Origin of the sequence: Streptomyces sp. NPDC048270, from assembly GCF_040652335.1 — a bacterium.
Classification (GTDB): domain Bacteria; phylum Actinomycetota; class Actinomycetes; order Streptomycetales; family Streptomycetaceae; genus Streptomyces.
In genome coordinates, this window is sequence record NZ_JBEZLV010000040.1 from 1 (window position 1) to 52,779 (window position 52,779).

The 52,779-nt window shown below is 72.5% G+C and carries 49 protein-coding genes and 1 pseudogene; 27 read left to right on the forward strand and 23 right to left on the reverse strand.

The window, feature by feature from the left end:
• The first annotated feature begins 168 nt into the window (after window positions 1–168).
• The 8 genes from AB0D66_RS27940 to AB0D66_RS27975 all read left to right on the forward strand — a co-directional run bounded on the left by AB0D66_RS27940 (window position 169) and on the right by AB0D66_RS27975 (window position 6,811).
• Entirely contained in the window at window positions 169–822 is a 654-nt protein-coding gene (locus AB0D66_RS27940; protein ID WP_362309183.1) for an HAD family hydrolase, read from the forward strand.
• 43 nt (window positions 823–865) lie between these two features.
• Complete coding sequence (locus AB0D66_RS27945) at window positions 866–2,086, forward strand: MFS transporter (protein ID WP_362309186.1); 1,221 nt, start codon at window positions 866–868, stop codon at window positions 2,084–2,086.
• Window positions 2,058–3,206, forward strand: coding sequence for an acetoin utilization protein AcuC (locus AB0D66_RS27950; RefSeq protein WP_362309311.1), 1,149 nt, complete (start codon window positions 2,058–2,060; stop codon window positions 3,204–3,206). Before AB0D66_RS27945 ends, AB0D66_RS27950 begins: the two co-directional genes overlap by 29 nt.
• A gap of 78 nt (window positions 3,207–3,284) precedes the next feature.
• Window positions 3,285–4,115, forward strand: a complete 831-nt coding sequence (locus AB0D66_RS27955) for a phosphatase (RefSeq protein ID WP_362309190.1) — start codon at window positions 3,285–3,287, stop codon at window positions 4,113–4,115.
• Window positions 4,116–4,229: 114 nt separating this feature from the next.
• Complete coding sequence (locus AB0D66_RS27960; RefSeq protein ID WP_008738568.1) at window positions 4,230–4,439, forward strand: helix-turn-helix domain-containing protein; 210 nt, start codon at window positions 4,230–4,232, stop codon at window positions 4,437–4,439.
• Between the two features lie 121 nt (window positions 4,440–4,560).
• Window positions 4,561–4,659: an AURKAIP1/COX24 domain-containing protein gene (locus AB0D66_RS27965; protein ID WP_003948845.1), complete on the forward strand. Its 99-nt coding sequence runs from the start codon at window positions 4,561–4,563 to the stop codon at window positions 4,657–4,659.
• A 95-nt stretch (window positions 4,660–4,754) separates the two neighbouring features.
• Window positions 4,755–5,831 (forward strand): NAD-dependent epimerase/dehydratase family protein, encoded by a 1,077-nt coding sequence (locus AB0D66_RS27970; RefSeq protein WP_362309194.1) that lies wholly within the window; start codon window positions 4,755–4,757, stop codon window positions 5,829–5,831.
• Window positions 5,831–6,811 (forward strand): lysophospholipid acyltransferase family protein, encoded by a 981-nt coding sequence (locus tag AB0D66_RS27975; RefSeq protein ID WP_362309197.1) that lies wholly within the window; start codon window positions 5,831–5,833, stop codon window positions 6,809–6,811. Before AB0D66_RS27970 ends, AB0D66_RS27975 begins: the two co-directional genes overlap by 1 nt.
• 66 nt (window positions 6,812–6,877) lie before the next feature.
• Here AB0D66_RS27975 and AB0D66_RS27980 read toward each other — a convergent pair whose 3' ends face one another.
• The 3 genes from AB0D66_RS27980 to AB0D66_RS27990 all read right to left on the reverse strand — a co-directional run bounded on the left by AB0D66_RS27980 (window position 6,878) and on the right by AB0D66_RS27990 (window position 10,535).
• The gene (locus AB0D66_RS27980) at window positions 6,878–8,092 is read right to left on the reverse strand and encodes a DUF5667 domain-containing protein (RefSeq protein WP_362309200.1); all 1,215 of its coding nucleotides are present in this window, start codon (window positions 8,090–8,092) and stop codon (window positions 6,878–6,880) included.
• 236 nt (window positions 8,093–8,328) lie between these two features.
• Window positions 8,329–9,144, reverse strand: coding sequence for an ECF subfamily RNA polymerase sigma factor, BldN family (locus AB0D66_RS27985; protein ID WP_362309203.1), 816 nt, complete (start codon window positions 9,142–9,144; stop codon window positions 8,329–8,331).
• Window positions 9,145–9,563: 419 nt separating this feature from the next.
• Window positions 9,564–10,535, reverse strand: coding sequence for an HAD-IB family hydrolase (locus tag AB0D66_RS27990; protein ID WP_362309207.1), 972 nt, complete (start codon window positions 10,533–10,535; stop codon window positions 9,564–9,566).
• 80 nt (window positions 10,536–10,615) lie between these two features.
• On the opposite strand from AB0D66_RS27990, the gene AB0D66_RS27995 reads away from it, so the two are divergent.
• The 8 genes from AB0D66_RS27995 (at window position 10,616) to AB0D66_RS28030 (ending at window position 19,497) form a co-directional block, all read left to right on the forward strand.
• Window positions 10,616–10,894 carry a glutaredoxin family protein gene (locus AB0D66_RS27995; protein ID WP_362309210.1) on the forward strand — a complete coding sequence of 93 codons (279 nt, stop codon included), beginning with the start codon at window positions 10,616–10,618 and terminating at the stop codon, window positions 10,892–10,894.
• Between the two features lie 273 nt (window positions 10,895–11,167).
• Window positions 11,168–11,977 carry a redox-sensing transcriptional repressor Rex gene (locus AB0D66_RS28000; RefSeq protein WP_362309213.1) on the forward strand — a complete coding sequence of 270 codons (810 nt, stop codon included), beginning with the start codon at window positions 11,168–11,170 and terminating at the stop codon, window positions 11,975–11,977.
• Window positions 11,974–13,764, forward strand: a complete 1,791-nt coding sequence (locus AB0D66_RS28005; protein ID WP_362309216.1) for a glutamyl-tRNA reductase — start codon at window positions 11,974–11,976, stop codon at window positions 13,762–13,764. The genes AB0D66_RS28000 and AB0D66_RS28005 overlap by 4 nt, the downstream gene beginning before the upstream one ends.
• The gene (gene hemC, locus AB0D66_RS28010) at window positions 13,761–14,729 is read left to right on the forward strand and encodes a hydroxymethylbilane synthase (RefSeq protein ID WP_362309219.1); all 969 of its coding nucleotides are present in this window, start codon (window positions 13,761–13,763) and stop codon (window positions 14,727–14,729) included. The genes AB0D66_RS28005 and hemC overlap by 4 nt, the downstream gene beginning before the upstream one ends.
• Window positions 14,726–16,393 (forward strand): bifunctional uroporphyrinogen-III C-methyltransferase/uroporphyrinogen-III synthase, encoded by a 1,668-nt coding sequence (locus AB0D66_RS28015; protein ID WP_361752531.1) that lies wholly within the window; start codon window positions 14,726–14,728, stop codon window positions 16,391–16,393. The genes hemC and AB0D66_RS28015 overlap by 4 nt, the downstream gene beginning before the upstream one ends.
• A 155-nt stretch (window positions 16,394–16,548) precedes the next feature.
• Window positions 16,549–18,045 carry a glycine betaine/L-proline transporter ProP gene (proP, locus tag AB0D66_RS28020; protein WP_362309222.1) on the forward strand — a complete coding sequence of 499 codons (1,497 nt, stop codon included), beginning with the start codon at window positions 16,549–16,551 and terminating at the stop codon, window positions 18,043–18,045.
• Between the two features lie 98 nt (window positions 18,046–18,143).
• Entirely contained in the window at window positions 18,144–19,145 is a 1,002-nt protein-coding gene (gene hemB / locus AB0D66_RS28025; RefSeq protein ID WP_362309225.1) for a porphobilinogen synthase, read from the forward strand.
• A gap of 79 nt (window positions 19,146–19,224) precedes the next feature.
• On the forward strand, window positions 19,225–19,497 hold the full coding sequence (locus tag AB0D66_RS28030) for a DUF1876 domain-containing protein (protein ID WP_362309228.1): 273 nt from the start codon (window positions 19,225–19,227) through the stop codon (window positions 19,495–19,497).
• A gap of 57 nt (window positions 19,498–19,554) precedes the next feature.
• On the opposite strand, the gene AB0D66_RS28035 is transcribed toward AB0D66_RS28030, so the two are convergent.
• Window positions 19,555–20,301 carry an ABC transporter permease gene (locus AB0D66_RS28035; RefSeq protein ID WP_362309231.1) on the reverse strand — a complete coding sequence of 249 codons (747 nt, stop codon included), beginning with the start codon at window positions 20,299–20,301 and terminating at the stop codon, window positions 19,555–19,557.
• Window positions 20,298–21,224, reverse strand: coding sequence for an ATP-binding cassette domain-containing protein (locus AB0D66_RS28040; protein ID WP_362309234.1), 927 nt, complete (start codon window positions 21,222–21,224; stop codon window positions 20,298–20,300). Before AB0D66_RS28040 ends, AB0D66_RS28035 begins: the two co-directional genes overlap by 4 nt.
• 103 nt (window positions 21,225–21,327) lie before the next feature.
• Here AB0D66_RS28040 and AB0D66_RS28045 point away from each other — a divergent pair, with 103 nt between their 5' ends.
• The gene (locus tag AB0D66_RS28045) at window positions 21,328–22,098 is read left to right on the forward strand and encodes a TetR/AcrR family transcriptional regulator (RefSeq protein ID WP_362309237.1); all 771 of its coding nucleotides are present in this window, start codon (window positions 21,328–21,330) and stop codon (window positions 22,096–22,098) included.
• On the opposite strand, the gene AB0D66_RS28050 is transcribed toward AB0D66_RS28045, so the two are convergent.
• Together AB0D66_RS28050 and AB0D66_RS28055 are read right to left on the reverse strand one after the other, a co-directional pair.
• Window positions 22,070–22,255, reverse strand: coding sequence for a DUF397 domain-containing protein (locus AB0D66_RS28050; protein ID WP_362309240.1), 186 nt, complete (start codon window positions 22,253–22,255; stop codon window positions 22,070–22,072). The genes AB0D66_RS28045 and AB0D66_RS28050 overlap by 29 nt on opposite strands.
• Complete coding sequence (locus AB0D66_RS28055; RefSeq protein WP_362309243.1) at window positions 22,252–23,037, reverse strand: helix-turn-helix transcriptional regulator; 786 nt, start codon at window positions 23,035–23,037, stop codon at window positions 22,252–22,254. Before AB0D66_RS28055 ends, AB0D66_RS28050 begins: the two co-directional genes overlap by 4 nt.
• 177 nt (window positions 23,038–23,214) lie before the next feature.
• On the opposite strand from AB0D66_RS28055, the gene AB0D66_RS28060 reads away from it, so the two are divergent.
• Window positions 23,215–23,577, forward strand: coding sequence for an ATP-binding protein (locus AB0D66_RS28060; protein ID WP_362309314.1), 363 nt, complete (start codon window positions 23,215–23,217; stop codon window positions 23,575–23,577).
• A 12-nt stretch (window positions 23,578–23,589) separates the two neighbouring features.
• On the opposite strand, the gene AB0D66_RS28065 is transcribed toward AB0D66_RS28060, so the two are convergent.
• Window positions 23,590–24,387: a VOC family protein gene (locus AB0D66_RS28065; RefSeq protein ID WP_362309317.1), complete on the reverse strand. Its 798-nt coding sequence runs from the start codon at window positions 24,385–24,387 to the stop codon at window positions 23,590–23,592.
• 105 nt (window positions 24,388–24,492) lie between these two features.
• Window positions 24,493–25,956, reverse strand: a complete 1,464-nt coding sequence (locus AB0D66_RS28070; protein WP_362309246.1) for a hypothetical protein — start codon at window positions 25,954–25,956, stop codon at window positions 24,493–24,495.
• Between the two features lie 246 nt (window positions 25,957–26,202).
• On the opposite strand from AB0D66_RS28070, the gene AB0D66_RS28075 reads away from it, so the two are divergent.
• Window positions 26,203–26,670, forward strand: a complete 468-nt coding sequence (locus AB0D66_RS28075; RefSeq protein ID WP_362309249.1) for a hypothetical protein — start codon at window positions 26,203–26,205, stop codon at window positions 26,668–26,670.
• Here AB0D66_RS28075 and AB0D66_RS28080 read toward each other — a convergent pair.
• Window positions 26,601–29,597: a BTAD domain-containing putative transcriptional regulator gene (locus AB0D66_RS28080; protein WP_362309252.1), complete on the reverse strand. Its 2,997-nt coding sequence runs from the start codon at window positions 29,595–29,597 to the stop codon at window positions 26,601–26,603. The genes AB0D66_RS28075 and AB0D66_RS28080 overlap by 70 nt on opposite strands.
• Before the next feature lie 160 nt (window positions 29,598–29,757).
• Between AB0D66_RS28080 and AB0D66_RS28085 the strand changes: the two genes are divergently transcribed.
• Window positions 29,758–30,648 carry a Crystal protein ET79 gene (locus AB0D66_RS28085; RefSeq protein WP_362309255.1) on the forward strand — a complete coding sequence of 297 codons (891 nt, stop codon included), beginning with the start codon at window positions 29,758–29,760 and terminating at the stop codon, window positions 30,646–30,648.
• Window positions 30,649–30,650: 2 nt separating this feature from the next.
• Entirely contained in the window at window positions 30,651–31,169 is a 519-nt protein-coding gene (locus AB0D66_RS28090; RefSeq protein ID WP_362309258.1) for a hypothetical protein, read from the forward strand.
• A gap of 66 nt (window positions 31,170–31,235) precedes the next feature.
• On the opposite strand, the gene argS is transcribed toward AB0D66_RS28090, so the two are convergent.
• On the reverse strand, window positions 31,236–33,005 hold the full coding sequence (gene argS / locus AB0D66_RS28095; protein WP_362309261.1) for an arginine--tRNA ligase: 1,770 nt from the start codon (window positions 33,003–33,005) through the stop codon (window positions 31,236–31,238).
• Window positions 33,006–33,199: 194 nt separating this feature from the next.
• On the opposite strand from argS, the gene lysS reads away from it, so the two are divergent.
• The gene (gene lysS / locus AB0D66_RS28100) at window positions 33,200–34,939 is read left to right on the forward strand and encodes a lysine--tRNA ligase (RefSeq protein ID WP_362309264.1); all 1,740 of its coding nucleotides are present in this window, start codon (window positions 33,200–33,202) and stop codon (window positions 34,937–34,939) included.
• Window positions 34,940–35,017: 78 nt separating this feature from the next.
• Here the strand turns inward: lysS and AB0D66_RS28105 are convergent, their stop codons facing one another.
• The 3 genes from AB0D66_RS28105 to AB0D66_RS28115 form a co-directional block, all read right to left on the reverse strand.
• Complete coding sequence (locus AB0D66_RS28105; protein WP_362309266.1) at window positions 35,018–36,400, reverse strand: DUF2637 domain-containing protein; 1,383 nt, start codon at window positions 36,398–36,400, stop codon at window positions 35,018–35,020.
• A 105-nt stretch (window positions 36,401–36,505) separates the two neighbouring features.
• Window positions 36,506–37,267 (reverse strand): DUF3558 family protein, encoded by a 762-nt coding sequence (locus AB0D66_RS28110; RefSeq protein ID WP_362309269.1) that lies wholly within the window; start codon window positions 37,265–37,267, stop codon window positions 36,506–36,508.
• A 125-nt stretch (window positions 37,268–37,392) separates the two neighbouring features.
• Window positions 37,393–38,226: a DUF3558 domain-containing protein gene (locus AB0D66_RS28115; RefSeq protein WP_362309272.1), complete on the reverse strand. Its 834-nt coding sequence runs from the start codon at window positions 38,224–38,226 to the stop codon at window positions 37,393–37,395.
• Between the two features lie 192 nt (window positions 38,227–38,418).
• Between AB0D66_RS28115 and AB0D66_RS28120 the strand changes: the two genes are divergently transcribed.
• A complete protein-coding gene (locus AB0D66_RS28120) occupies window positions 38,419–39,612 on the forward strand; it encodes an RtcB family protein (protein WP_362309275.1) in 1,194 nt (397 codons plus the stop codon).
• Window positions 39,613–39,697: 85 nt separating this feature from the next.
• Here the strand turns inward: AB0D66_RS28120 and AB0D66_RS28125 are convergent, their stop codons facing one another.
• Together AB0D66_RS28125 and AB0D66_RS28130 are read right to left on the reverse strand one after the other, a co-directional pair.
• The gene (locus AB0D66_RS28125) at window positions 39,698–40,282 is read right to left on the reverse strand and encodes a Uma2 family endonuclease (RefSeq protein WP_362309277.1); all 585 of its coding nucleotides are present in this window, start codon (window positions 40,280–40,282) and stop codon (window positions 39,698–39,700) included.
• Between the two features lie 160 nt (window positions 40,283–40,442).
• The gene (locus AB0D66_RS28130) at window positions 40,443–41,357 is read right to left on the reverse strand and encodes a hypothetical protein (RefSeq protein ID WP_362309280.1); all 915 of its coding nucleotides are present in this window, start codon (window positions 41,355–41,357) and stop codon (window positions 40,443–40,445) included.
• 333 nt (window positions 41,358–41,690) lie between these two features.
• Between AB0D66_RS28130 and AB0D66_RS28135 the strand changes: the two genes are divergently transcribed.
• Window positions 41,691–43,163: a glycosyltransferase family 39 protein gene (locus AB0D66_RS28135; protein ID WP_362309282.1), complete on the forward strand. Its 1,473-nt coding sequence runs from the start codon at window positions 41,691–41,693 to the stop codon at window positions 43,161–43,163.
• 118 nt (window positions 43,164–43,281) lie between these two features.
• Window positions 43,282–44,433, forward strand: coding sequence for a glycosyltransferase (locus AB0D66_RS28140; protein ID WP_362309285.1), 1,152 nt, complete (start codon window positions 43,282–43,284; stop codon window positions 44,431–44,433).
• A 37-nt stretch (window positions 44,434–44,470) separates the two neighbouring features.
• On the opposite strand, the gene AB0D66_RS28145 is transcribed toward AB0D66_RS28140, so the two are convergent.
• Together AB0D66_RS28145 and AB0D66_RS28150 are read right to left on the reverse strand one after the other, a co-directional pair.
• Complete coding sequence (locus AB0D66_RS28145; protein ID WP_362309288.1) at window positions 44,471–45,235, reverse strand: SDR family oxidoreductase; 765 nt, start codon at window positions 45,233–45,235, stop codon at window positions 44,471–44,473.
• Window positions 45,236–45,290: 55 nt separating this feature from the next.
• Window positions 45,291–45,626 carry a YnfA family protein gene (locus tag AB0D66_RS28150; protein WP_362309291.1) on the reverse strand — a complete coding sequence of 112 codons (336 nt, stop codon included), beginning with the start codon at window positions 45,624–45,626 and terminating at the stop codon, window positions 45,291–45,293.
• Between the two features lie 174 nt (window positions 45,627–45,800).
• Here AB0D66_RS28150 and AB0D66_RS28155 point away from each other — a divergent pair, with 174 nt between their 5' ends.
• Window positions 45,801–46,292, forward strand: a complete 492-nt coding sequence (locus AB0D66_RS28155; protein WP_362309294.1) for a hypothetical protein — start codon at window positions 45,801–45,803, stop codon at window positions 46,290–46,292.
• Here AB0D66_RS28155 and AB0D66_RS28160 read toward each other — a convergent pair.
• The 5 genes from AB0D66_RS28160 to AB0D66_RS28180 all read right to left on the reverse strand — a co-directional run bounded on the left by AB0D66_RS28160 (window position 46,280) and on the right by AB0D66_RS28180 (window position 51,985).
• Window positions 46,280–47,827 carry an FAD-dependent monooxygenase gene (locus tag AB0D66_RS28160; protein WP_362309296.1) on the reverse strand — a complete coding sequence of 516 codons (1,548 nt, stop codon included), beginning with the start codon at window positions 47,825–47,827 and terminating at the stop codon, window positions 46,280–46,282. The genes AB0D66_RS28155 and AB0D66_RS28160 overlap by 13 nt on opposite strands.
• A 56-nt stretch (window positions 47,828–47,883) precedes the next feature.
• On the reverse strand, window positions 47,884–48,627 hold the full coding sequence (locus AB0D66_RS28165; RefSeq protein ID WP_362309299.1) for a Mut7-C RNAse domain-containing protein: 744 nt from the start codon (window positions 48,625–48,627) through the stop codon (window positions 47,884–47,886).
• Between the two features lie 316 nt (window positions 48,628–48,943).
• Window positions 48,944–49,486: a GNAT family N-acetyltransferase gene (locus AB0D66_RS28170; protein WP_362309302.1), complete on the reverse strand. Its 543-nt coding sequence runs from the start codon at window positions 49,484–49,486 to the stop codon at window positions 48,944–48,946.
• Between the two features lie 234 nt (window positions 49,487–49,720).
• Complete coding sequence (locus AB0D66_RS28175) at window positions 49,721–51,124, reverse strand: DNA-binding protein (RefSeq protein WP_362309305.1); 1,404 nt, start codon at window positions 51,122–51,124, stop codon at window positions 49,721–49,723.
• 96 nt (window positions 51,125–51,220) lie between these two features.
• Window positions 51,221–51,985 carry a zinc-ribbon domain-containing protein gene (locus AB0D66_RS28180; protein ID WP_362309308.1) on the reverse strand — a complete coding sequence of 255 codons (765 nt, stop codon included), beginning with the start codon at window positions 51,983–51,985 and terminating at the stop codon, window positions 51,221–51,223.
• 451 nt (window positions 51,986–52,436) lie between these two features.
• Between AB0D66_RS28180 and AB0D66_RS28185 the strand changes: the two are divergent.
• Window positions 52,437–52,779: pseudogene (locus AB0D66_RS28185) on the forward strand (hypothetical protein); the annotation flags it as partial.

A 52,779-nucleotide genomic window follows, 5' to 3' on the forward strand; every position in this document is an offset into this window, starting at 1 on the left:
GGGGGACCCTGTGGGAGAGTAGGACGCCGCCGAACAATCATTGCGGGAAGCCCCGCACCAGCCCTTTCGGGCTCGGTGCGGGGCTTTTCTGCGTTCGGCGCCAGAATCCGTCGTATGCCCGGCATGGGGTCCCGGTGGATCCGGGTTGACGGCTCGTAGGGTTGGGGGATGGGCTATGACCTCGTCATCTTCGACAACGACGGCGTACTGGTGGACAGTGAGCCGCTCGCCAACACCATCCTCGCCGGATACCTGAGCGAGCTCGGGCACCCCACCTCGTACGAGGACTCGCTGCGCGACTACATGGGTTCCGCCGTGCACCGCGTGCACGACCTCGTGCTCGAGCGGACGGGGCAGCGGCTGCCGGATGACTTCGACGAGACGCTGCACACGCGGACCGTCGCCGGGTTCGAGCGGGAGCTGCGGCCGGTGCCCGGAGTGGAAGAGGTGCTCGGGGAGCTGACCGCGCACGGGATCGGGTACTGCCTGGCCTCCTCCGGAAGTCACGACCGGATCCGGGTCGGTCACCGGGTGGCCGGGCTCGACGGGTGGTTCGAGGAGGAGTGGATCTTCAGCTCCCAGGACGTGGGCCAGGGGAAGCCGGCGCCGGACCTCTTCCTGCACGCGGCCCGTGCCATGGGCGTGGAGCCCTCGCGCTGCGTCGTCGTCGAGGACAGCCCGCTGGGCATCCAGGCGGCCGCGGCCGCGGGGATGGACGTGTTCGCGTTCACGGCGATGCTGCCCGCCGAGCGGCTGCCCGGGGCCACCGCGTACTTCGGGGACATGAAGCAACTGCCGGGGCTCCTGCAACTGCCCGTGTGATCGCTCTACCCACCGGTAGCCCCGGGGCCTACGCTGACCCGCCATGACGGTTGATGTGCGGCTGCGGCGCGGCCGCAGTGCCCTCGGGCTCAGCTTCTTCGCGCAGGGTGTCGCCTTTGCGCTGCTCGTGACCCGGATCCCGGCCATCCAGGACCGGTACGGGATATCCGACGGGCTGCTGCCCGCCTTCCTGGCCGCCGTGCCGGTTCTCGCCGGGGTCGCGAGCGTGGCCACCGAGCACCTGGTCAAGCGGGTGGCACCCAGCACCGTGCTGAGGTGGGCGCAGCCCCTGGTGCTGCTGGGGCTGCTCGGCGTCGGAGCCGGCAGCCGGATGTGGCACGTGGCGGTGGCCCTGGGGGTGTTCGGGCTGGCGGTGGGGGCGCTGGACGCCTCGATGAACATGCTCGGGGTCAGCCTGCAGCGGGAGTACGGGCGCAGCATCATGCTGGGCTTCCACGCCTCCTACAGTCTCGGGGGGATCCTCGGCGCGTCGGCCGCGTGGGCCGGGGCGCACTGGCATCTGGACCTGTTCCTGAGCTACCTGCCGGCCGTGGCGGTGCTGGTGCCGCTGGTCCTGCTGGGCAGCCGGAGCTACGTCGACGCGCCCTTCGAGGAGGTCCGGGAGAAGGGGCTCGGTGCCGGCGGCGGCAAGCTGCTGCTGCCGCTGTGCCTGGTGATGGCGTGCGCGTACATCGGGGACTCGACGGTGGCGAACTGGAGTGCCAAGTACCTGCAGGACGTGCTCGGGAGCTCCGAGCAGCTGGCGACCGTCCCCTACAACGTCTACATGGTCACCACCCTGATCGGACGGGCCGTGGGCGACCTGGGCGTGCGGCGCTTCGGGGCCGCGGCCGTGGTGCGGGGCGGGACGGTGGTCGCGGCCGGCGGGTTCGCCGTCGTGGCGGCGGCGCCGGGGCCCTGGGTGGGGATGCTGGGCTTCACGATGCTCGGGCTCGGGCTGTGCGTGATCGTGCCGCAGACCTTCGCGGCCGCCGGGAGGCTGTTCCCCGGCAACTCGGACACGGCGATAGCGCGGCTGAACATCTTCAACTACGTCGGCTTCCTGGTCGGCTCGCCGCTCGTGGGCGGGATCGGGGACGCGTGGAGCTACCGGGGCGCCATGCTCGTGCCGATGGTCCTGGTGCTGATCACGCTCTTCTACGCCCGCTCGTTCGGACCGGGGGAGGCCCGATACGGTGTCGGGCATGAGCGGCGAGCCGGTGACCGGGCTGTTGATGTGGGACGAGGCGGTAACGGAGTATGACTTCGGGCCCGGCCATCCGATGGATCCGGTGCGCCTGGCGCTGACCATGGGCCTGGTGCGCGCCTTCGGGCTCGACCGGGCCATGGAGGTACGGGCGGCCAGCGCGGCCGGGGAGTCGACGCTGAGGCTCGTGCACCGGGAGGACTACGTCGCCGCGGTGCGGGAGGTGTCCGCCGATCCCGGGGTCGCCGACGGCTCGTACGGGCTGGGGACCATGGACGATCCGGCGTTCCACGGGATGCACGAGGCGTCCGCGCTGATCGCCGGGCAGTCCGTGGCGGGCGCGGAAGCGGTCTGGCGGGGCGAGGCCGAGCACGCGGTGAACTTCGCGGGCGGGCTGCACCACGCCATGCCGGGCGGGGCGGCGGGCTTCTGCGTGTACAACGACGCGGCGCTGGCCGTCGCGCGGCTGTTGGAGCTGGGGGCCGAGCGGGTCGCCTACGTGGATGTGGACGTGCACCACGGGGACGGTGTGCAGGCGGCCTTCTGGGACGACCCGCGGGTGCTGACGGTCTCCCTGCACGAGCATCCGCGGACCCTGTTCCCGCAGACCGGCTGGCCGGAGGAGACCGGCGGTGCCGAGGCCGAGGGTTCGGCGGTGAACGTGGCGCTGCCGGCCGGGACCGGGGACGCGGGATGGCTGCGGGCCTTCCACGCAGTCGTGCCGGAGCTGCTGGCGGACTTCCGGCCGCAGGTGCTGGTGACCCAGCACGGGGCGGACACGCACTTCGAGGACCCGCTGGCCCATCTGGCGGTTTCCCTGGACGCGCAGCGGGCCGTACAGGAGGCCTGCCACCGGCTGGCGCACGAGTACGCGGACGGGCGGTGGCTGGCGCTCGGCGGCGGCGGGTACGCGGTGGTGGACGTCGTACCGCGGTCGTGGACGCACCTGGTGGCGATCGCGGCGCACCGGCCGATCGACCCGGCGGCGGCGGTTCCGGCCTCGTGGCGGGACGAGGTGTACGCGCGGACGCGACAGTTGGCGCCGGCCCGGATGACGGACGGGCGTGACGTGGAGTGGCGGGATTGGGACGCCGGCTACGACCCGGCGGACCGCACGGATCAGGCCGTCCTCGCCACCCGGCGGGCCGTCTTCCCGCTGCGGGGCATGCTGACCTGATGATGCATCGTTACGCCAACTGTGGGGCGGTTCTCCGGAATTGATGATCCGCCAGGTGTGGTGGGGCAGCATCGGAGGGTGTTGAGCTCCGGCGCGCTGCGTGCGCATCTGCTGGCCGCCCGGTTGGCCGGGCCCGTCGCGACGTCCCGGGAGGAGAGCCTGCGCAGTTACCGGCTGTTCGCGGCGGGCGATCCGCGGGTGCTGCTCGGGCTGGATCCGGAGTGGTCGTGGGGCGAGGGTGACCTGCTGAGGCTGATGGCGGACAAGTGCGGTGTCTCGGCGGACCCGGCGCACGTCAGCGGGCCGGACGTGATCGATCCGGAGCGGACGATGGCGGCGCTGGAGGCCTTCGCGGGGCGGCTGCGGGCGGCGGCCGGCGCGCGCTCGCCGGTGCTGTTCGGGACGGGGCATCCGCACCGGCTCCTGGGCTTCTACGCCGGGTTGGCCGAGGCGATGTCGGCGGCGGGCTGTGTTGTCCTCACTCCGGCGCAGGGGGTGAGTGTCGACATGGCGACCCGGTTCGGCGTACGCACGTACAGCATCGATTACGTACGGGGGGTCGCACTGGTGCGGGAGCCCGGCGTGCGGTCGCCGGGGAATGCCACCGGCGCGCACTCCCATTCGCCGCTGCCGGTGCGGCTCGCGCTGGGGGCCTTGGCGGAGGCCGGAGGGCCGTTGCCGGAGTTGGTCGTGGGGGACCACGGTTGGGTCTGCGGTGCTGGTCAGCTGGGTGTGGAGGCGATCGGGCTGGCGGATACGGACGATCCGGCGCTGTTCGTCGGCGAGGCCGAGGGGCGGGTCGCGGTGGCCGTTCCGATCGATGACGCGGTGCGTGCGGACTACTACCGGCCGCTTACTCGCTATGTGCTCAATCGGGCCAGTCTGTCGGGGTGGCAGGAGTGGCTGTAGCTCCTCTTCCCCACTCGTATCACGCGCCCCTACTCTGGGGAGTGAGCGTGCGACGACGAGGAGTAACCGGAGGGGAAGCCGGTGCCCGTCATGCGCGGAAGGTCAAGGTGTGTCATGGCTGCTGGCGAGAGGCCTCTCAGCGAGGTTCAGTTCCTGACCGTGGCGGAGGTTGCCTCGGTGATGCGAGTGTCGAAGATGACCGTGTACCGCCTGGTGCACAACGGTCATCTGCCCGCAATCCGGGTGGGCCGGTCCTTCCGGGTCCCCGAAAACGCGGTTCACGAGTACCTCCGAGAGTCCTATGTGGGGGTGGAGTCGGCCTGAGACTGACCTCGGCATGCCCTCGGATTACAAGCTCAGAGCTCGGGACGGTAGGCTAGGCCGACGTAGGTCGTGTGGGCCCCGACGCCCCGCACCGAATGAAGAGAAGTGAGCGAGGGTAGTCGTGGGCTCTGTTATCAAGAAGCGGCGCAAGCGGATGGCTAAGAAGAAGCACCGCAAGCTGCTCAAGCGCACCCGCGTCCAGCGCCGTAACAAGAAGTAAACGGCAGCTGTACGTGTTCTCCGCAGCCCCTCCACCATTCTGGTGGAGGGGCTGCGGTGCAGCCGGGGGACTTCTTCGAGGGAGGCGCTGAGCTCGTGGGGAAGGTCGTACTGGTCACCGGGGCTGCCCGGCAGCTGGGGGGCCGCTTCGTGCGCCGCATCCAGCGCGACCCGGATGTCGAGCGGGTGATCGCGGTCGACGCGGTGACCCCGCCGCACCGGCTCGGATCGGCCGAGTTCGTCCGTACGGACATCAGGCAGTCGGCGATCGCCCGCGTGCTGGCCGAGCACGCCGTGGACACGGTGGTCCACCTGGCGGTCACCGGAGGCAGTGTGGGGACCGGCGGGGCGCACAGCACCGTCAAGGAAACGAACGTCATCGGGACGATGCAGCTCCTCGGGGCCTGCCAGAAGTCCCCGACGGTACGGCGGCTCGTGGTGAAATCCAGTACCAGTGTGTACGGCGGCACCTCGCGGGATCCGGCCGTCTTCACCGAGACCACGCAGCCGAAGTCGCTGCCGGCGGGCGGGTTCGCCAAGGACGCCGCCGAGGTCGAGGGGTACGTACGGGGCTTCGCGCGCCGGCGGCCGGACGTGGCGGTGTGCGTGCTGCGGTTCGCGAACATCCTGGGCCCCTTCGCCGATTCGGCGCTCGCCGAGTACTTCTCGATCCCCGTGATGCCGACCGTGCTGGGCTATGACCCGCGGTTGCAGTTCGTCCACGAGGACGACGTGCTGGACGTGCTGCGGCTGGCGGCGAAGGAGCCGCGGCGGGGGACGCTGAACAGCGGCACCTTCAACATCGCGGGCGACGGCGTACTGCTGCTGTCGCAGTGCTCGCGGCGGCTGGGGCGGCCCACGCTGCCGCTGCTGCTGCCCGCCGTGACGTGGGTGGGGTCGGCGCTGCGGGCGGTGGGAATCACCGACTTCTCCCCGGAGCAGATAAGGCTCCTCACGCACGGCCGGGTCGTGGAGACCTCGCAGATGCGGGACGTGCTCGGCTTCGAGCCGGTGTACACGACCGCCGAGACCTTCGCGGACTTCGCGCGGAGCCGCGGGGGCGGGCTGCTGCCTCCGGAGCGGGCGGCACGGGCCGTGGACCGGATGGCGGCCGTGCTGAAGGTGGACGGGCTGGATGTCGACGTGGACGCGGTTGAAGGAGCGAAGCGATAGTGGCGGACGCCAAGGTCATTCCGTTCGACGAGGACCGGCCGCGCCGGCGGGCGCCCCGCAGGGTGCGGGCGGTGTCCGCTCCCGAGCCGGAGACCGAGCCCACTGCGCCCGCCGAGGCGGCGGAGCCGGCGCCCGCGGGCGGTGGTCTGGAGCGGCGGATCGCCGGCGGGCTGGCCTTCCTTCGGCGGCGGGTCACCGGGGAGTACGACGTCGACGAGTTCGGCTACGACAAGGAGCTGACGGACCAGGTCCTGATGTCCCTGATGCGGCCGTTGTTCGACAAGTACTTCCGGGTCGAGGTCAAGGGCATCGAGAACATCCCGGCGCAGGGCGGTGCGCTGATCGTGGCGAACCACTCGGGGACGCTGCCGCTGGACGGGCTGATGCTGCAGGTGGCCGTGCACGACCGGCACCCGGCGCAGCGGCACCTGCGGCTGCTCGCGGCGGATCTGGTGTTCATGCTGCCGGTGGTCAACGAGCTGGCCCGCAAGGCCGGCCACACGCTGGCCTGTGCGGAGGACGCCCAACGGCTGCTGGAGGCCGGGGAGCTGGTCGGGGTGATGCCCGAGGGCTTCAAGGGGATAGGGAAGCCGTTCGGGGACCGGTACAAGCTGCAGCGCTTCGGGCGGGGCGGGTTCGTGTCGACGGCGCTGCGTGCGGGGACGCCGATCGTGCCGTGCTCGATCGTGGGGGCCGAGGAGATCTACCCGATGGTCGGCAACGCGAAGACGCTGGCGCGGCTGCTGGGGATCCCGTACTTCCCGATCACACCGACGTTCCCCTGGCTGGGGCCGCTCGGGGCGGTGCCGTTGCCGACGAAGTGGACGATCCAGTTCGGCGAGCCGATCCCGACCGCGGGGTACGCGGCGGAGGCGGCCGACGATCCGATGCTGATGTTCAACCTGACGGACCAGGTGCGGGAGCAGATCCAGCACACGCTGTACAAGCTGCTGGTGCAGCGCAGGTCCGTCTTTTTCTGACCCTTGGGCGCGGCTGAACGGCGCGGGGCGGGGCTGCTGATCGCAGTCCCGCCCCGCGCCCTTCCGCTATTCCGCGTCCTCCGCGTCGATGCCCAGGCCCGGCAGGAGGCCGGGGAGCAGGGGCGGGAGGGTGATGTCGGGCCTGGGCTGTTCCGCGGCGCCCGGGGAGGGCGGCGCGGACTGGCCCGCGGGCGGGTTCAGCAGGTCGCCCGTGCCGCCCAGGAGGCCGCCGCCCGGGGTCGCGGGCTTGCTGCTGCTGCCCGAGGGGGTCGGCGCGGGGCTGCTGCCCGACGGGGTGCCGGCGGCCGGCGCGGACTGCTGCTTGCCGCTCGGGGTGCCCGGCTTGGCCGGGGTGCCGGAGGAGCCGGAGCCGCGGGTCTGCTCGGGTGGCTTGGGGAGCAGGCCCTGCAGCGGCGCCACGTCTTCGTCTATGGCCTGGAAGACCGACTCCACTTCGCCTCCCACGTCCGTGAGCTGCGCGGGGAGCTTCTCCTTCAGCTTGCCCCAGGCGTCCCGGTGGGAGCGGGAGAACGAGGACAGCGCCTGGATCGGGCCGAGCTCGCCGTTGCGTTCGTACGCCGCCTGGAGGAGCCGGTGGCCCTCTTCCGCGTCGTGCTTCACCCCCGCCAGTGCCCGCCGGATCTCGCCCAGGACCTCGTGGTCCAGCACGCTTCCGCCCCGGCCGCGCTCCATCAGCCTGCGGGCCTCCGAGAGGCGGTTCGAGGCCTGGTCGAGATAGAGCTCGCCCCGGTCCGAATCGCCGTCGGCCATCCCGAGCTTCAGGTCCTCCATGCCCCGCTTCACGGGATAGAGGTGGTCACCCGGCAGGGCGTCGGAACTGGCAGCGGCCACACCGCTGAAGGCCCCCGCGGCCACACCTACGGTGAGGCCGCCTGCTGCGATGCCCTTGGACCAGCGGGAGCGGGGCCGCATTTTCCGGAGCGAGGTCGCCCGGTGGGCGCCGCGGCCGGTCCGCTGTTCGGGCACCTGAGGGTCCGAGGCGGCACCGCCCCCGGCCCTCTCCTCCAGCACCATGGCCTCCATGGCGGCAACGAGCTGGGCTCGCTGCACCACTTTGACCTCTGGGTCCAGCACTGGGCGCGGCATTCGTTCGCCGAGCACGCTCGCCAGGGCCAACAGCCGGTCGTGGTCGGCAGGTTCGGCAGGTGCCTCGGACTGCTCGGCCGCCGGGTCCGGTTCCGAAAGGTCGGACGGGGTCCGATCCTCCAGGGCCTGGGCGAAGGCGTTCGCCCGCCGGTGCGGAGTCACGTTCGCGATCACTGGCGGCACCTCCTCTCGTCATGACGATCGACTCCCCAGGGTGTCCGGAAGGTTGCCTTCCTTGAGCACATCCACACTTTCGAGTGAGCGGCTTCGGTCAGGGCGTGTCCACAGGGGGTCTGCATTCCGCACAACGAGCGTCGCGGCACTTGGGTTACGGACGAAGGATGATCGGACCACAGCGTCATCGAGGGGTCACCGGATGTATGTGAGTTCGTGTTGTTGTGTGAAGGGGATCAGCGGGCGTCGTCCGGGAGGAGGCGCGCCAGCGTGCGCACCGCCCGGTACTGGAGCGTTTTGATGGCTCCCTCGTTCTTCCCCATGACCCGGGCCGTCTCGGCGACCGACAGGCCTTGCAGGAAGCGCAGGGTCACGCACTCCTGCTGCTGCGGATTGAGTTTCCGTACGGCCTCCAGCAGGGCCGCGTTGGAGAGGGACTCCAGGACGGAGTCCTCGGGACTGCGCTCGACCTCGTTGGCGTCGAGCATCTCGCCGGTGGTGACCTCCAGCCGGAAGCGGCTGGACTTGAAGTGGTCGGCCACCAGGTTGCGGGCGATCGTCACGAGCCAGGCGCCGAAGTCGCGGCCCTGCCAGGTGAAGGTGGAGATCCTGCGCAGGGCGCGCAGGAAGGTCTCGCTGGTGAGGTCCTCCGCCGTCGCCTTCCCGCCGACGCGGTAGTAGATGTAGCGGTAGACCGTGTCGCTGTACTGGTCGTAGAGGCGGCCGAAGGCCTCGGCCTCCCCGGCCTGGGCGCGTTCGACCAGGTCCATCATGCGGGCCTGGTCGCTGTCCGCGGTGGGGCGGCGGGGGGTGGTCTGGGTGCTCGCGCCGGCGGTGCCGTTCGAGCCCCCGGCCGCGCGGCCTCGTCTGCCCACCGTCGCTCCGCCGTCGGTCAGGGCATAGCAAGGACCGGCCGGGCCGAGGCCGGCAGGGACCGCGGCGGCGAAGGCGGGGACGGCGTACGCGGTGGGGACGAAGCCGCGCAGGTGGTCGAGGACCGTTGCGCGCAGCGTAGCCAGGCCCGAGGCGTCAACCCCGACAGGTGGGTACACGGGACTCCCAGAGGCAGAGCTTCCATCACGTGCAGTGCGGGACCGTTCACCCGTCGTGGCGACAGATGGCCGGTGGCATGCGTTTGAGGAGAATAACGCTTCGTACAGGCAGCGCTACACCCAGTTGCACAAATCACCGGTTCCGACACTTCCGTTGCGTGTCGAGGGCATATTCAGTCGCAGTTGGTGATCGGTTGGTGATCACTTGGGTGCGCGGAATGGACGCTTCCATGGGGGCTCGCGACCGAGTCGGGCAGGTCGGAGTGCCGGGTCCGGTCCGGGGGTAGGGCTGGGGGAATGCCCGGTCGGCCGCGGGCCGGAGCGGGAAGGGCGTGCGGGCGGCGGGGGCTGTGGCGCCGGCACCGGTGCGGGCCCTGGACCGGTGCGGGTTCCGGCCCGGGCGGCGGGCCGGCGCGCCGCTACCTCCGGCGGCGGTGCAGGGCGATGGCGGCGGCCGCGCCGCCTGCGATCGCGCCGACTCCGGCGGCCGCCGGGACGCCGACCTTCACGGCCTTGCGGCCGGTCCGATAGTCGCGCAGCCGCCAGTCGTTGGTGCGGGCATGCTTGCGCAGTTTTGTGTCGGGATTGATCGCGTACGGATGCCCGACCAGCGACAGCATCGGGATGTCGTTGTGCGAATCGCTGTAGGCGGCGCAGCGTTCGAGGTCGAGGCCCTCGGCGGAGGCCAGGGCGCGGACCGCCTCCGCCTTGGCGGGGCCGTGCAGGGGCTCGCCGACCAGGCGGCCGGTGTAGATCCCGTCGACCGACTCGGCGACCGTGCCCAGCGCGCCGGTCAGGCCGAGCCGGCGGGCGATGATCGTGGCCGTCTCGACGGGCGCGGCGGTGACCAGCCACACCTTCTGGCCGGCGTCGAGGTGCGCCTGGGCCAGGGCGCGGGTGCCCGGCCAGATCCGCTCGGCCATGTACTCGTCGTAGATCTCCTCGCCGATGGCCATCAGTTCGGAGACCTTGTGGCCCTTGACGATGGACAGGGCGCTGTCGCGGGCGTCCTGCATGTGCTCGGGGTCCTCGACGCCCGCGAGCCGGAACCAGGCCTGCTGCCAGGCGAAGCGGGCGAGCTCGCGGCGGCGGAAGAACTCGCGCTTGTACAGGCCGCGGCCGAAGTGGAAGATCGCGGCGCCCTGCATGACGGTGTTGTCGAGGTCGAAGAAGGCGGCGGCGAGGTCGTCGCCCGCGACGGGGAACTCCGCCTCCTCCCCTTCTTCCAGGAGGACGTCGAAGTCGGTGTCGAGGTCGAGGTCGGGTTCCGTGACGTGCGGGGCTTCGGCCAGCGCGGTCTTCCGGGCGGCCTCGGCCGAGGCCTCGCCTGCCAGCACGCTCCGCGCGCTTGCGGAGTGTCTACGGGGGGTGAGCCATCCGAGAGCGGCCATGCGGCGAGCATAGCCACTGTGTTCGGGAGTTCTCGAACCGATGGGAAACGGAGGCGTTAACACTTCGGGAGAATGGGGCCATGAGCCCTTTGTTGCGACGCAAGGAGAAGAAGCGTCCGGCCGACCGGCTGGTGACGCTGATCGGGAAGCCGGGGTGCCACCTGTGCGACGACGCACAGGAGGTCGTCGAGAAGATCTGCGCGGAGACCGGTGCGCGGTGGGAGAAGAAGGACATCTCGCAGGACGAGGAGCTCTACCGGCTGTACTGGGAGCAGATTCCGGTGGTGCTGGTGGACGGCGAGCAGCACACCTTCTGGAGGGTGAACCCGGACCGGCTGCGGCGGGCATTGGAGGGCTGACCCTCATCCCGGTTACCATCATGGGCGATTTGTGGGGTCTCGGGGGCGTATCTGTGAGGAGTGTGTACGGTTTTGCCCCCCTTGGGATTTGAACGGGTTCGGCGTGCCGTTGGTTCCGCTCTTCCATGCCGATGGCGCGTGACCCCGGTCACTTTGGTCGGACAAATTGGACACAATCTTTGTGCACGCGTTCACAAAGGCATAGCCTGCTGTCGACGGGGCGGTCCTGGGACAAGTGGCCGCCTGCAGCCCCGCTCATCCCGCAGGAGCATCGTGGCAACTGGCCGAACTCACCGACCGGCGACCCGCAGCCGAGGTATTCCCGAGGCCACTGTCGCCCGGCTTCCGCTGTACTTGCGCGCCCTCACCGCGCTCTCCGAGCGATCGGTGCCCACGGTGTCCTCCGAGGAGCTCGCGGCCGCGGCCGGAGTCAACTCCGCGAAGCTGCGCAAGGACTTCTCGTACCTGGGGTCCTACGGCACGCGCGGCGTGGGCTACGACGTGGAATACCTCGTCTACCAGATCTCCCGTGAACTCGGGCTCACCCAGGACTGGCCGGTCGTCATCGTCGGCATCGGCAACCTGGGCGCGGCCCTCGCCAATTACGGCGGGTTCGCCTCCCGCGGCTTCCGCGTCGCCGCGCTGATCGACGCCGACCCCGCGATGGCCGGCAAGCCGGTGGCCGGGATCCCCGTCCAGCACACCGATGAGCTGGAGAAGATCATCGAGGAGAACGGGGTCTCGATCGGCGTCATCGCGACGCCGGCCGGTGCGGCGCAGCAGGTCAGCGAGCGGCTGATCGCCGCCGGTGTCACCTCCATCCTGAACTTCGCCCCGACCGTGCTCTCCGTGCCCGACGGCGTGGACGTGCGCAAGGTGGACCTCTCGATCGAGCTTCAGATCCTCGCGTTCCACGAGCAGCGCAAGGCCGGCGAGGAAGCAGCCGCCGCGGCTGCCGAGGGCGGCTCCTCCACGGGTGGCGCCGCCCCCGCCGCGGCCGTGGTGCCGCCGGCCGGCCGCGCCGCCGCCGAGGCGCGCAAGGGTGGGCCCGAGGGCGACGTGCCGGCGGTGATGCCGGCATGAGTCTGCTCGTCGTAGGGCTGAGCCACCGCAGCGCGCCCGTGAGCGTGCTGGAGCGTGCCTCGCTGTCCGCGGACGCCAAGGTCAAGCTGCTGCACGACACCCTCGCCGCCGAGCCGGCGACGGAGGCCGCGGTGCTCGCCACGTGCAACCGCATCGAGCTGTACGCGGACGTGGACAAGTTCCACGCCGGTGTCGCCGAGCTGTCCACGCTGCTGGCACAGCACAGCGGGGTGGCTCTGGAAGAGCTCACTCCGTACCTGTACGTGCACTACGAGGACCGGGCGGTGCACCACCTGTTCTCGGTGGCGTGCGGGCTGGACTCGATGGTCGTGGGCGAGGGGCAGATCCTCGGCCAGATCAAGGACGCGCTGGCGCTGGGGCAGGAGCTGCACACCGCCGGGCGGCTGATCAACGACTTGTTCCAGCAGGCGCTGCGGGTCGGCAAGCGGGCGCACTCCGAGACCGGGATCGACCGGGCCGGGCAGTCGCTGGTCACCTTCGGGCTCGAGCAGCTCGCGGTGCACCTCCCGGTGGGGGAGTGGGCCGCCGGGAAGCGGGCGCTGGTGATCGGCGCCGGGTCGATGTCCTCGCTGGCCGCGGCCACGCTGGCGCGGGTCGGCGTCGCCGAGATCGTGGTCGCCAACCGGACCGCCGAGCGGGCGGAGCGGCTGGCCGAGATTCTGGTTGCCTCGGGCACCGGGGTGAAGGCGGCCGCGGTGCCGATGGCTCTGGTCGCGGATGAGCTGACACGAGTCGACCTGGTCGTCTCGTGCACGGGTGCGACGGGGCTCGTGCTGACCGCCGACGATGTGCTCGCCGCCGTGTCCCGGGGCTCCGCCCCGGACCCCGCGCCTCAAACGCCGGCGGGGCTGGATTCGGCTGACGCCGCCGCTGGCGCGCGGGGTGTGCCGGTGGGGCTGGGTTCGGCTGACGCCGCCGTTCCCGCGCCGGGCGTGCCGGCGGGGCTGGATTCGGCTGACGCCGGCGCTGGCGCGCGGGGCGTGCCGGCGGGGCTCGATCGCGCGGTGGTGGCGCGGCTCGCCGCTGCCGCTCAGGGCGGCGGCCGGCTCACCGATGCCGGGGCCGCGCGGACCATCAGCGCCGTCGAACCCGACGGGTGCCCCGTGGGGCCCGACGGGCGGGCCGCGCTGGCCGGGGTCGACGCCGGCTCGCTCGAGCTGCACGGGACCTGGGCCGACCAGGGCGAGGCCACCGCGCAGCGCCAGCCCCGGCGCAGTACCCGTACGCAGGCCGACGGCGCGAGCGGCGCCCGGCTGGCGCTGCTGGACCTGGCCATGCCCCGGGACATCGACGCCGCCGTGCACCGGATCCCCGGGGTGCGGCTGGTCGACATCGAGAGCCTCGCCGAGGCGTCCGCGGACGCCCCGATGGCCGCCGACGTCGACGCCGTGCGCACGATAGTCGCCGGTGAGGTGGCGGCCTTCGGCGCGGCCCAGCGGGCCGCGCACATCACGCCCACCGTCGTCGCCCTGCGCGCCATGGCCGCCGAGGTCGTGGCCATGGAAGTGGCGCGGCTCGACGGGCGGGTGCCCGATCTCGACGAACGGCAGCGGGCCGAGGTCACCCAGACCGTGCGCCGTGTCGTCGACAAGCTCCTGCACGCGCCGACCGTGCGCGTGAAGCAGCTCGCGAGCGAGCCCGGCGGCGCCGGGTACGCCGAGGCGCTGCGCGAACTCTTCGACCTCGACCCCCAGACGGTGGCTTCCGTCAGCCGGGCAGACGCGGCCGATCCCCTGAACGACGACGACCCAGGACGGGCATCATGAACACACGTCCCGACCAGCCGCTGCGGCTCGGTACGCGGCGGAGCAAGCTGGCCATGTCCCAGTCGGGCCACGTCGCCGAGGCGGTACGGGCGATCACCGGCCGGCCCGTCGAGCTCGTGGAGATCACGACGTACGGCGACGTCTCGCGCGAGCACCTCGCGCAGATCGGCGGGACCGGCGTGTTCGTCACGGCCCTGCGCGACGCGCTGCTGCGCCGCGAGGTCGACTTCGCCGTGCACTCGCTGAAGGACCTGCCGACCGCGCAGCCCGACGACCTCGTGATCGCGGCCATGCCGCTGCGCGAGGACGCGCGGGACGCGCTCGTCGCCCGGGACGGCCTGACCTTCGAGCAGCTGCCCGACGGGGCGCGGATCGGCACCGGTTCGCCGCGGCGGACCGCCCAGCTGAACCACTACGCCCGCTCGCTCGGCAAGCGCATCGAGACCGTGCCGATCCGCGGGAACGTCGACACCCGCATCGGATTCGTACGGGACGGGGAGCTCGACGCCGTCGTGCTCGCCGCCGCCGGCCTGAACCGGATCGGGCGCAGCGACGAGGCCACCGACCTGCTGTCGGTCGACCACGTGCTGCCCGCTCCCGGCCAGGGGGCCCTGGCCGTGGAGTGCCTCGCGTCCGACGCGGACCTCATCGCCGCGCTCGGTGAACTCGACGACCCGCACACCCGGGCCGCCGTGACCGCCGAGCGTTCCCTGCTCGCCGCCCTGGAGGCCGGCTGCAGCGCACCCGTGGGCGCGTTCGCCGACCTTCTGGCCGACGGACAGACTGTCAATGAAATGCGCCTGCGCGGCGTCGTCGGAACCCTCGACGGCTCGACGCTGGTGCAGCTGTCCACCACCGGTCCCGTGCCCCAGTCGTACGACGAGGCCATGTCTCTCGGCCGCGAACTCGCGGACGAGATGCTGGCCAAGGGCGCGGCCGGTCTGATGGGGGAGCGATCGCTTTGAACCCCTCAAGTCCGACCACCTCCGCTTTTCCGGCACTCGCCGCCCACGGACACGTCACCTTCCTCGGTGCCGGCCCCGGCGACCCGGGTCTGCTGACGCTGCGCGCCGTCGAGGCACTCGCCGCCGCGGACGTACTGATCGCGGAGCCCGAGGTGCTCGACGTCGTACGGACGCATGCGCGCGCGGGTGTCGACACGCCGCAGCTGACGATCGCTGACGAAGTGTCAGCGGCCGCCGGGGTCCCGGTGATCCGCGACGCCGCCAATCTTGTCATGGAGGCCGCACGGTCCGGCAGGCGGGTCGTGCGTGCCGTCACCGGCGACCCCGGTCTCGACGGCAACGCGGCCGAGGAGATGCTCGTCTGCGCCACCGCCGGCATCCCCTTCGAGGTGGTGCCGGGCGTCGCGACCGCCGTCGGCGTGCCCGCGTACGCCGGTGTGCCGCTCAGTGACAAGCAGGGCGCGGACGTGCGGTTCGTGGACGCGAAGAACGCGTCGGCGCGCTGCTGGAGCGAGGTGGGGGCGAGCGACGGCATCCTCGTCGTCTCCGCGACCCTGGAGACCGTGTCGAGTGCCGCCGCCGAGCTGGTGGGCGCCGGGCGCAAGCCCGACACCCCGCTGACGGTGACCGTCGCCGGCACGACCACGCGCCAGCGGACCTGGTCCGCGACGCTGGGCACCATCGCCCAGGTGTTCAAGCAGGGCAAGGTGCTCCCCTCGCCCGAGGGCGCCCGGCCGGTCATAGCCGTGGTCGGTGAGCACAGCGCCGCCGCGCGGCGCGAGGAGCTGGCCTGGTTCGAGTCGAAGCCGCTGTTCGGCTGGCGGGTGCTCGTACCGCGCACGAAGGAGCAGGCCGCCTCGCTCTCCGACCAGCTGCGTTCGTACGGCGCGGTGCCGCACGAGGTGCCGACGATCGCCGTGGAGCCGCCGCGGACCCCGCAGCAGATGGAGCGGGCCGTGAAGGGCCTGGTGACGGGCCGCTACGAGTGGATCGCCTTTACCTCGGTCAACGCCGTGAAGGCGGTGCGCGAGAAGTTCGAGGAGTACGGGCTCGACGCGCGGGCCTTCGCGGGGATCAAGGTCGCCGCGGTGGGCGAGCAGACCGCTGCCGCGCTGGTGGAGTTCGGTGTGAAGCCGGACCTGGTGCCGAGCGGGGAGCAGTCCGCGGCCGGGCTGCTGGAGGACTGGCCTCCGTACGACCCGGTCTTCGACCCGATCGACCGGGTGTTCCTGCCGCGGGCCGACATCGCGACCGAGACGCTGGTCGCCGGGCTGATCGAGCTCGGCTGGGAGGTCGACGACGTCACCGCCTACCGCACGGTGCGCGCCTCGCCGCCGCCGGCGGACACGCGTGAGGCGATCAAGGGCGGCGGTTTCGACGCCGTGCTCTTCACGTCCTCGTCCACGGTCCGCAACCTGGTCGGGATCGCGGGCAAGCCGCACAACGTGACCGTCATCGCGTGTATCGGGCCGGCGACGGCCAAGACCGCGGAGGAGCACGGGCTGCGCGTGGACGTGCTGTCGCCGGAGCCGTCGGTGTCGAAGCTGGCGGAGGCGCTGGCCGAGTACGGCGCGGCGCGCCGCGAGGCGGCCAAGGAGGCCGGCGAGACGGTGTTCCGGCCGAGCGAGCGGAGGCCGGGGGCGCGGCGTCGTCGTACGACGTGAGCGGCTTAGCGCAGGAGGAGGGAAGGGCCCGGGTGCGGTGCGCACCCGGGCCCTTCCGTGTGTGATCCACGTCGCACCGGGCCCTTCGGCCCGTTTGGGACCGCCGTGATCGCGCAGACGGGAGGGCTGGAACACCTCCGAGGAAAGGACCGTCCATGGCGGCCCCCCGACCCCAGCAGACGGCCGATCCCGAAGCGGTGAAGCGCCATCCCGGGCTCTTCCGGGCGATCAGACAGCGCCAGAGCCCGCGGCTGCGCCGGACGGACATCACCGTCACGGACGACCGCGCGGTCAAGCGCGCGGTGAAGGCGGCCTCGCTGGGCAACGCCATGGAGTGGTTCGACTTCGGCATCTACTCCTACCTGGCCGTCACCCTCGGGCACGTCTTCTTCCCGTCGGGGAACGAGACCACCCAGCTGCTGTCCTCGTTCGCGACGTTCGCCGTGGCCTTCCTGGTGCGGCCGCTCGGCGGGATGTTCTTCGGGCCGCTGGGGGACCGGCTGGGCCGCAAGAAGGTGCTGGCCCTCACCATGATCCTGATGGCGGTGGGCACGTTTGCCATCGGCCTGATCCCCTCGCACGGCGCGATCGGCCTGTGGGCCCCGGCCCTGCTGATCCTCTTCCGGATGCTCCAGGGCTTCTCGACCGGCGGTGAGTACGGCGGCGCCTCCACCTTCATCGCCGAGTACGCGCCCGACCGGCGCCGGGGGTTCTTCGGCAGCTTCCTCGAATTCGGCACGCTGGCCGGCTACGTGGGCGCGGCCGGGCTCGTGACCGCGCTGTACGCGGTGCTCGACGACGCGCAGATGGAGACCTGGGGCTGGCGCGTCCCCTTCCTGGTCGCCGGTCCGCTCGGCCTGGTGGGCCTCTACCTGCGGCTGCGGCTGGACGAGACCCCGGCCTTCCGGAAGCTCGACGGCGGGGCCGCCCGGGCCACCGAGGCCGCCGACGGCGTGGAGACGTCCGGCAAGGGCGACCTCGCGCGGATCTTCCGCGAGCAGTGGCCGACGCTGATCCTGTGCATCTGCCTGGTCGGCGCGTACAACATCACCGACTACATGCTGCTGTCGTACATGCCGACCTACCTCTCCGACGAGCTCGGCTACAGCGAGACCCACGGCCTGCTCATCCTGCTCGCGGTGATGGTCTTCCTGATGCTCCTCATCAGCCGGGTCGGCGCGCTCTCCGACCGCTTCGGCCGCAAGCCGGTGCTGATGGCGGGCATGGCGGGGTTCCTCGTGCTCTCCCTGCCGGCGTTCCTGCTGATCCGTCAGGGCGGCATCCCGGCGATCACCGCCGGGATGCTGATGCTGGGGCTCTCGCTGGTCTGCATGCTCGGCACGATGTCGGCCGCGCTCCCGGCGCTCTTCCCCACCCAGGTCCGCTACGGCTCGCTGTCCGTGGGCTACAACCTGTCGGCGTCGATCTTCGGCGGGACGACTCCGCTGGTGATCACCGCCCTGATCGGCTGGAGCGGCTCGAACCTGATGCCCGCCTACTACGCGATGGGCGCGGCCCTGGTCGGCCTCGTCGCGGTGGCGTGCATGAAGGAGACCGCCCGCCTGCCCCTCGAAGGCTCGCCGCCGGCGGTCGAGACGCACGAGGAGGCGGCGGAGCTGTGCGCGGCGCAGTCGCCTGAGCCGAGGTTCTGAGGGGCCGGGGCCGTCGGCCCCGGGCCGCGCGGCTCCCGCCCGGGGAGGGCTCTACGCTTGGTCCCGACTGCTGTCGAAGCTCGAAGAGGCGACTGAAGATGAGCGCGTACGGATCCTTCCCCGGCTCGCGGCCCCGCCGGCTGCGCACGACCCCGGCGATGCGGCGGATGGTCGCGGAGAACCGGCTGCACCCCTCGGACCTGATCCTCCCGGCGTTCGTGCGCGAGGGCATCAGCGAGCCCCTGGCGATCTCGGCGATGCCGGGCGTGGTCCAGCACACGCGGGACACGCTGCGCAAGGCCGCCGTGGAGGCCGTGGAGGCCGGGGTCGCGGGGATCATGCTGTTCGGTGTGCCGGCGGACGAGAACAAGGACGCGCTGGGCACGGCGGGCACCGAGCCGGACGGGATCCTGCAGGTCGCGATCCGGGACGTGAAGGCGGAGGTCGGCGACGACCTGGTGATCATGTCGGACCTGTGCCTGGACGAGTACACCGACCACGGCCACTGCGGGGTCCTGGACGAGGCCGGCCGGGTCGACAACGACGCGACGCTGGAGCGGTACGCGGAGATGGCGCAGGTCCAGGCCGACGCGGGCGTCCACGTGGTGGGCCCGAGCGGCATGATGGACGGTCAGGTCGGGGTCGTCCGCGACGCGCTGGACGAGACCGGCCACGAGGACGTCTCGATCCTGGCCTACACGGCGAAGTACACCTCCGCCTTCTACGGCCCCTTCCGCGAGGCCGTCGCCTCCTCCCTCCGGGGCGACCGCAAGACGTACCAGCAGGACCCGGCGAACGCACGGGAGTCCCTGCGGGAGCTGGCGCTCGACCTGGAGGAGGGCGCCGACATGGTGATGGTCAAGCCGGCCGGCCCCTACCTGGACATCCTGTACCGGGTGGCCCAGTCGGTGGACGTCCCGGTGGCGGCATACCAGATCAGCGGCGAGTTCGCGATGATCGAGGCGGCCGCGGAGAAGGGCTGGATCGAGCGCGACCGCGCCATCCTGGAGACCCTGCTGGGCATCAAGCGCGCGGGCGCGGACACGATCCTGACGTACTGGGCGACGGAGGTCGCGGGCTGGCTGCGCGACGCCCGCTGAGGGCGTGACGCCCCGCTCGCGCGGGGCATGCCCCGGGCGCACCCTGGAGGGAAGGGTGAGCCCCTGGAGGTGATGCACCATGGCCACGCTCGTCGGGTGGCATGTGGAGCTCGGATTCACCGAGGAGGGCCACCGCACCAGTGCGGCGGCTCTGGTCAGGCTCGGGGACGGCTCCGAGATCAGGGCGCACGGCTATGCCATGCGCCACCCCTCCGACCCGGAGCAGCTCAGGGTCGGGGAAGAGATCGCGGGTGCTCGCGCGCTCATGGATCTCGCGTCGCAGATGCTGCAGAAGGCCCACGCCGAGATCGACGAGGCGACGGGCCGGCATTCCTACCCGCTCAACCGCTGAGCGCTACGGCAGCGGTGCGGCGGCCGTCGGCCCGCCGGCGGCTCCCTCCGGAGCCCGTCAGCGGGTCCGTCGGTCGAAGAGGACGGCCGCCAGCGCCACGGACCCGGCCGCGATCGCCGCGCACCAGGTCAGGGCCACCCAGGGGGCGTTGCCCGCGGGCTGGTCCAGGAGCAGGGCGCGCAGGGACTCGATCACCGGGGTCAGCGGCTGGTGGTCGGCGAAGCCGTGGAGCCAGGCGGGCATGGTGTCGATGGGCACGAACGCGCTGGACGGGTAGGGCAGGAACATCATCAGGAAGGTGAACCCGCCCGCCGCCTCGGGGGACTTCGCGAGCAGGCCGAGCGTCGCGGCCAGCCAGGAGATCGCCGTGATGTAGGCGACGAGGAGCGCCGCCGCGGCCAGGTAGGCGGGCGCGGAGGCCTGCGGGCGGAAGCCGATGGCCAGCGCGACGGCCAGCACCAGGGTGGTGGACACCAGGTTGCGCAGGACCGAGGCCGTCACGTGGCCGGCCAGGATCGGGATGCCGCCGACGTTGCGGGACCGGAAGCGGTCGATGACGCCGTTCTTCATGTCGTCGGCGACGCTGACGGCGGTGCTCGCCGCGCCGAAGCCCGCGCACAGCAGCATGGCTCCCGGGACCACGTACGTCACGTACCGCGTCCCGGTGTCGATGGCCCCGCCGAAGAAGTAGACGAAGATCAGCATCAGCATGACCGGCAGCATCAGGGCGGTGATCAGCGCGTCCGGTTGGCGGCGGCTGATGCGTACGCTGCGGCCGGCGAGGGTGAGGGCGGAGGTGTTCACGTGGCGGCTCCGGTCAGGGTGAGGAACACGTCGTCGAGGGTGGCGCCGCGGACCGTGAAGCGGTCCACCGCGGTGCGGTCCGGGTCGAGTTCGTCGAGCAGCGCCCGGACGTGCGCGGCGCTGCCGTCGGTGGGCAGGCCGAGGGTGAGCTCGTCCGGGGCGAGGTGGACGGCCCGCGCGGCGAGCGCCTCGTAGGCGGCCCGGGTGGCCATCGTCAGGTCGAGGCGGTGGCCCGCGACGCGGGACTTGAGCGCGGCGGGCGTCCCCTCGGCGGCGATCCGCCCGTCGGCGAGAACGGCCACGCGGTCGGCGAGCCGGTCGGCCTCCTCCAGGTACTGCGTGGTCAGCAGCACGGTCGTGCCGTCGGCGCGCAGTTCCCGTACGAGGTCCCACAGGTCCTGGCGGCTGCGCGGGTCCAGCCCGGTGGTCGGCTCGTCCAGGAAGATCACCTCGGGCCGGGAGACGAGCCCGGCGGCGAGGTCGAGGCGGCGGCGCATGCCGCCCGAGTAGGTCTTCGCGGTGCGCCCGGCGGCCTCGGCCAGTCCGAACCGGTCCAGCAGCTCGACGGCGCGGGCACGGGAGTCGCGTGCGGAGAGCCCGGCCAGGCGTCCCATCATGCGGAGCATCTCGGCGCCGGTCTGGAGGTCGTCCACGGCCGCGAACTGCCCGGTCAGGCTGATGCGTTCGCGCACCCGGGAGCGTTCGGAGGCGACGTCGTGCCCGGCGACGCGGGCCGTTCCGGAGTCGGGGGCGGTGAGGGTGGCCAGCAGCCGGACGGTGGTGGTCTTGCCGGCGCCGTTGGGACCGAGCAGGGCCAGGACGCTGCCGCGCGGGACGGCCAGGTCGATGCCGTCGAGGACGCGCAGGCCCCCGTAGGACTTGGTCAGGCCGATGGCGTGGATACCGAGGTCGTTCGTGGTCATCGGGGACCACGCTCCCTTCTGCGTAGGGGTTACGCTCTTCTGTGTAAGTAATACACAGAACTAGGATGTGGGTCAACGGCTTACGAGGGAGGTGACGGCGGCGATGGCGAAGGAACCGGTGGGCGACACCGGGCTCCCGGCGAGCCTCGAGATGGCCTGGGGCCTGCGCGAACGCCCCGGCAAGGGACCCCGCCCCACGCTCACCCTCACGCGGATCGTGGACGCGGCCGTCGCGCTCGCCGCGGGGGAGGGGATGGACGCCGTCTCCATGGGCCGGGTGGCCAAGGAGCTGGGCGTCTCGACGATGTCCCTCTACCGGTACGTCACGGCGAAGGAAGAGCTCTACATCCTGATGGCGGACGCGGGTGTCGGCGCGCCCCCGGAGGCGGCCGGCGGGGAGGGGCGGACCTGGCGGGAGCTGCTGTCGGAGTGGGCGTACGCGCAGCGGGCCGTCCTGATGGCCAACACCTGGATCCTGCGCATCCCGCTCACCGCGGCCCCGGTCAGCCCCAACCAGCTCGCCTGGATGGAACGCGGGCTCGCGGCGCTGGCCGACACCGGGCTGGACGAGGGCGAGAAGATCTCGACGATCATCCTGATCGGCGGGCTCGTGCGGAACGAGGCCACCATGGCCGCGGACATGATGGACGCCATGGTGAAGTCCGGCGTCTCACCGGACGTGGCGATGTCCCAGTACCTGCGCACGCTCCGCCTGATGACCGGCCCGGACACCCACCCGGCCGTGACGCGGCTGCTGGACTCCGACGCGTTCACCGGGTCCGACGAGCCGGATTTCCAGTTCGCGTTCGGGCTGGGCCGGATCCTGGACGGCCTGGCGGAGCTGATCAGCTCGCGGAGCCGGCCCACGCCGTGAGATCGGCCCAGGCGGCGGGGGCCAGGGCCAGGGTCGGGCCATCGGTGACCTTGGAGTCACGGACGTGGACGGTGTCCCTGCCCGCCGCGACCTCCAGGCAGTTGCCGCCCTCGCTGCCGCTGTAGCTGGACTTGAACCACGTGAGTTCGGTGCTCATGGATCTCCTAGCAGCCGTTTCAACAGGTCCCTGGTTTCCTCGGGGTTGAGGGCCTGTGTTCGCAGCATTGCATACTTCTGCGAGAGGATGCTGACCTCGTCGAGGTCGGAGACGACCAGGCTGCCGCGGTGCGTTTCCAGGTACGCGATGTGCTGGTGGTCCGGGGTCTCCAGCAGGACGAACGGGCCGTCCAAGGCCGGATGGCGGACACGGTTCAACGGTAGAATCTGGATCGACACGCCCGTCAGTTCGGAACAGGACAGCAGGTACCGGAGCTGCTCGTCGAGGACTTCCCGGCCGCCGAGCGGGCAGGTGAGTACGGGCTCCCAGATCACGAAGCTGGCCAGCATCGGCTTCTCGCGCCGCAACGTGGACTGGCGGTCGATGCGTGCGGCCGTCTGGTCCGCGATCTCGCTGTCGGCGTACAGCGGGACGCGGCTGTGGAAGACGGCCTGGGTGTACGCCTTGGTCTGGAGCAGACCCGGGATGACCTGGTTTTCGTATGAGGACAAGGCGGCGGCCTTCTGCTCCAGGTTGATCAGCGGCTCTGCCCAGGCAGGGATCACGTCGATATGCGGCATCTTGTGCGCGGCAACGGTCAGAACGCCGGGCAACCCCAGGATCTGGTCCATCAACTCAGCCACATCCGGCATCAAGGGCCGCCTGCCCTGCTCGATGGAGGCGATGCTCTCCTCCTGGAGGCCGACGCGCTTGCCGAGCTCCTTCTGCGTCAATCCTGTCGCGACGCGGCAGACAGCCAGCTGCTCGCCGACCATCTTCATTGCTGTCGCGTTGGGCCGTGCCCGCTTCCTTGGTGGCATGAACGTGAACTCCCCACCTGCGCCCGCCAAGTACCCGTACCAACCCGTACTGGTAGCGGGTACGGGTTGGCCTACTGATCCACGCTAGTCACGTAACGCGACGATCACCCCGTGAACGTGAATACTCAACCCGCCCTGATGCGGGACCGCTTCTACCCCCGCTCACGCCAAACCGTGGCTGCGGCCAGGCACTTCGCCGGAGAGACGTTTGACGTGTGGGGTGTGACATCCCGCAAGCACGACATGTTGCTCTGCGTGAGCGAGCTGGCCACGAACGCCCTGCGGCACGGGGTTCCCCCAGGCCGGGGCTACCGGGTGCGGCTGCTGGTCTTCGAGGACGCGACCGTCCGGGTCGAGGTGCACGACAGCGGGCCCGGGCTCTCGCGGATGGCGGAGCGGCGCCCGGCCGGGCTGGGGCTGACGATCGTGGCGGCCCTCGCCGACGCCTGGGGCGTGCTGCCCCGGGCGCCGGGCAAGGTGGTGTGGTGCGAGTTCCGCTGACCCCGGCAGGGATCAGGCGGGCTGCTCCGGGGCCTTCGCCTTGATCACCGCGAACACCGCGCCCTGCGGATCGGCCAGGACGGCCATCCGGCCGGCCACCATGTCGAACGCGGGCATGAGGACCTGCGCTCCGGCCTCGGCGGCTTTGGCCTGGATGCCGTCCACGTCGTCCGCGTGGAAGTACGGCAGCCAGTTCGGGGGCGTGCCGGGCGGCAGGTTGTCGAGGCCCATCATCCCGGCCACGGAGCGGCCGGCGACCTTGAACTCCGTGTAGTCCGGGCCGCCTTCCATCTCGCTGGGCGCCGTGGTGACCGGCAGGATGGCCGAGTAGAACGCGGCGGCGGCATCGGTGTCACCGGTGCTCAGCTCGCTCCAGATCAGCGCCCCGTGCTCGTTGACGATGCCCGCGCCGTCGAAGGTGCCCGGCTCCCACAGGCCGAAGACGGCGCCGGTCGGGTCGGCGGCCACGGCCATCCTGCCGAGGTCCATGACCTCCATCGGGCCCATGAGGACCTCACCGCGCGCGTCGGTGAGGGACTTGACGGTGGAGTCGATGCCGTCGGTGGACAGGTACGTCGTCCACACGGTCGGCGGCAGCGGGTCGGGGATGCTGCCGTCCGGGTTCATCGCCTTCATGATCCCGGCGACCGGCTTGCCCTTGAGGGTGCACACGGAGTACCCGCCCTGCTCGGGCGGGCCGATCTCGCCCTGCCAGCCGAACAGGCCGCAGTAGAAGTCGAGGGCCGCCTGCTGGTCGGGGGCCATCAGGTCGATCCAGCACGGGGTGCCGGGCTTGTAGGGGCCGTTCATGTCGGGCACGGGGGCCTCCGGTGGGGGCGGGGACGGACGGGCCGTCCCCTACCCGGGCCGGAAAACACCGAACCGGGCCGTTCGGGTGAACGGCCCGGTCGCGCCTCAGGCGGTGGTGCGGCGGCGGCGGCCGGTGCCCGCGACCAGGGCGGCGCCCAGGGCGAGGGCCACGCCCGCGCCGCCGAGGGCCCAGCTGGTGGCCGCGTCGGCGCCGGTGGCGGCGAGTTCGCCGCCGGTGGAGCCGCCGGTGGTGGTGTCGACGATCGGCTTGGCGCCGCCGTTCGGGTTCGGCTGGTTGCCGTTGTCGCCGGTGGCCGGGTCGGCGGCGACGATCTTCGTCAGGCGGCCCTGCGAGCGCGACTGCGCCCACGGCGCCGGGGTGTCCGGGCCGACCTGCGACGAACCCCACGCGGTGAGGGTCAGGTCGCCGAGCGGCGCGTCCTTCGCCAGGCGGACGCGGACCTGGACGTCGAAGCTCTGGCCCGCGGCGACCGGGCCGCCGGCCAGGTCGGCCCCGAAGAAGACGCCCTCCTCCTGGTCGCGGATCTCGGCCTCGTGCCAGCCGGCGTTGCCGTCCTTGTCCTTGCTGAGGACCTCGACCTCGATCTGGGAGCCCTTCATCGAGACCCAGTCGGGGCGGGACAGGCCCAGTCCGACGTTGAAGCCCGCCAGGGCCTCCTTGCCGGAGTTGTCCACGCGCACCGACAGGTTGCTCCAGTCGCCGCCCGCCTTGACGGTCTCCGCCACGCCGTTGAGGGTCAGCTTGGGGCCCTCGACGAAGGGGTTCTCCTCGCCGCCCGTCGCCCCGCTGATCTTGGTGCTGTACCAGGTGGCGGGGGAGTGGTTGGTGTCGGCCCCGCTGCGGCTCTTGCCGTCCGAGTACAGCTCGAAGGGCAGCACCGGGGTGTCCGCCGCGAAGCTGATCCGCACGTCGACCGTGTAGACCTTGTCCGTGGGGAGGTTCGGGGTGGTTCCCAGGTCGTACTGGAGGCCCGGGCCGAGCTCGGCGCTCTGGACGGGCTTGGCGGCCTGCCAGGCCCCGTCGCCGGCCCGCCATTCGACCTTGACCTGCGAGGACTTGAACTTGTCGTTCTCCTCGAACACGGTCAGGGAGGGCGTGTAGTTCGGGACGGCGAGGTGGCCGGAGTTGTCGACCGTCACCTTCAGCGGGGTCCAGCCGCCATCGGCCTTGAAGCCGTCCTTCGGGATGCCCGCGACGGTGACCTCGGGGCCCATCAGGATCCCGTCGGCGTCCGCGTCCTGCTCGTCCGTGGAGGGCTTGGCGTCCTTCGCGGGCTGCTCGGCGGGCGCCGGGGCCGGGGCCGGTGCGGGCGGTGCGGGCTTCTCCACGACCGGGGCCGGCGGCTGCTCGGCGGGCTTCTCCGCGACGGGAGTCTCCACGACCGGCGTGGTCGGCGCGCCGGCGTCGGCGGTGGCGTCGTCCTTCGGCGCCGTGTCCGGGACGCTCACGGCCGGCTGCTCGGCGGCCAGCGCGGGCGTGGCGGTCAGGATGGTCGGTCCCGCCACGGCCACGGCGGCTACGGCCGCGATGCGCTTGATCTTCTTCATTTGTGTTCCCCCCATGCATGTCTTTTGAACGTGATCAGATTAGTGGGGATGGCGTGAATGTGGGTGGCTTGAACATCACGAAATGCCAACGGCGTACGGGCCGGCGTTAGGACCGCGTCATACCGGGCGTTAGGGCCCTGCGGCAGCGTCTCCTCCCGTCGGAGAGACGGACCAGACGCAGACAGGGAGACGGCCGTGGACGCAGCGGTTCAGTGGTACGGGCAACGCAGTACGTCCCGGGGACGGATGGCACGGCGCCTGGCGGCGGCCGGGGCCGCGGCGCTCCTCGCCGGTGTCGCGGCCGGCCCCGCGCACGCGGTGGCGCAGCCCGCCGGGGCCGCCGCGGAGCGGCAGCAGACCGTCCCCGGGACCCAGGCGGCACGCAGCACCAAGGTCACGCTGACCAACAGGACCCCCCTGGCCTGGACGCGTTGGGAGGCCTCGCTGGTCCACGGGATGTGGTACCCGGAGCCGCCCGCGACGATCGCCGCGGACTCCTCGGGCACCTGGCAGTCGGAGTCCAACGGCGTCCTGACCGGCACCGAGGGGCTGGCGGTCTTCGGGACGCAGCACGGACCCGTGGAGATCTACTGGAACAACCCGTACTTCGGCAGCAACAAGTACGGCTGCCGCGCGCCGTCCGGCTACTCGTGCCGGCAGACCGGAGGCCCCGGCAACAACGCCTCGGTGACCTTCGAGGTGGGGTGGCTCTGACGCTGCTGCCCGCGGGCCGGAGCCGGTGAGCCCTCGCCGCCCGGCGCCCGGCGCCCGGTGAGGGCCGCCGCCCGCGACAGGCAGCGGCGGGCCTCCTCGCCGCGGCCGAGGGCGCGCAGCGCCTTGCCGCAGGTGTCCAGCAGCAGCGCCCGGCGCTCGTCCGACTGCTCCTCGGAGGCCAGCTCCAGGCCCCGGCGGCCGTGGGCCAGCGCCTCGCCCGGACGCCCGGTCGCCAGGCAGTGCGCGGCCAGGTGGTAGAGGGCCAGGACCTCGGTGTGGGGGTGACCGAGGTCCTGAGCCATGCGCGCGGCCCGTTCGCGCAACTCCCCGGCGCCCGGCAGGTCGTCCGCGCGCTCCAGCGCGCCGGCCCAGTTGACCAGGGCGATGACGTGGCCGACCGGGTCCGCCGCCCGCAGTGCCAGCTCCGGCGCCCGGCTCAGGTGCTCCAGTGCCTCGGTGTGCTGTCCGTTCTCGGTGAGGACCCAGCCGAGCAGCGAGCCCAGCCGCGAGCGGGCATCGGGATCGTCGAGCGCGGTGGCGGCGTCCAGGGCGCGCCGCAGGGTCGGCTCCCACCCGTCGTGCACCTGGCGCACGACGAGCGGCCACAGCTGTACGGCGGTGCGCCAGGCCAGCTCGGGGTGCCCGGCGTCGGCCGCAGCGGCGACCGCCGCGGTCAGGTTGGCCCGCTCGGTGCCCAGCCAGGCCATCGCCTCGGCGCGGCCGGCGAAGACGGGCGGCGGACCGGGCGGGAGCACCCCGGCGGGCAGGGTGCAGCAGGGCTGGCTGCCCGGTTCGGCCGCCGCCGTGGCGGCCCGGGCGGCGGCCAGGTAGTGCACCAGCAGCCGGTGCAGGCCCCCGGCGTCGGCCAGGCCGGCGCAGGAACGGGCGTACAGGCGGGTCAGATCGTGCATCAGGTACCGGTCGCTGGTCCGCTCCTCGAGGAGGTGGGCCGTGGCGAGGTCCTCCAGGGCGCCGCGGGCGGCCGGGGCGGGCAGGCCGCTGAGGGCGGCCGCGGCGCCGGCGTCGAGTTCGGATCCCACGTGCAGGGCGAGCTGCCGGAACAGCAGCGCGGCGTCCGGCGGCAGTTGCTGCACGCTCATCCGCAAGGTCGCCCCGACCCCGAGGTCCTCGCCGCTCAGCAGGGACAGCCGCTGGTGTTCGTCGACCAGCCCGTCGGCCATGGTGCGCAGGGCGAGCCGGGGCCGTGCCGCGAGCCGGGCGGCGGCCAGCCGCAGGGCCAGCGGAAGGCCGTCGCACAGGACGGACAGTTCCTCGGCGGCGGCGGGCTCCGCCTCCACCCGGCCGTCGCCGATGACGGTGCGCAGGACCCGCACCCCGTCGGCGGGGGCCAGCCGCCCGAGCGGCAGCAGCCGCGCGCAGTCGGTGGCCACGAGCCCTTCCAGCCGGTTGCGGCTGGTGACGAGCACGGTGCAGCCGGGCGCGCCGGGCAGCAGGGGGCGGACCTGGACCGAGTCGCGGGCGTTGTCGAGCAGGACGAGCGCGCGGCGACCGGTGAGCGTCGCGCGGTACAGGTTCTCCGCGGCGCGCGCTTCGGCGGGGAGGCGCTCCTCCGGGACGCCGAGGGCCTGCAGGAAGTCGTGCAGGACACCGGTCGTCTGGGGGCCGGTGCCGTCCGGCTCCCCGGCGCGCAGATCGGCGTAGAGGATGCCGTCGGGGAAGTCGGCGGCGTGCGCGTACGCCCAGTGGACGGCGAGCGAGGTCTTGCCGACCCCGGCCGGGCCGGTGACCACGCTGAGCGGTGCCTGGTCCGAGCGGGCGATGCCGGTGAGCCGCGCCAGGTCGTCCGTGCGGCTGACGAAGCCGGCGGGAGCGCGCGGTAAGAGGAAGGGCGGCGCGGGCCGGGACCCGGCCGCCGGACGGGTGGCCGGCTGAGCCGCCTGAGCTGCCTGAGCTGCCTGAGCTGCCTGAGCGGGCTGAGCCGTCTGAGCGGGCTGAGCCGTCTGAGCGGGCTGAGCCGTCTGAGCGGGCTGAGCGGGCTGAGCCGCCGGACGGGTGGCCGGGCGGGCGCTCTGCCGCCGGGCCGGCGTCCGCGAAGGCGCCGCCGGGATGCGCGCGGCGGGGCCGGCGGGCGGTGGGGGCGGCGGGATTTGCGGAGACGGTGGGGACCGACGGGGCCGTTGCGCCTGCACGGCCTGCTGGGGCCTGCCGCGCAGCAGGGCCACGTACGCCTCGGACAGCGCGGCGCCCGGGTCGACACCGAGTTCCCGGGCGAGCCGGCGCTGCGTGCGGCGGTAGAGCTCGACGGCGTCGGCCTGACGGTCCGCGTGGTGCAGCGCGCGGACGAGTGCGGCGATCAGGGACTCGCGCAGCGGGTGCCGCTCGGCGGCCGGCCACAGCAGCGCCAGGGCCTGCGCGTGCCGGCCGCACGCGTACGAGGCGGCGGCGAAGTCCTCCAGCGCGGCGAGGTGTTCCTCCACCAGCCGGTCGGCCGCCGCGGTGATCAACGGGGTGTCGCCCGCCCCGGCGAGCACCGGGCCGCGCCACAGCCCGAGGGCCTCCCGCAGCAGCTCCGCCGGCTCCTGCCCCGGCGGCGCGGCCGCGGACCGGCGCACCAGCTCGCGGAAGCGCCACAGGTCCGCCGAGCCCGGCGCGGCGCGCAGCACGTACCCGCTGTCCCGCGTGACGACGTCGGTGTCCCGATCGGCGCGCAACAGGCCGCGCAGGGCGGACACGTGGCCGTACACGACCGTCCGGGCGTGTGTCGGCGGCCGGTCGTCCCACAGCGCCTCGCTGATCCGCTCGGCCCCCACGGGAGCGCCGTCCGCCAGGACGAGCAGAGCCAGCAGGGCTCTGCGCTTGGGCGGCCCGAGCGGTATCTCGGCCCGCCCCGAGAAGGCCGACACCGGCCCGAGCAACCGGAAGTCCATCACGTGCCCCACCCGCCCCACGTCGTTCCTGACCAGCACCCTACGAACCCTTGGGAACCCACTCGGGGGCGAAGAGGCATAAAGGCGGGAAGTGGTTCACCAACTACACCAACACAGCCGGAATCCGCGTTAGATCCCCGTTAGGCCGCGTCGGCAAGCTCATCGCTGCGAAGCCGGAACGAGGAACAAGGAGACAGACATGTCGACCCACTCGGGATTCCACAGAGGAGCACGCGGCGCCGCCGTCGCGGTCATGGCGGCCGCCATGGCGCTCGCCCCGGCCGTCACGGCCGTCGCCGCGACCGGGAACGACACCTCACAGCAGTCCGCGGTGGTCGCGCAGTCGGCGCGCAGCACCGAGGTGAACGTCGTCAACGAGACCTCGACGACGATGTACCGCAACTACACGGAGCTCCTGCACGGGGTGTGGGACGACGCAACACCGCCGGAGACGATCGCGGGCCTGAAATCGGCCACGTGGGGCTCTCACTCCTCGGGGATGATGACGGGGACGCAGGGCAGCGCGTGGTATTCCCTCGGGAACGACGGCGAGGCCGCCATCCACTGGAACAATCCCTACGTCGGAGGCAACTCCTACAGCTGCTCCGTACCCACCGGCTACACCTGTTCGCGCACGGGCGGCGGCGGCAACAACGCGACGGTCACCTTCACCATCGGCCGGAACGGGGCGAAGGCGGCCGCCGCACCCGCGGGTGCGCAGGACGGGTCGTTCTCGGCGACGGCGGCCCGCAGCACACAGGTCAAGCTGCAGAACCGCACCCCCCACACGATGGACCGCACCTCGTCGAGCCTGGTGCACGGCACGTGGAGCGACAACATGGTCCCGCCGGACCGCGTGTACCCCTTCGGCGACGGCACCTGGCGCTCGGAGTCGAACGGCTTCATGACCGGGACGGAGGGAGCGGCGGTGTTCAGCATGGTGGACGTGGGCAACGTCAGCATCGGCTGGAACAACCCCTACGCGGGCAGCAACAGCTACTACTGCCACGTCCCGGAGGGCTTCAACTGCAGGCAGGGCGGCGGCAGCGGCGACAACGCCTCCGTCACCTTCACCGTGACGAAGGGCTGACGATGAACCGACGCATCGCAGCGGTGGCGTGCGCCGCCGCGCTGACCGTGATCGCCGGCGGTTCGGCCTCGGCCGCCCCGGCCCCCGCCCCGGCCCCCGCCTCCGTGGGCGTGATGGCGGTGACACCCGGGCAGACCTACGTCATGGCACCCCGGGACGCGCCCGACCAGTGGCTCGGCGACAACGACTACTTCGGTTCCGTCGTGTGCCAGGCCAGCCGGCTCTGGTACGGCAGCCGGCACGACAACGCCGTCTGGCGGGTGGCCGGGAACAACGACGGCTCCATATCGCTCGTGAACATGGACGCGTCCCAGGACAGCTTCAGCCTGGCGTCCGCGGGCGAATCCATCCGCATCGACCAGGGCACCGGCGAATCGTTCCACTGGGATGTGGTCGCCGGTCCGGGCGGGTCGGTCGCACTGCAGAACAGGCAGACGAGGCGGTTCCTGTCCGTCGTCGCCGGGACGGTCGTCGGTGCTGCCCAGGCCTACTACTGGTACATGACCAACGCCCGCCCCTGAACGACGGCGGCCCCGCCTCCAGGAAGGGGAGGCGGGGCCGCCGTGCGTGGGGCGCCGGGGAAGCCGTCAGAGCTTCTCGGGCGTGCGGATGCCGAGCAGGGACATGCCCTTGGTCAGCGTGCGGGCCGTCAGGTCGCACAGGAACAGGCGGTTCTCGCCCACGACGAGTTCCGGCTCGGGCTTCACGACCGGGCACTGGTCGTAGAACGTCGTGAACAGCGAGGACAGCTGGTAGAGGTACGCGGCCACCTTGTGCGGGGCGTGCTCCGCGGCCGCCTCGGCGATCAGCTCGCCGAAGTGGTCCAGGTGCAGGCCCAGCGCGCGCTCGGCCGGGGCCAGCTCCAGCTCCGGGTGCGCGACCGGCTTGCGGTCGCCCGCCCTGCGCAGGATGGACTTGATCCGGGCGTACGCGTACTGGAGGTACACGGAGGTGTCGCCGTTGAGCGAGACCATCTGGTCCAGGTCGAACTTGTAGTCGCGCGCGGCCGAGGTCGACAGGTCGGCGTACTTCACCGCGCCGATGCCGACGTACTGGCCGTTCTCCACGATCTCCGCCTCGGTCAGGCCCACCTTCTCGGCCTTCTCCCGCACCACGGCGGTCGCCCGCTCGACGGCTTCGTCCAGCAGGTCCACCAGCCGGACCGTCTCGCCCTCGCGGGTCTTGAACGGCTTGCCGTCCTTGCCGAGGACCGTGCCGAAGGCCAGCTGGACGGCCTTGACCCCGTCGTTCAGCCAGCCCGCCCGGCGGGCCGTCTCGAAGACCATCTTGAAGTGCAGGGACTGCCGCGCGTCGACCACGTAGATCAGGGTGGTCGCCGACAGGTCGGCGACGCGGTTGCGGATCGCCGAGAGGTCGGTGGCCGCGTAGCCGAAGCCACCGTCCGACTTCTGCACGATCAGCGGGGTCGGGTTGCCGTCCGGGCCCTTGACGTCGTCGAAGAACACGCACAGCGCGCCGTTGGAGCGGACGGCGACGCCCGACTCCTCCAGCAGCTTGCACGTCTCGACCAGCATGTCGTTGTAGCCGGACTCGCCGACCACGTCCGGGTCCTGGATGTCCATGTCCAGCTTGTTGAAGACGGAGTAGAAGTAGATCTTCGACTCGTCCACGAACCGCTGCCACAGCGCCAGCGTCTCCGGGTCGCCGGCCTGGAGGTCCACCACCCGGGCCCGGGCGCGGGTCTTGAACTCCTCGTCGGAGTCGAAGAGGGCGCGCGAGGCCTTGTAGAGCCGGTTCAGGTTGGACATGGCCTCCTCGCCGGAGACCTCCTCGTCCGACTTGTGGTCCAGCTCGTGCGGGTGCTCCAGCAGGTACTGGATGAGCATGCCGAACTGGGTGCCCCAGTCGCCGATGTGGTGGCGGCGGACCACCTTCTCGCCCGTGAACTCCAGGATCTCCACCATCGCCGCACCGATCACGGCGGACCGCAGGTGCCCGACGTGCATCTCCTTGGCGACGTTCGGCTGCGCGTAGTCGATCACCGTGGTGCCCGGGTTCGCCGCGAGCGGCACGCCGAGCCGGTCGTCGAGCGCACGCGCCGCCAGGGTCTCGATGATCGCCCGGTCGGTGATGGTGATGTTGAGGAAGCCCGGACCCGAGACCTCGATCTCCTGGATCAGGTCACCGGTCGCGATGCCCTCGACCACGGTCGTCGCCAGCTCGCGCGGGTTGGCCTTGGCCTTCTTCGCGAGCGCCAGGATGCCGTTGGCCTGGAAGTCGGCCCGGTCGCTTCGTCGCAGCAGCGGGTCGGCGGCACCGGCCTGCGGCAGAGCCGAGGCGAGGGCGTCCGCGACACGCTGATTGACGGAAGAAGCGAGGGAAGGGACCGAGGCCATGAGCTGCCGTTCCTGTGAGGTTGTGCCGGTGGGTGCACTTGGTTGTTCCGACAAGTGCCGAGTATCCCACGTGAGGGCCATCCGTTTCGCGGGAGAAAACGGCGGGAGAAAACGGCGGAAGAAAACAACCGCGGAGCGACCGCGGACGTCTGGGAGAATGGCTGGAGCCAGCATTCGAGATAGAAGGACGTGTCGTGGCGCAGAGCAGCACCGAGACCGACTGGGTCTCCCGTTTCGCGGACGAGGTCATCGCCGAGGCGGAGCGCCGAGCACCCGGCGAGAAAACTCCGGTTGTCGTCGTCGCGTCCGGCCTCTCCCCCTCCGGCCCGATCCACCTGGGCAACCTGCGCGAGGTCATGACCCCGCACCTGGTCGCGGACGAGATCCGCCGCCGGGGCCACGAGGTCCGCCACCTCATCTCGTGGGACGACTACGACCGCTACCGCAAGGTCCCCAAGGGCATCCCCGGCGTCACCGAGGAATCGCACGCCCGGCACATCGGCCGCCCGCTGACCGCCGTGCCCGCGCCCGAGGGCTCCCCGTACCCGAACTGGGCCGAGCACTTCAAGGCCGCCATGGTCGAGGCCCTGGCCGAGCTGGGCGTCGAGTACGACCCGATCAGCCAGACCGAGCAGTACACCTCCGGCGCCTACCGCGAGCAGGTGCTGCACGCGATGAAGCACCGCGGCGACATCGACGCCGTCCTCGACCAGTACCGCACCAAGCAGAAGCCGGGCGGCAAGAAGCCCCAGCAGAAGCAGGTCGACGAGGCCGAGCTGGAGGCCGCCGAGGGCTCCGGCGCGGCCGCCGAGGACGACGGCAGCACCGGCGAGGGCGGGTACTACCCGTACAAGCCGTACTGCGCCGAGTGCGGCAAGGACTTCACCAAGGTCACCTCGTACGACGACGAGACGACCGAGATGACCTACGTCTGCACCGAGGACGAGTTCACCGAGACGGTCAAGCTCAGCGAGTTCAACCGCGGCAAGCTCGTCTGGAAGGTCGACTGGCCGATGCGCTGGGCCTTCGAGGGCGTCGTGTTCGAGCCCTCCGGCGTCGACCACTCCTCGCCCGGCTCGTCCTTCCAGGTCGGCGGCCAGATCGTGCACATCTTCGGCGGCGAGCAGCCGATCGGCCCGATGTACGCGTTCGTGGGCATCAGCGGCATGGCGAAGATGTCCTCCAGCAAGGGCGGGGTCCCGACCCCGGCCGACGCGCTGAAGATCATGGAGCCGCAGCTGCTGCGCTGGCTGTACGCCCGCCGCCGCCCGAACCAGTCCTTCAAGATCGCCTTCGACCAGGAGATCCAGCGGCTCTACGACGAATGGGACAAGCTGGAGACCAAGGTGGCGGACGGCTCCGTGCTGCCCGCCGACGCGGCCGCGCACAGCCGCGCCGTACGGGTCGCCTCGCACGAGCTGCCGCGCACCCCGCGGCCGATGCCGTACCGGACGCTCGCGTCCGTCGTCGACATCACCGCCGGCCACGACGAGCAGACCCTGCGCATCCTGAGCGACCTGGACCCCCAGAAGCCGCTCACCTCGCTCGACGAGGTACGGCCGCGCCTGGACCGCGCCGAGAACTGGATCACCACCCAGGTCCCCGCCGACCAGCGGACCCTCGTACGCGAGGAGCCCGACGCGGAGCTGCTGTCGTCCCTGGACGACGAGGGGCGCGAGTCGCTGCGCCTGCTGCTCGAGGGGCTGGACTCGCACTGGTCCCTGGACGGGCTGACCACGCTGGTCTACGGCGTGCCCAAGGTGATGGCCGGACTCGAGCCCGACGCCAAGCCGACGCCGGAGCTCAAGGTCGCGCAGCGGACGTTCTTCGCGCTGCTCTACCGGCTCCTCGTGACCCGCGAGACCGGGCCGCGCCTGCCCACGCTGCTGCTGGCCGTGGGCGCCGACCGCGTGCGCAAGCTGCTCGCCGTCTGAGCCGGCACCGCCCTGCGCAAGGGCCCGCACCCCTCGGGGTGCGGGCCCTTTTGCGCATGGCCGGCGTGTGGTGCGGGCTCAGGCGATGTGCTCGTTCTCCAGGTCCTTCTGGTAGCGCTGCTTGAACGCCGGGATCATGCGGCGCAGCAGCGAGCCGCTGCGCGGGTGGGTCACGCCGTAGCCGTCCGACAGGTGTATGTCGAGCGCCTCCGCCGTCGGGAAGTCGTTCTGCTCGTCGACCAGCGCACGGAACACCTTGTACGCGACCTCCGCGAACTCCGCCTCGTCCGGCCCGTCGGCGGCCTCCGGAGCCTCCTCGTGGCGGGGCGCCGGCACCGGCTGCTCCTGCTCCGGACCCTGCGGGGGGCCGGGCTGCGGCTCTTCCGGGCCCGCCGGGCGCATGACCGGGGTCGGCTCCAGGCCCTCGACGTACTGGGGGTTGTAGCCGCCCTCGTACGCCGCCTGCGGAGCCAGCGGCGCCGCGAACCAGGCGCTGTTGTGGGCCGCGGGCATCGCCGTCGGGTCCACCGCGAACGGCGGCGGGGCGTGCCCGCCCGCGACGGCCGGGACCGGGCCCTGGCCCGCGAGCTGGCCCTGGTCCACGAGCTGGTCCTGGGGCTGGTCCGGGGCGAAGGCCTGGGTCCGGGCCTGGCCCTGGGCGAGTGCCTGGGCCTTCGCTGCGGCCTCCTGCCCGGGCCCGGCGGCCGGCGCGGCCGCCGCCTCCAAGGCCGGCGCCAGCGCCGGAGCGGCCGCCACCGGGGGCAGCAGCGCCGGGTCGATGCCCGCCGCCGCCAGCCCCTCCGGGGCCGTCTGCGCGAGGGGTACGCCGATCCGGGCCAGCTTCAGCGGCATCAGCGCCTCCACCGGAGCCTTGCGCCGCCAGGCCCGCCCGTACCGCGCCTGCAGCCGGGCCTGGTAGATCAGCCGGTCCTGCTCCATGCCGACCGCCTGCTCGTAGGAGCGCAGCTCCCACAGCTTCATCCGCCGCCACAGCTTGAAGGTGGGCACCGGCGACAGCAGCCACCGGGTGAGGCGCACGCCCTCCATGTGCCGGTCCGCGGTGATGTCCGCGATCCGGCCCACCGCGTGCCGGGCGGCCTCGACCGTCACCACGAACAGGATCGGGATCACGGCGTGCATGCCGACACCCAGCGGGTCCGGCCAGGCCGCGGCGCCGTTGAAGGCGATCGTCGCCGCGGTCAGCAGCCACGCCGTCTGGCGCAGCAGGGGGAAGGGGATCCGGATCCAGGTCAGCAGCAGGTCCAGCGCGAGCAGGACGCAGATGCCCGCGTCGATGCCGATCGGGAAGACCAGCGAGAAGCTGCCGAAGCCTTTCTGCAGGGCGAGGGCACGGACCGCGGAGTACGAGCCCGCGAAGCCGATGCCCGCGATGACGACGGCTCCGGCGACCACGACGCCGATGAGTATCCGGTGCGTACGAGTCAGCTGCATCGCCGCCATCCGCGATCCCCTCCCCTTGTCGAGCACACTTACCGAGTCTTTACCCGGCTGCGGCAGGCACAGCGTACGGGTGACCCGGTGTCAACGCCTCAGGCGGGCCCGCCCCTACTGCGCGGGCTGCGGGGACTGAGCCTGCTCCGGCTGCTTGTTGGCCGCGTCGACCGAGGCCACCGCCTCCTTCGCCGCCGCGATGGCGTCCTCCAGCAGCTTCGCCTGGTCCGGGGCGCCGGCACCCTCGTACGCGGCACCGTTGTAGTCGAGCGTGACCACCGCGTTCTGCGTGCGCGCCACGATCGTCGTGTTGAAGAAGTCGACGTCCTTCTTCACGCTGTACACGACCGACGTGCCCTGGTCGCCGATCCCGCCCGCGGCCTCCGCCTTCACGTTCTGCGCGCCCTCGGCCGCCTTCGACGCCTCGACCTGCTTGTTGTACTGCTCCTCCGCGCGCTTGTTCGCGCTGCCGAGGGAGGCCTGCGAGTCGTAGCGGAAGAAGGAGATCGACAGCCAGCGGTACTGCGAGCCCTTCAGACCGTCCTCGTCCAGACCGTTCCAGGAGCAGCTGGCTCGGCTCGCCAGGTCGTTCGACTTGGTCGCCGTGCCGTTCTTGTCCTTCGCCTCCGGGACGAGCGTGTCGACCGTCGCGGCCTGGACGGCCTTGCAGGGGTCCGGAAGCGTGGCGTACGCCGCCTTCTCCAGGGTCGCGGAGGGCTTCGCGCTCGGCTGGCCGGAAGCGGAGGAATCGGACTTCTTGCCGCCGTCCGAGCCCGAGCCCTTGCCCGAGTCGGACGAGCACCCGGCGACGGTGAGTATCACCGGGACGGCTGCGCAGGCGAGAACGCGGGTGAGGCGCGAGGCTGATCGGTGCATGTTTCCTTCTGCGTTTGTGGGTCTTCTTCGGACACGGGGCCGGACGCGGGACCCAGGCAACGGTAGCCCGATCGGGTGGCGGCGTGCTGTGCGCGCCGTCACCCCCGGCCCCGGCCCGCCCCCCCTCACTCGCCCAGACGCTCGACCAGAGCCTGCGCCAACTGCCTTGTCCTGTCCTGGGTTTCGGCGCTGGACGGGACCGTGCCGGGCACCGCGGGCTGCACGCTGTACTCCAGCGTGACGATGACATTCGAGGTACGGAACACAATCCGCACGGTGCGCGACTGCGCCGCGGCGGCCCCCGCGGGGCTCAACTTGTCCTCGACGAACGCCTCGCTCCCGAGGCCCTCCAGGACGCGCGAGCCCAGCTCGACCGGGACGGACGGGCTGCTCGCGGGCGAGGGCGATCCGCCGCCGGGCTGCGGGGCGGCCGCAGTGGTGGGCGCGACGGTGGCGGTCGGCGTGGGGGCCGGGCTTGCCGTCGGGCCGGGGAAGGGCAGCTTGGCGTCGGTCAGCTGGCGCACGTACACCGCGTGCGCCTTGTCGTCGTCGCTGGCGACGGCCCGGTCGTAGGACACCACGCGCTCGAAGCCGACCGACAGCAGCCGGGTCTCCTCCGGCGTCTGCGCGCTCCAGCGGCAGCCGACGCGCCGGTCGCCGTCGTACGAGGCGTCCGCGGTGCCGGCGTAGACCTGGTCGCGCTGCTCCGGGGTGAGCGACTCGGCGGCCGGGAGCATGGCCTTGAGCCGCTTGCTGTCGGCGCCGGCCTTGCAGGGGGCGGGCAGGATGCGGTACTTCCCGGGTTGTGCGGGCGCGGCCTGGCTGCCGCCGGCCTTCGAGTCGCTGGTGCTGCCGGTGCCGCTCCCGCCGGTGCACCCGGTCAGGCCGGCCGCGCCGGCCACGAGTGCGGTGAGCATCGCGATGCCCGGCAGGGCTCGCCGTACCGCCTTGCGCTGCACGTCCAATGGCTCCCTTCGACCGGCGGGCCCCCCGACGGTCAGGAAAATGCGTTGCCGCGGCTCGGGCGCGGATGGACACAATGTCTATCGCACACGCTGGTGCTGGCGCCGGTCCCCTGTCGTATTTGGGATCAAGAGCGAGGCTTTTTGCGCATTCCGACGTTTCTGTGGTTTTCGGGGGATTGATTCCGTATGTCGTATGTAGAGGTACCCGGGGCGAAGGTTCCGATCCGGATGTGGGCCGACCCGGCGTCGGTCGAGGACCACGCGATGCAGCAGCTGCGCAACGTGGCCACCCTTCCCTGGATCAAGGGCCTGGCCGTCATGCCGGACGTCCACTACGGCAAGGGCGCCACGGTCGGCTCGGTGATCGCGATGAAGGACGCCGTCTGCCCGGCGGCGGTGGGCGTGGACATCGGCTGCGGCATGTCGGCGGTGAAGACCTCCCTGACGGCGAACGACCTGCCGGGGGACCTGTCGAAGCTGCGGTCGCGGATCGAGCAGGCGATTCCGGTGGGGGCCGGGATGCACAAGGAGGCGCTGGATCCGGCGCGCCTGTACGGGTTCACGGACGCCGGGTTCGGGGACCTGTGGGAGAGGTTCGACTACATCGCGGACGCGGTGAAGTTCCGACGCGACCGGGCGATGCGGCAGATGGGCAGCCTCGGCCAGGGAAATCACTTCTGTGAAGTATGTGTGGATGCGGACGGTTCCGTATGGCTCATGCTGCACTCGGGCTCGCGGAACATCGGCAACGAGCTCGCGGACTTCCACATCAACGTGGCCCGCGGCCTTTCGCACAACCAGGGCCTGGTGGACCGGGACCTCGCGGTCTTCCTCGCGGCCACCCCCGAGATGGAGGCCTACCGCAACGACCTCTTCTGGGCTCAGGAATACGCGAAGTACAACAGGGCCGTGATGATGAGCCTGTTCAAGGAGGTCGTCCGCAAGGAGTTCCGCAAGGCGAAGGTCTCCTTCGACCGGGAGATCAGCTGCCACCACAACTACGTGGCGGAGGAGCGGTACGACGGCATGGACCTGCTGGTCACCCGTAAGGGCGCGATCCGCGCCGGCAGCGGCGACTACGGGATCATCCCGGGCTCCATGGGGACGGGCTCGTACATCGTGAAGGGCCTCGGCAACGAGAAGTCCTTCAACTCGGCCTCGCACGGCGCGGGCCGGAAGATGAGCCGGACGGCGGCGAAGAAGAAGTTCTCGGCGCGGGACCTTGCGGAGCAGACCAAGGGCGTCGAGTGCCGCAAGGACTCGGGTGTCGTGGACGAGATCCCCGGCGCCTACAAGTCGATCGAGCAGGTCATCGACCAGCAGACCGACCTCGTGCGGGTGGTGGCCAAGCTCAAGCAGGTCATCTGCGTCAAGGGCTGACGCCCGGGCGCGGTCCTCGGGGGAGTGGAGGAGCCCGGCCGATCACGATCGGCCGGGCTCCTGTCCGCGTGCTCAGCCCGCGTGCTCAGCCCTCGTCTCCGTCGAGGAGGCGGTCGACGGAGAGTTCCAGCCGGAGGCCTACCTGCTCGGGAAGCGGGACGGACATGCCGCGCTTGAAAGACTTCCTGGAGCGGTACTCGCCGGCGCGGGGGTCGGTGTAGAGGACGGCTTCGTCGTGACGGCGATCTGCCACGAGGTAGACCGGGATGCCGGCCTGGGCGTAGCAGTCCACTTTGGGGCCCAGGTCGTCGGCCCAGTTGGACGAGGTCACTTCCAGGACCATGCGGAAGACGTGTGGTGCGTAGCAGTTCTTCTCGACGTGTGCGTCACGGAAGTCGGCATCGACGATCGAGAAGTCCGGGACCGCGAAGTCGTCCGGCCCGGAGGGCAGCCACAGGCCGATCGCCTGCAGGTACCTGAGTCCTGCCTGTCGGGCCCCCGCTGTGAAGAATTCCTCGGTGAGCCAGGTCAGGGACTCCGCATGTGCCCCGTCGGCAGGTGGTGTCACGGTGAGCCTCCCCTGGAGAATCTCCACTCGGTGCCCGGGAAGCTCCCTGGAGAGTCGATCGGCGGCCTCCGCGATCGTGGTCTCGTGCTGTATCACGGCCATAGCTTCCTCCCTTTCGTGACGCATGCTTTCGGAGCGTAGCCGCGGCCGCGGGGGATCCGCTCGACTTCACCCGTGCGGGCGGACGCGGGCCGGGACGCACGTGTGCCGTGCCCGGGAGGGGCCCGGGCACGGCACAGGGTTCAGCGGGGGTCTGACGGGGTCAGGGGTGCATGTTGAGCTTCGACAGGCCCTTGTTCGGTGGTGCGCTGACGCCGGGCCTCAGGGGGGCGCCCTGGTTGACGAGGGTCGTTCCCGGGACCTGCGGGCTGGCCGGAGTCCAGATGCGGGGGCTCGGGCAGTCGAGCGTGTTCGGCTCACCGCCGACCACCGCGCAGCTGGTCTCGTAGACCTGGCCGGCCGTGGTGACGACCTGGACGGTGACGGTGCCCGAGGTCTCCACGATCGAGATGCCGCAGGGCTCCGCCGGGTAGGTCGTGGACGGCTCGCTCAGGTTGTACCAGGTGTAGGCCGGGAGCACGGGGTTGGGCGCGTTGAAGTCGTACACGCCCGCCCAGGCGGTGCCGTCGGGGGCCAGTACCGCCGTGTACTTGACCTCCGCCTCGTCCCACGAGGAGGAGACGCCGACACAGGCGCCCGCGGGGCCGGTCGCGCCCGTGGCACCGGTCGCGCCGGTGGCTCCCGTTGCTCCGGTGGCCCCCGTGGCTCCCGTGGCTCCGGTGGCTCCGGTGGCACCCGTCGCTCCGGTGTCTCCGGTCGTTCCGGTCGCTCCGGTCGGGCCCGTCGCTCCGGTCGCACCCGTGGCGCCCGTGGCTCCGGTGGCGCCGGTCGCTCCCGTCGGGCCCGTCGGGCCGGGCTGGCCCTCGCAGTCCTTGTCGTGGCGGTCGGCGCCGGAGCCCATCACGCCGGGGCCGTCGCCGGGCCCGCCGTCGGGACGGTTCTGGGGGCCGTTGCCCTCGCGACAGTGGTCGCCGCCCGACGTGCCGATCGGCGGCGGCCCGGCCAGCGGTCTTTCCGCGACGGCGAGCGCCGGGTTGGCGAAGCCGAGCATCACGATCGCCAGTGATGCCAAGGCCCCGCCGGCGACCCACCTGCCCTGCCGCGGAAGCGGGCCCATGCGGGACGGTGTCCTTTTCTCAGGACTCATCTGTGTGTGCTCCTCGTGGAACCGGATGGATTGAAGCGTGTGGGCTTCGAGCGGGATCCTTGGGGCAGGCCGTGCGAAACGGCGGGAGGCGCGAGGGCTGATCATCAGATCGGAGGCACGTGCGCAGCCGATCAGGCGAATGCCGAAGTCACGGTCCGTGGCCAGCCCCGGGCGGCGCCGCGGCGGCGCTATGACTGTGCCGTGACCACTCTGATCCGTCCTGCCCGTAACGCGGAGGTTCGGCCCGGGGAGAGGAGACGACGACGCCTTCCCGGAGCGCGATCCGGGCTGTGGCTGTGGCCGATGGCGGCCACCCTGGCGGTCGTCCTCGTGGGGATCGGCGACCCCCAGCTGGGCACCGACGAGCTGGTCACCTGGGACGTGGCCGGACGCGGCACCGGCCGGATCACGGCCCTGGTGCGGAACGTCGACGCGGTGCACGCCGCGTACTACCTCCTGATGCACGGCTGGACGGCCGTCTTCGGCGACTCGCACCTCGCCCTGCGCACGCCCTCGGCGATCGCCATGAGCGGCGCGGCGGCGTGCGTGGCGCTGATCGGGGCCCGGCTCTTCGGCCGACGGGCCGGGCTGTGCGGCGGGCTGCTCTTCGCGCTGATCCCCGCCGTGAGCCGGTTCGGCCAGGAGGCCCGCGGCTACGCGCTGGTGGTCCTGGCCGCGACCCTGGCCACGTACCTGCTGCTCCGGGCGCTGGACAGGCCCCGGAGCGGGTGGCGTTGGACGGGGTACGCCCTGTGCGTGGCGGTCGTCGGGCTGCTGCACCTGGTCGCGCTCACCGTGGTGCTGGGGCACGTGGCCCTGCTGGTCTTCCGCTTCGTCCGCCGTGAGCGCGGCGGCCTGTGGGGCTTCGGCCTCGCGGTCGCCGCCGGCGCGGCCTGTGTGCTGCCGGTGGTGGTGCTGGGCAGGGCGCAGGCGTCCCGCCAGCTGTTCTGGCTGCCGGCACCGGGCGTGTGGGGGCTCGTGGAGATCTGGCCCCAGGTGTTCGCCTCGGCGCTGTGTGCCGGGGCGGTGATCACTCTGGCGGCCCTGGCGTGGAAGGAGGCCCGAGAGGGGCTCGTCCTGTGCCTGGCGGTGGCCCTGCTGCCCCCGCTGGTGCTGTGGGCGGCGTCGCACGGCGCCGTCTCCTACTTCCGCTTCCAGTACGTGCTGTTCACCGTGCCGGCGTGGGCCGTGGCGGCGGGAGCGGGGCTGGCCGCGGCGACGCGCGGGTCCCGGACGGCACCGGCGTCTCGGACGGCGCCGGCGCCCCGCACATCTCGGATGTCCCTGCCGTTGCGGGCGTCCTGGCTGCCGGTCGCGGTGGGTCTGGCCGTACTCGCGCTCCTCGTACTCCCCGACCAGCGCAGGATGCGGGGCGCCTTCGAGCACGACGTCCCGCACGCCGCCGACTACGCGGGCGCCGCGCGGACGATCGAGAAGTACCACCGCCCCGGGGACGCCGTGGTCTACGTCAGGGGTGCGCCCTGGATGCTCGACCAGGGGGTCCGCTACTACCTGCGGCGGGACCTTCCGTTGCGGGAGGTGTTCCTCGCCGCGACGGCGGCCGAGAACAACGAGCTGTATCCGACCCATTGCGGGCGGCCGGAGGCGTGTCTGAGGGACGAGAGCCGGATCTGGGTGGTGGTGCCCGGAAACGTCCCGGACTCCCTGGACGCGGTTCCCGTGCAGCAGGCCAGGGCGCTGCGCGCGAAGTACACCGCCTACGGGGCGGAGCACCTCAGCGGTCTGACGGTGACGCTGCTCCAGCGCAAGCCGTAGGCCCGCGGGCCCGGCACCTCTTCCCTTCCCCTTCCCTTCCCCTTCCTCCCTCTTCCCTCCCTCTTCCCTCCCTCGTTCCTCCGGTAGCGACATCCGACCTCACAGAGATGGATGGGCTGTGACATCAACGGTCTGCCTGAACATGATCGTCAAGGACGAGGCGCCGGTCATCCGGCGCTGCCTCGAATCCGTACGCCCCCTGATCGACAGCTGGGTCATCCTGGACACGGGGTCGACGGACGGCACCCAGGACGTCGTCCGCGAGGTGCTCGGGGACCTGCCGGGCGCCCTGCACGAGAGCCCGTTCAGAGGGTTCGACGCGAGCCGCAGTGAGGCGATCGACCTCGCGATGGCCCGTGGCGACGCGGACTACCTGCTGTTCATCGACGCCGACGACCTGATGGAGGTGGCGCCGGGCTTCCGCATGCCGCCGCTGACCCACGACGCGTACCGGGTCGCGCTGCACGACGGGCCGATCATCCACTGGCGTCCGGCCCTGGTCTCCACGCGGCTGCCCTGGCGCTACGTCGGCATCCTGCACGAGTACATCGAGTGCGGACAGCCGTACGACCTCGGGACGCTGGCCGGCGCCCACATCCTCTCGGTGGGGGGCGGGGCGCGGCTGCGGGAGGACGGCCAGCGCACGAAGTACCTGCGCGATGCCGAGCTGCTCCAGCAGGGTCTGGCCAAGGAGCCGGACAACGCCCGCTACGTCTTCTACCTGGCCCAGAGCTGGCGGGACGCGGGAGAGCCCGAGAAGTCGCTGGAGGCCTATGACCGGCGGGCGGCGATGGGGGGCTTCGCCGAGGAGGTCTTCTGCGCGCAGCTGTACGCCGCACGGCTCGCGGTGGAGGTGGGCCGGCCGCCGGGTGAGGTGGTCGACCGCTTCCTGCGGGCGCACGAGAGCCGTCCCTCGCGTGCGGAGGCCCTGGGCGACCTGGCCCGGCTCTGCCGGGTCAACGGGCAGCGCTGGTCTCTCGCGTACCTGTTCGCGCGACAGGCGGCGCGGATCCCGTACCCGGGTGACGTGCTGTTCGTGGAGTTCGACTGGTACGACTGGCGCGCGCTCGACGAGCTCGCGGTGGCGGCGTACTGGGTCGGCGAGTACGAGGAGTCGGCGCGGTGCGCGGAGCGCCTCCTGGCGGGCGGCAAGCTGCCGCCGGGCGAGCGCGAGCGGGTGGTCCGCAACCTCGGCTTCGCCCGGGACAAGCTCGGCGCGACCGCGACCGCGGCCGGTGAGTGCGGTACGAAGGACCTCGTGGACGCCTGACGGCGGCTCGGTGCGTACCGGCCGGCCCGCCGGGGTGTCACAGCTCGCGGTGGACCTTCGTGTTCGAGGCCTGGGCGCGGGGGCGGACCACCAGGAGGTCGATGTTGACGTGGCTGGGGCGGGTGACCGCCCAGGTGATGGTGTCGGCCACGTCGTCGGCGGACAGGGGTTCCGCGACGCCCGCGTACACCTTGGCGGCCTTCTCGGTGTCGCCGCGGAAGCGGGTGGTCGCGAACTCCTCGGTCTTGACCATGCCGGGGGCGATCTCGATGACGCGCACGGGCTGGCCGACGATCTCCAGGCGGAGGGTCTCGGCGAGGACGCGGGCGCCGTTCTTGGCGGCGACGTAGCCGGCGCCGCCCTCGTACGTGGAGTGGCCGGCGGTGGAGGACAGGACGACCACCGTGCCGTCGCCGGAGGCGGTGAGGGCCGGGAGCAGGGCCTGGGTGACGTGGAGGGTGCCGATGACGTTGACCTCGTACATCGTGCGCCAGTCGGCGGGGTCGCCGGTGGCGACGGGCTCGGCGCCGATGGCGCCGCCCGCGTTGTTGACGAGTACGTCGCAGCGCCCGAGGGAGGCGGCGAAGGCGTCGACGGCGGGCCGGTCGGTGACGTCGAGGGCGTGGGCGGTGGCCTCGTGGCCGGCGGCGGTGAGCTCGGCGGCGAGCGCCTTGATGCGGTCCTTGCGGCGGGCGGTGAGGACGACGTGGTAGCCGGCCGCGGCGAGCTGCCGGGCGGTGGCGGCGCCGATGCCGCTGCTCGCTCCGGTGACGACGGCGGTCTTGGTGGCGGCCGTGCTCATGTGCGGGGCTCCTCGTTCGTTCGTACGGGCGATTACCCGCCAGCATAGGTCGGGCTCAGCGGCCCCGCGGAACGTACATGATCACGGCCATGCCGGCGAGGCAGACGAGGGCGCCGACGACGTCCCAGCGGTCGGGGCGGTAGCCGTCGGCGACCATGCCCCAGACGAGGGATCCGGCGACGAAGACCCCGCCGTAGGCGGCGAGGACGCGGGCGAAGTCGCCTTGGGGCTGGAGCGTGGCGACGAATCCGTAGAGGCCGAGGGCGATGACCCCGGCGCCGATCCAGGCCCAGCCCCTGTGCTCGCGGACGCCCTGCCAGACGAGCCAGGCGCCGCCGATCTCGAGGAGGGCGGCGAGGGTGAAGAGGGCGGCCGAGCGGGCGATGAGCATGGCCGGAAGCCTACGGGGGCGGCGGGGCGAGGGGCGGTGGCGGCGGCCGGGGTCGTGGTGGGGTGCGGTGCGGTGCGGTGCGGTCGAATGGCGGGACGGCCCGCCCTCATTCGTGTGATGGTCCGACCGGTTGGGCCGGGTGGTGGCTAGCGTCCGCGCGTGGAGGTGGTGGCGATGCGCCGTATTGCCGTACGGAGTGTGGTGCTGGCAGGGCTGCTGGCGTTCGGTGGGGCGGTGCCCGCGGGCGCGACCCCGGTGGCGGCGCCCCCGGTCGGGGCGGGGCCGGAGGCCGACGTGGCGTACCACGGGCGGGTTTCCCTGGCCCGCGGCCAGTTGCGGATCTGGCTGGTCCCGCAGAACGAGGGGCCTTCGGCGCTGCCCAACGCGACGGTGCGGGTGCGGCTCTCGGCGGATCTCGCGGACCGGCAGGAGCTGTCGGAGGGCTGTGCGCGGGTCGGTCCGCGCGAGGTGGTGTGCGAGACGGGTCCGCTGCCGCTGCGCGGGCGCGGGCGGCACATCGGGCTGGTGCTGGAGCTGCGGGAGCGGACTGCGGAGGTGGTGGTGCGGGTCGACACCTGGTGGAACGGCGGGGCGACCGACCGGAACCACGCGAACAACGAGCACGTGGTGCTGGCGCTGGACACCGGGGACGCCTACGCCTTCTGAGCGGGGCCGGCCGTGGGGGCGGCGGTGGCGGCGGGCAGCAGCCGGGCCGCCACGGCCGCCGCGAGTTCGGCGTCGGTGGCCCGGGGCGCGCTCCAGGCCACGTACCCGTCGGGGCGTACGAGGACGCAGGCGGTGCGGGCGGCGGTACGCCGGTCCGTGCGCCAGTGGACGTGGGTGAGGCGGGCTCCGGGCGGGGTGGGCCGGCCGGGCGGGGTGACGAGGACGAAGCCGCCGGCGCGCAGGGCCTCGTAGAGCCGCTGCCCGTGCGGGCCGGGTTCGAGGGCGAGGTCGGGGGCGCGGCGGCCGGCGGGGCGGCGGCTGCCGGGCGGGGGCGGGTAGGCGATCCCGATGCCGGAGACCAGGCCGAGGGCGCGGTCCTGGGCGGCGCCGATGCGCGGAAGGACGGCGGCGCCGAGGCTGCGGGCGGTGCGGCGGACGGGGCCGGTGGCCATGACGGCGCGGACCAGGGCGCCGCTGATGCGCAGGACGAGGCGTCCGACGGGGTGGCGTTCGCGGTGGTAGCTGTCGAGGAGGGCCTCGGGGTCGGGGGCGTGGCCGTGGAGGACGGCGGCGAGCTTCCAGGAGAGGTTGGCGGCGTCCTGGAGGCCGGTGTTCATGCCGAGGCCGCCGGCGGGGGAGTGGACGTGCGCGGCGTCGCCGGCGAGGAAGACGCGGCCGGAGCGGTAGTGGGGGACCTGGCGCTCGTCGCTGTGGAAGCGGGACATCCAGCGGGGGTCGTGCATGCCGTGGTCGGTGCCGAGGGCGGTGCGCAGGATGGTGCGCAGTTCGTCGAGGCCGACGGGGTCGCCGTCCCGGGCGCGGCCGTCGCGGTGCCAGCCGATGGCGCGGTACCAGCCGTCGCCGAAGGGGACGAGGAAGCCGAAGGCGCCGGCGTTGCCGTCGACGGCGAGGAGGTCCTCGGGCGGGTCGGTCAGCCGGACGTCGGCGAGGATCATGGAGCGGACGACGGCCTGGCCGGGGAAGGGCAGGCCGAGGGCGGTGCGGACGGTGGAGCGGACGCCGTCGGCGCCGACGGCGTGGCGGGCGTGGAGCGTGGTGCGGGTGCCGTCGGTGGTGCGCCGCAGGTCGAGGGTGACGGTGTCCCGGTCCTGGGTCAGTTCGATGAGCTCACTGTCATATCGGATGTCGGCCCCTGTGGACAGCGCACGGCGCTCAAGGAGTTTCTCTGTCTCATATTGAGGAGTGATGAGAACGAACGGGTAGCGGGTGCGCAGCCGTTGAAGGGAGAGAGCCATGCCTCCGAAGGGGCGCAGGCGGTCGATCCGTCTGCCGGTGGAGACGAGCGCGTCGGCGAGGCCGCGCGCGTCGAGCTGTTCGAGCGTGCGGGCGTGCACGGCGAAGGCGCGGGTCAGGTTGGCGGCGGTGCGGGGGCGGCGTTCGACGAGGGTGACGCAGAGCCCGGCGGCGGCGAGGTCACCGGCCAGGAGCAGTCCGGTGGGCCCGGCGCCGACCACGACGACGTCGATGGTGTCCTCTGCGTGCTGCGCGTCCTCTGTGCCCGGAGCGGCGGTCATGCCTCGGCAGTCTGCCAGCCGCGGGCCGCCGCGGCACGGCATCGCGCCGCTCGGGGTCAGACGGTCCCCGAATCGGCGGTGCCGAACTCGCGGAGCGCCTCGTCGACGATCCGCTCCAGGCTGGCGTGGTGGGCGCCGCGCCAGTAGACGCGCTCGCAGTCGGTGCACTGGGCGAAGACGTCGTAGGAGCGGTGCGTGCCGTTCTCCAGGCGGTCGCCGACGCTCTCCTTGTCGGCTTCGTGGAGCGGGCCGTTGCAGGCGGTGCAGCGGGTCCACGGAGCCAGCGCGGGGGCGAACCGGCCCAGGATGTCGCGCAGTTGCTCGTCGGGGCTGTCGCTGTAGACGTACGCGCCGGCGAAGATCTCGCGGCGGCGCAGCAGTCCGCGGTCGCGGGAGAGCAGTACGCGCTGCTCGGCGGCGGAGCGGGTGGCGAGGGCCGGGTCGCCGATGTCCTCGTTCTCGTAGGCGGCGTCGACGCCGAGCAGGCGCAGGCGGCGGGCGAGGGTGCCGAGGTGGACGTCGAGGAGGAAGCGCAGCGGCGCGCCGACCACCCGCTGGGGGCGGTCGACGCCGAACACCTCGACGGACTGGCCGTCTTGGGGCACGTAGGAGACGGGCACCTCGCGGCCGTCGACGAGGAGGCGGCCGACTTCGGTGAGCGGGACGCCGGCCGATTCGACGACGTGGCCGAGGCTGGAGGCGCCGTCGGTCGCGGTCGGTACGCGATCGGCGCGCCGGCTGGGCGCGGCGAAAAGGCGCAGTTCGGGGGCGAGGGTGAGCTGAATGCCGGGTCCGTTCACCCTGCCAGCATGCCACCGCACGGGGGTGGACGCGGCTGAATTACGAGGCGGCGGCGGCCCCGTCGCGGCTTCTGCGGGGGCGCCGGGTGGGCGGGGTGGGGTGGGGTGGGGGCGGGCTGGGGGCGGGGGTGATCGGGTCGGGCGGGGTGGTGGCCGGGTCGGGCGGGGTGATGGCTGGGTCGGGCGGGGTGGTGTCCGGTCCGGGCGAGGCGGTGGCTGGGCCGGGCGGGGTGATGGCCGGGTCGGGGGCGCCGGGCGTGGTGGGGCGAGGGTGTGGCCAAGTCGGGCGAGGGGTGGTCGGGGCGGGGCTTCGCGTTTACGGAAGGGAGGGGCCTGATGGTGCGGGTGCGGCGTCCCTGAGCCGGTAGCACCAGTCGAAGCTGGGGTGGGGGACTCCGGGCGGGTACTCGAAGGGGAACTCGCCGAGGCATTCGAAGCCGGCGCGGCGGCAGACCGCGTTGGAGGCCGCGTGGTCCGTGCCGGGGAAGGCGTGGACGGTGTCGCGCGTGCCGTGGGTCCCGGCGTAGGCCAGGAGTTCCGTCACCGCGGCGACGGCCAGCCCCCGCCCCTGGAACTCGGGCAGGACGCCCCAGCCGGTCTCGTACACCGGCTCGCCCTGCCACTCCCGCTCCCAGAAGCCGACGCTGCCGACGCTCTCCCCGGTGGCCTCCAGCACCACCCGGAACATCCGTCCGGCCGCGGGCTCCCGGGCGCTCAGGGCCTCGTACCGCCGCTGCCGGTCGAGGAGCTTCTCCGCCGGCTCCGGGCCGCCCAGGTACCGGGTCATGGCGGCTTCGTTCTTGCGTTCCAACAGCCAGAAGTCCCCGGCACTCCAGGGGGTCAGCAGCACGGATTCCATGCGCCCAGGCTGCCAGACGCCCGGTGCGCGCCTACGACGGCGGCGAGCCGGTCGGCTGGGGCGCCCGGTCCCCGCTGCCCGTTGCCCGCTGCCCGGCGTCCGCTGCCCGGTCCCTGGTGCCCGCTGCCCGCTGCCCGGCGCCTGGTCCCCGCTGCCTGGCGCCCCGCTGCCCGGTCCCCGGCGCCCGGGGGAGGGTGCCCGGGGGAGGGTGTGGCCGGGGGCCGGCGTGCCTCCTCAGTCCTCGATCAGCTGCTCCAGCTCCCGGACGGACAGGCGGGCGGACGGGGCGGCGATTCCCGCGGTCAGGGGTACGCCCTCGGCCGTCAGGAGGGCGTGCGGGGTGTCGGTCCGGGCGCCGTCCGGCCACCGGAAACGGGTGCTGACCTTGCCCTTCGCGTTCAGGACCCGCCATGGGTGGGTGCAGCGGTCGCAGGCGGCCAGGTGGGTGCCGACGGGCAGGGCGTGGCTCGAGATGACCGTGGCGAGGTCGCCGTAGGTGGTCCAGCGTCCGGCGGGCAGCCGCTCCAGCAGGGTGTGCAGGCTGGTCCAGTCCCGGCCCGAGCCCTCGACCTGGTTCGCCAGGTCGACCAGGGTCAGGCCGGCCAGGGCGGCCCATTCGTCCGCGTCGACCCCCTCGGGGGTGTGGTCGGGGTCGATCTCCCACCAGGTCGTGCCCTGGATGCCGTCGGGGGACCGGCCCGTCACGGTACGGAAGACGTGGTCGGCCAGGCCGGTCGGGGTGTAGGGGCGCCCGTCGGCCTCCCAGGTCAGCGGCTTGGCCTTGTCGTTCGTCCAGACGGCCGTGCCGCGCCCGGCCTCCGCGCCCGCCCAGCCGGAGATCCGGGCCCGCAGGGCGGCCGGCCCGCCGCCGCTGCGCGGGACGAGCCTGAGCCTGGCTCCGTCCGGCAGCAGACCCGCGTCCACCAGGACGTGCACGCGGTTGCGCGACCGCGAGCGCTCTTGCAGGGTCTGGGCGACGGCGCCCGATGCGCTCCGGGCCGGGGCGAGGGTGAACTCCTCGACCTCCGGGACCGGGTAGACCTTCTTGAACCCCGCGACGAGCTGTCCCGCCACCTTCCACATGCTCACCTGGACGAGATCGATGTCCAGGTTCATCTCGGAGAGCCACACCACGGTATGGGTGACCTGTTTGGGAAAGCCGCCGGCGATGATCACTTGCCGGGGCCTGCGCAGCAGTTCGGGCCGCAGCTCCCCGCCGACGTGCTCGCGCAGCACCTGCCGGCACTCCTCCAGCCCGAGGCTCTGCCCGCGCGCCGCGAGGAAGGCTCGGTGGGCGTGCGCCAGGGTGTCGAGGCTGAACCGCGAGACGAGCGCCGCGTACGTGATGGCCTGGAGGTGGACGTCCCGGTCGGCCATGCCCCGCTTGAGCTCCGCCACCACCAGCTGGCCCGTGGAGTCGAGCCCGAGGATGTCCAGCCGGTCGCGCGCGGGTATCCCGTCGGTGTCGGCCCAGCGGTCGTACTCCGAGGTGACGACGAGCACCGACTCCCCCAGGATCCGGGGGTTTCCGATCACCCACTCCTGGAGGTGCCGGCGCTCGTACAGGCTCTCGGTGGCCAGGTCGGTCTGAGCCGCGGGCTCGGCCGACTGGCCGGTGACGGTGAGCAGGTGGTCCACGGGTCCCCCTCCGCAGTCCGGCGTGTGCCGTGGCGGCGTGTGCCGTGCCGGCGTGTGCCGTGGCCGGGAGTCTAGGGGTCTCCTCGCGTCCGCAGGTCAGCTGCGCTGGAAGAACTCCACTTCTGCCAGGGCGACATGGCGGTCGGGGGCCAGGCCGGCGGGGGAGTCGAGGGTCAGCCGGACCGTGGTGGCGTGGCTGATGCCGGTGGGGAACGTCTGGGGGCCGGGCTTGTCGCTCAGGGTGAGCTTCTTGTGCGTCTTGTGCCCGTCCCGGTCCGTCACCTCCATGTCGACCTGGAGTGCCCGGGCCTGCTTCGCGTAGTCCTCCGGGGCCGACGAGGCGCCGTTGGTGATGATCACGGCGACCAGGCGGAACGGCTTGCCGAAGGTGTACGTCACCGAGGCGCCGGGGGCGGGCGCGCCCCAGTAGCGGTTGCTGAGGCCGTCGGTGGCGTGGGCCACCGGGTGCCCGGGCAGCTCGGCGCTCGCCTCGACGCGGGTGGCGGTCACGGCCTTGGCCTTGCCGAGCTTGTCCCGGGTGTCCTCGATCAGGTGGCGTCCGGCGGGCATCAGCAGGAAGCCGCCGGCGCACAGGGCCAGTACCACGGCCAGGACCACCAGGAATCGGACCATCCGGCCGGAGCCGGCGCGGGTGCGGCGGCGCAGCGGCCAGACCGTCCGCCACCAGGGCAGGGGCGCCGGGGCGGTGGCCGTCGTCAGCGGTGCGGCGCAGCGGCGGCAGAAGCGGCGGTCGGGGGGGTTGGGTGTGCGGCAGTTGGGGCACGGCACCCCGGCTACGTCGCCACCGACCGCCGCGGCCCGCACGACGGGCCGCGGCGCGACGGCCTTCGCGGGGCGCACGGGAGCGGGGTTCGGGGGGGTTGCTCCTGCGGGTGTCGCTCCTGCGGGTGTCGCTCCCGCGGGTGTCGCTCCCGCTGGGGTGGCGGGGTGTTGGGGTGCGCGGGGCGGTGGGTTCGTTTCCGCGGGGGTGGTGGGTTGTCGGGGTGCGGGGCGCGTTCCCGTTGGGGTGATGGGTTGTTGGGGGGCGCGGGGCGGCGGGGACACCGGCGCCGGGGTGGCGGGCGGTACGGAGGCCGGCGGCCGTGCTGTGCGAGGTGCGCGGTGTGCGCCGGGTGCGCCGGGTGCCGGGGTGGGTCGGTACGTGCCGGTGCCGGGCGGGAGCCCGGGGCTCCCCTCCGCCGCACCGTCCGCGCGAGCGGCCGGTGCGGCTTCCGCGGAGGGCTCGGCGCCGCCCGTTTCCGCTCCGGCCGGGGCTCCGGCTCCGGCGGGTGCGGAGGAGGAGGCGGACGGATTGGCCCGCCCCCGCCCCCACCCCCGCAGCCAGGCCAACGGCCGCTCTGCGGGGGCCGGCTCCGCCGCGGCGGGGGTGGGCGGGGCCGACGCGGCGCTGTCGCCCGTGGCCGGACCGGACGCGTTGCCGGCCGGGCCGGGGTCCGCGGCGGCGGGCGCGACCGGGCGGGGTGCGGTGGCGGGAGGCGTTGTCGGGCGGGGCTCCGGGGCGTGGGGTGTGGAGGGGCTGCTCCGCCGGCGGGACCAGGGCAGCCGCCGGCCTCCCCCGACGGGCGCGACCGGGCCGGACGCGGCGCCGCCGGGCCCGGGCGGGCCAGCCCCGGCGGCCCACCACGTCCTGGACC

Bases quoted from the DNA above. Each gene is read 5' to 3' on its own strand.
- AB0D66_RS28160 (WP_362309296.1), bottom strand. From the start codon at position 47,827: ATGACCGCCGCTCCGGGCACAGAGGACGCGCAGCACGCAGAGGACACC.
- AB0D66_RS27950 (WP_362309311.1), top strand. From the start codon at position 2,058: ATGTGGGACGAGGCGGTAACGGAGTATGACTTCGGGCCCGGCCATCCG.
- AB0D66_RS28130 (WP_362309280.1), bottom strand. From the start codon at position 41,357: ATGGGCCCGCTTCCGCGGCAGGGCAGGTGGGTCGCCGGCGGGGCCTTG.
- AB0D66_RS28075 (WP_362309249.1), top strand. From the start codon at position 26,203: ATGGCACGGCGCCTGGCGGCGGCCGGGGCCGCGGCGCTCCTCGCCGGT.
- AB0D66_RS27940 (WP_362309183.1), top strand. From the start codon at position 169: ATGGGCTATGACCTCGTCATCTTCGACAACGACGGCGTACTGGTGGAC.
- AB0D66_RS28055 (WP_362309243.1), bottom strand. From the start codon at position 23,037: ATGAAGATGGTCGGCGAGCAGCTGGCTGTCTGCCGCGTCGCGACAGGA.
- AB0D66_RS28065 (WP_362309317.1), bottom strand. From the start codon at position 24,387: ATGAACGGCCCCTACAAGCCCGGCACCCCGTGCTGGATCGACCTGATG.
- AB0D66_RS28105 (WP_362309266.1), bottom strand. From the start codon at position 36,400: ATGGCGGCGATGCAGCTGACTCGTACGCACCGGATACTCATCGGCGTC.
- hemB (WP_362309225.1), top strand. From the start codon at position 18,144: ATGAGCGCGTACGGATCCTTCCCCGGCTCGCGGCCCCGCCGGCTGCGC.
- AB0D66_RS28005 (WP_362309216.1), top strand. From the start codon at position 11,974: ATGAGTCTGCTCGTCGTAGGGCTGAGCCACCGCAGCGCGCCCGTGAGC.
- AB0D66_RS28040 (WP_362309234.1), bottom strand. From the start codon at position 21,224: ATGACCACGAACGACCTCGGTATCCACGCCATCGGCCTGACCAAGTCC.
- AB0D66_RS28135 (WP_362309282.1), top strand. From the start codon at position 41,691: ATGGCGGCCACCCTGGCGGTCGTCCTCGTGGGGATCGGCGACCCCCAG.
- hemC (WP_362309219.1), top strand. From the start codon at position 13,761: ATGAACACACGTCCCGACCAGCCGCTGCGGCTCGGTACGCGGCGGAGC.
- AB0D66_RS28060 (WP_362309314.1), top strand. From the start codon at position 23,215: ATGCGGGACCGCTTCTACCCCCGCTCACGCCAAACCGTGGCTGCGGCC.
- AB0D66_RS28030 (WP_362309228.1), top strand. From the start codon at position 19,225: ATGGCCACGCTCGTCGGGTGGCATGTGGAGCTCGGATTCACCGAGGAG.
- AB0D66_RS27945 (WP_362309186.1), top strand. From the start codon at position 866: ATGACGGTTGATGTGCGGCTGCGGCGCGGCCGCAGTGCCCTCGGGCTC.
- argS (WP_362309261.1), bottom strand. From the start codon at position 33,005: ATGGCCTCGGTCCCTTCCCTCGCTTCTTCCGTCAATCAGCGTGTCGCG.
- AB0D66_RS28120 (WP_362309275.1), top strand. From the start codon at position 38,419: ATGTCGTATGTAGAGGTACCCGGGGCGAAGGTTCCGATCCGGATGTGG.
- AB0D66_RS27990 (WP_362309207.1), bottom strand. From the start codon at position 10,535: ATGGCCGCTCTCGGATGGCTCACCCCCCGTAGACACTCCGCAAGCGCG.
- AB0D66_RS28155 (WP_362309294.1), top strand. From the start codon at position 45,801: ATGCGCCGTATTGCCGTACGGAGTGTGGTGCTGGCAGGGCTGCTGGCG.
- AB0D66_RS28085 (WP_362309255.1), top strand. From the start codon at position 29,758: ATGTCGACCCACTCGGGATTCCACAGAGGAGCACGCGGCGCCGCCGTC.
- AB0D66_RS28150 (WP_362309291.1), bottom strand. From the start codon at position 45,626: ATGCTCATCGCCCGCTCGGCCGCCCTCTTCACCCTCGCCGCCCTCCTC.
- proP (WP_362309222.1), top strand. From the start codon at position 16,549: ATGGCGGCCCCCCGACCCCAGCAGACGGCCGATCCCGAAGCGGTGAAG.
- AB0D66_RS28170 (WP_362309302.1), bottom strand. From the start codon at position 49,486: ATGGAATCCGTGCTGCTGACCCCCTGGAGTGCCGGGGACTTCTGGCTG.
- AB0D66_RS28090 (WP_362309258.1), top strand. From the start codon at position 30,651: ATGAACCGACGCATCGCAGCGGTGGCGTGCGCCGCCGCGCTGACCGTG.
- AB0D66_RS27995 (WP_362309210.1), top strand. From the start codon at position 10,616: ATGAGCCCTTTGTTGCGACGCAAGGAGAAGAAGCGTCCGGCCGACCGG.
- AB0D66_RS28045 (WP_362309237.1), top strand. From the start codon at position 21,328: ATGGCGAAGGAACCGGTGGGCGACACCGGGCTCCCGGCGAGCCTCGAG.
- AB0D66_RS28070 (WP_362309246.1), bottom strand. From the start codon at position 25,956: ATGAAGAAGATCAAGCGCATCGCGGCCGTAGCCGCCGTGGCCGTGGCG.
- AB0D66_RS28050 (WP_362309240.1), bottom strand. From the start codon at position 22,255: ATGAGCACCGAACTCACGTGGTTCAAGTCCAGCTACAGCGGCAGCGAG.
- AB0D66_RS28145 (WP_362309288.1), bottom strand. From the start codon at position 45,235: ATGAGCACGGCCGCCACCAAGACCGCCGTCGTCACCGGAGCGAGCAGC.
- AB0D66_RS27960 (WP_008738568.1), top strand. From the start codon at position 4,230: ATGGCTGCTGGCGAGAGGCCTCTCAGCGAGGTTCAGTTCCTGACCGTG.
- AB0D66_RS28125 (WP_362309277.1), bottom strand. From the start codon at position 40,282: ATGGCCGTGATACAGCACGAGACCACGATCGCGGAGGCCGCCGATCGA.
- AB0D66_RS28110 (WP_362309269.1), bottom strand. From the start codon at position 37,267: ATGCACCGATCAGCCTCGCGCCTCACCCGCGTTCTCGCCTGCGCAGCC.